Genomic DNA, 57671 nt, shown 5'->3' on the forward strand with positions numbered 1-57671 from the left:
CGGTCTGCGCCGCGAACCAGCGCTCGCCGATCGTGTCGCGTACCTCGGCGGGCATCTTCTCCTCGATCGCCGCGAGCTGGCTTCCCCGGCTGGCGACGACGGGCTGGGCCGAGGCCGGCACAGCGTCCGGCGCGGTGCTGTACGTGAGGTCCCGGCGGGCCACCGGCTGACCGGCCACGTACTCGGTGAGCCCCTGCCCGGTCAGCCGGTCGGCGACCCGGGGCACCCCGGTGATCAGCAGGGCGGTCACCAGGGTCAGGACGGCGAGCAGCAGGAACTGCCCCCCGTACGCGCGGACCCGGCGCGCGGCACCAGGAAGGCTCATCGTTCTCCTCCGATCCGGAGCTGCACGGCGGCGACCCGCTGGCGGATGCCGGTGGTGATGAGGGCGGCGAAGGCGAGCGCGGCGAGCAGCAGCCCGGCGGCAGTCGCCCCGATCGGCACCCAGGGCACTGTGAAGGCCGCCTCGGGCACCGGGCGGCCGGCGGCCGGGGTGAGGATCACCAGCGGCACCATGGTGGCCGCGACGAGCGCGCCGACGAGCAGCCCGACGCCGACGCCGATCGCGGCCAGGAACGTCTGTTCGGCGAGGTACGCGCGAGCCAGCAGCCGCGTGTTCGCGCCGAGCGTGTTGAACACGGCGAACTCGGTGAGCCGCCGCCGGGTGGTGGCCCAGACGTCGACAGCCAGGCCGACCAGGGCGAGCAGCACCGAGCCGAGCGCGGCGGCCAGCAGGCCGGTGCGCGCACCCTGCCAGTACGGATCCTCGGCGGCCTCCGCGGCCACCGCCCGCCGGTCCAGCAGCACCGTGCCGCCGGTCGCGGCGAGCGCGTCAGCGGCGGCGGCGTGCCCGCCGGGCGTGGTGCCCAGCCACCACTCGGCCACCGGCCGGACGCCGCCGCTGCGCTCCAGGAGCTGGGTGGTGGCGGCCGGCAGGTCCAGCAGCACGCCCTCGCCGCCGGTGCCCGGGATCGCGGCGACCTGGCCGACCACAGTGACCTCCAGCGTCACCTCGGCGACGGACAGCTTGACGGTGTCGCCGGTCTTGACGCTCATCGCGGCGGCCACGCCCGGCGTGACGAGCACCGGCACCGGACGGTCCGGCGCCTGCGGCACCAGCGCGAACCGGGACGAGGGCACCCGGGCGAACTGCAACAGCCCGGCCGGCACGTCGAAGCCCTGCGTCCCGTCGATCCGGGTCGGGCTCGCCTTGGCGGTGCCGCGCGGCCCGGAGCCCGGGTCGATCACCCGCCACGACCCCTCCACCGGCACCGGCAGGACCGCCCCGGCGGCGTCGGTGAGCCGCAGCTCGTCCAGGAGCAGCCGGTACGAGCTGCCGGTGGCGTCGCCGCCGTCGGCCTCGAAGCCGGCCAGGCGCAGCGGGGCGCCGCCGCTGTCGGGCAGCGGCACGGAGAAACGTACCGGCTTCCCGTCGCCGCCGGCCTCGGCCAGCCGCACCCGCCAGGTGGCCCCGGCGTCGGTGACGAACAGCGCGGTCACCACCACCCGGGGCCTGTCGAACATGCTCTCGACCGGGGTGCGCACGGTGCCGGCGAATGTCTTCGCCCCGGCCGGCAGGACGCCGCCGACCGGCGCGGTCCGGCCGGCGGCGAGCCGGTCCAGCAGCGCGGCTGTGGACGCGTCGCCGCCGGTGTCGTCGAGGCGGACCATCCCCTTCGCGGCGGCGGTGTCAAGCGCCACCACAGTCGCCGGCCGGGCCTCACGGCCCACCCGTACGTCGTCGCGCCAGGCCGGCAGCGCCCGGTCCAGGCCTGGTACGGCGGCCAGCTGCGCGGCCCGGTCAGCGGGCGCGGTGCCGTCCCGCTCGGTCAGCCGCAGGTCCGCGCCGACCGTGTGCTGCGCCTGGTCGCGCTGCGAGCGTTCCCAGGAGGCGACGAGCGACCAGGCGAGCGTGCTGCCGCCGACGGCGAGCGCGAGCAGCAGCACCGGGCCGGCGTGCGGGCGGCGGCCCGCCTGCCACATGCCGAACATGGTGGCGTTCCACGTCCGCCGGTCCACGAAGCGTTCCGCGATCCGGGTGGTCGGCGGCAGCAGCCGCAGCGCGATCACCGCGCCGGCCAGCACGCCGATGGTGGGCGCGGCGGCCAGCAGCGGGTCGATGCCGAGGCTGCCGTTCGCGCCGGCGAGCGGCGACGAGTACTGCCGCAACTGGGTCCAGGCGAGCACGGCGAGGGCCACCAGCGCGATGTCCACGCTCGCCCGCTGCGCCGCCGCTCCCCGGGAGGGGCGGGACCGGGACGCCATGTCCGCGACGTACGTGCCGGCCCGACGCATCGCCGGCAGCACCATGGCGAGCAGGCAGCCGGTCGCCGCGCCGACCGCCACCAGCCACACCCGGGCCAGGTCGCCGTCGGCCAGCCCCAGGTCCGCGCCCAGGAAGTGGATCGCCTGCCCGGTCAGCGCCGGGGCCAGCAGCAACGCCGGTGCCACCACGAGCGTCGCCTCGCGTACGGCCAGCCCGGCGATCTGCCCCCGGGCGGCGCCCCGGGCCCGCAGCAGCGCGGTCTGTGCCCGCCGGTCCTCGTTCAACAGGGCGGCCACCAGCACCAGCGCGTACCCGCCGAGCACGACGATCAGCAGCAGCGGGGTGAGCAGCGCCGACCGGCCCACCAGATCGGCCCGGCTCAGCCGGTCGACGAGCCGGTCCAGGTGGCTGACCTGCTGCGCCGACGAGCCCAGCCCGGTGGCGTCGGGCAGCTTCCCGGTGATCTCGTCCAGCGCCGCCGTCACGGCGGGCAGCCGGGCCGGCTCGACCGCCACCAGGTCCGGGTCGACCAGCCAGGCCGCCGAGGTGGAACCCGTGAAGGTACGGGCGAAGTCAGCCGGGTCCAGCGCGAACGGCCCGTACGAGGTGACCGCCGCGTCGCCCTGGCTCTCCCCCACCCCCGGGGCGAGACGCCAGTACGCCTCGGTCGCGTCCCGGGGCCGCCACGTGCCCACGACCACCACGGTGCCGGCGCGCTCCGCGCCCCTGTCGTAGAGCGGCACCCGCTCCCCGATCTCGATGCTCAGTTGCGCGGCCACCTTCTCCGGCAACGTCACCTGCAACGGGTCGCTGCCCGGCACCGGCCACGCCCCGGCGGCAAGCTCGGCGTGCGCGGGCAGGTCGTCGAGCGTGGCCAGGTTGGCGAACATCGGGTCGTCGTCGGTGCGGGCGGCGCCCACGTCACCGGTCAGCTCCCGGCCGGTCCCGGAGCGGGTCGCGGCCACGGTGACCGGGGCGCCGCCGAGCCCGTTCGCGAACTGTTCCCGTACCGCCCGGTCCCGCTCGGCGAACGCGGCGGCGTCGGCGCCACCGGAACCGCTGACCAGCAGACTGCGCTCCTCCGCCGGAGCGGCGTCCAGCACCGCCCGGGCGCCCGCCTCGACCGCCCGGCGGTTGTAGTCGGAGAGCCCGGTGACGAGCGCGACCGCGACGAGTGCCGCGACAGCGGCGGCGAGCAGCAGCCCTCGGGCCTCTACCGCCCGCCTCCACACCAGCTTCATCCGACGTCCTCTCCTGGCCCCGGCGGGCCGATGCCGAGAGAGAGCAGTGACACCCACCAAAAGGTTCGCGCCCGTTACATGATCGTTATCGGCCAACCGCACGCCGCCCCGAACCGAGGGAGCGACCGTAGGGTCTGTTACGGCGTGACCGCTGGTGTCGACAGGTGCACGTGCCCTGGTGGCTGCTCCAGGCCGACAGAGCCAGGACCGGCGTGGCGTGCGCCGGGTCCTTCAGGGCTTCGGTCTGGAGCCGGTCGGACGGTCCATCCCACAGAAGGGCCGGGCCTGTGGTGTGCGGGCTGCGACGGACACCTATCGCCCTGCACCGGCAACGCGGACGTCACCCTGCCCTTGCCGGCACGCTGACACCCCCACTCATGTGGGGAGGATGGCGCCTACTTCTCGGCGGACTCGCCCAAGCCCGGAGCACCCCCACGTGCATGGGGAAGACACCTTGGGCCACGTCCGCACGGGGTCGCCGTCCGGAGCACCCCCACGTGCGTGGGGAGGACCTGGCCGCCGCCGCGTCCCGCTCGATGTGGTGCGGAGCACCCCCACGTGCGTGGGGCGGACCCGCGCGCGTCGGCGCGGTTCATGAGGTCGTCCGGAGCACCCCCACGTGCGTGGGGAGGACACGATTCTTACGGTCTGTGGCAGATCAACATGCGGAGCACCCCCACGTGCGTGGGGAGGACGATGCGCCCGTCGATAGTCGTCGCGCCTGGTACGGAGCACCCCCACGTGCGTGGGGAGGACGGTTTCCAGGAGGGCCTGGACAAGGGCGGGGACGGAGCACCCCCACGTGCGTGGGGAGGACCCAGTTTCGGCGGCGGCCGGAAGCGGTTGAGGCGGAGCACCCCCACGTGCGTGGGGAGGACAGTTGGTCGCGGCGTCGGGCGAGCCTCACGAGCGGAGCACCCCCACGTGCGTGGGGAGGACGGCCGCAGATCCATCAGCTCGGCAGGTTCAGCCGGAGCACCCCCACGTGCGTGGGGAGGACGCCCTGGCCGGTTCCAACAACCCGCAGCTGTCCGGAGCACCCCCACGTGCGTGGGGAGGACCGTGCCGGCTACCGGCCTACCGAGCACGGCACCGGAGCACCCCCACGTGCGTGGGGAGGACGCCACCCTCGCCGGCACGCCCGCCAAGGACGTCGGAGCACCCCCACGTGCGTGGGGAGGACGCCCGACGGTGAACCTGCGCGCCGCCGCCGCGCGGAGCACCCCCACGTGCGTGGGGAGGACTGGTTGAGGATCCGGCCGATGCGCTCGCCCAGCGGAGCACCCCCACGTGCGTGGGGAGGACTGCCTCGCCCATCTGGATGCGGTTGCGCTCGGCGGAGCACCCCCACGTGCGTGGGGAGGACACCTCAAACGACTCAGTGAGTCCTCACTGATCCGGAGCACCCCCACGTGCGTGGGGAGGACTCATGATCCGAGTGCCTTCCGGTCGAGTTCGGCGGAGCACCCCCACGTGCGTGGGGAGGACTGTGTCTACCGGCGGCGTCTACGGCGGCGGCGCGGAGCACCCCCACGTGCGTGGGGAGGACCCGACTGGGTGAAAGCCCTCGAAACCGGGCGGCGGAGCACCCCCACGTGCGTGGGGAGGACGACCCACGCGGTCGCGGCAGCGGCCAGCACCGCGGAGCACCCCCACGTGCGTGGGGAGGACGATACACCGACATTGACCTGCTGGCCGCCCACGGAGCACCCCCACGTGCGTGGGGAGGACGGTGGGAATGGCGGGATGGCAGAATGCCCGGAACGGAGCACCCCCACGTGCGTGGGGAGGACGAGCTGGACACGACCCCGAGCACGATCATCGACGGAGCACCCCCACGTGCGTGGGGAGGACGATGTCGTTCGACGACGCACCCTCCGCGTCGGCGGAGCACCCCCACGTGCGTGGGGAGGACACCGACCACGCGATGGTCGCGGCAGCCGCCGCCGGAGCACCCCCACGTGCGTGGGGAGGACTATTCGACGGGGAGAGACGCGTTGTCCGCCCCCGGAGCACCCCCACGTGCGTGGGGAGGACGCCCAGGCGGTGGCGCTTGAGGATCGGCTCGGCGGAGCACCCCCACGTGCGTGGGGAGGACATGGCGGCCAGCTCGGCGCGGGTCGGCGGCAGCGGAGCACCCCCACGTGCGTGGGGAGGACACTTCGCGACCTGCGGTTTTACCAGCCCTCCGGCCAGATTTCTTCGACCGGCTCTTGAGCGGCACGTGGGTCTTCCTTCGGGCTCATGGCCACGAGGGTGAGGCCGTCGAAGTCGACCGGGCGCCGTCGGCGCTCTCCCGCTGTCCGCAGCGAGAAGCCTTGTTCGGTGTCGTCCGGATGGATGAGGACGGCAGCGCCATCGCCCACAACGGCGCTTGCGGCATTCCAGAGCTCGTCGCGGACTTTGGCCGAGAGCGTGCCGACGAACATGCCGGGGGTCACTTCGATCATCCAGCGGCTGAGTGCACCCCGGAGGTGGTCGGGGACGGCGGTGGTGGCGAGGACGACCATCGAGGCCATGTCAGTCCCACGGGTCCGAGCCGTAGTTGACCCCGGACGGCATGGCGCCCATCTCCGGATCCCACAGCGAGGTGACTTCGGCAGCGGGTTGACGCTGCTTGGGTGCGCTGTCGGGATCGAGTAGGCGCTGGATGTCGGCGACGATTGTCGGCATCAGCTTGAGCAGACGGAATTCGTCTCGCAGCTTGCGTCGTACGTCTCGTTCGGGTTGGGCTGACGTGCTCAGGGAGAAGGCGAGCGGCACGGTGACCTTGGCTTTGTAGAGGTCGGCGATGTCGTACACGAAGGCGTGCTGAGTGCCGCTGTGGACGAAGCCGAGCGCCGGTGAGCAGCCCAGGGCGAGGATGACGGCGTGCACCACCCCGTAGAGGCTGGCGCTGGCTGCGGACAGCGCCAGGTTGACCGGGTCCTGGGTGTCCCAGGCGTCGGGGTCGTAGTTGCGGCGGAACTTGCCGGTTCGGTATTTCTGCGCCATCAGCCGGTAGAGCGCCTTCATGCGCTGGCCCTCCATGCCGCGAAGCTGAGCCAGCGTGGTGCCTTCGGCTACGGACTCGCCGAAGCGATGCTCGTACATGCGTGTCGCCACCTGTAGCCGGCTGTGGTCGTCAGCCCAGCTCCGGGCCTGCTTCTCCAGCCAGTTGGTGGTGAGCGAGGTGGGAGTGATGCCCGCGTAGCAGCGAACCACGCCGGAGCCGACGCAGACGACCGTGGTGCCGTGCCGGGCCAGGGTCGACAGGGCGCGGTGGGTGATCGATGTGCCGGGGCCGAGGAGGAGACAACTGATGGCTGCGGTGGGCAGGTAGACGCGTTCGGTTCCTTTTGGGGTGTCGACCTGCGCGAGAACGCCTGTGTCGTCCTGGACGATGCGGACGATGTCGGCGTAGAGGAAGCTCAGCGAGTCCGCCACTCGGGGCAACATGGCCAGGGTCGGCGCGGCGAGCCGCTGTCGGGCGTTGGCGCTCACCGCATCGGGGCGAGGCTGAGCAGTCCGCAGCCGAACGAGCGCCCGCGACCGATGCCGCTGAGCACGGCGGCGCGCACCCGGTCGGCGTCGGCAATCACGGCCTGCCCTTCGAACAGGGTGATGGCGTGGCGTACCGGAACGGCACGGCCGCGGGCGGCCGGCTGCGGCTGGGCACGCAGGTGGCGCAGGTCGAGGCCGGCGGTCTCGGCTTTGCGCTGCCACCACTGCTCGGCCTGCTGTCCGGACAGGGCGACGACTTTGCCGGCGCTGTCCCCCTTCCACGCTCGCTTGGAGGCGTTGGCGGCGATCCGGTAGTGCACCGGCATGCCGGCAACCAGCGCCTTGAGTAGTGGACTGACGTCGCGGGTGTCGACGGTGCCGTAGCCGTCCGGCAGCCGGGCCGGGTCCGGTGGCAGGGTCGTCTGGATCAGCAGCACCGGGCCGGAGGTCGTGTGATCGAGCCGGAAAAGGACACCCGCTTGCTGTCGTGGCTGCTCGCCCAGGTCGTCCGGCACCAGCGACATCACCCGGCGGTGCACGGCTGTGATGTCGCGCAGGTCTCGTCTTGCCGCCGGGTGGCGCAGGTCGGGTGCGATTCGGGTCAGCCAGGCGGTCACGTGCGGACTCCTCGCAGATGCTCGTCCAGTGCGTCCAGATATTCCGCGCCGATGCCTGCGCACAGATCGGCCGGGAGGCTGCGGCTGCTGACGTGGACCTCACGGGTCAGGAAGCGGCGGCGCGGACGCCGCTCCCCCGCCGCCGAATCAAGATCCACAGGTACGTCGTTGAGCGTCATCCGGCTTGCGGTGCCGTCGCCGCCCGGTCCGCCCGTCACGAAGTCCACGCTGACGAAGTCCGCATCGCGACTGGGGCGGGATCGGTTGAGAGGCAGGTGGTCCAGGTCGCCCACGGCGTCGGTGATCGGGCCCGACAGCACGAACGGGTGCTCCACCGGACAGGAGCGGCGCCCCAGATACGGAGCCCAGACGGGATTCGTTAGCGCCTCGTGGACCTGACCGATGAGCACGTCCGGGCCGGTGATCGCGACGGTGAACACGGCGTCGGCGAGGTAGAACCGGCGCGAGACGATCGTGCCGGTTCCCGCGGGCCGCCGTTTGCCCTCCGCTGTCGGCACGGTCCGCTCCGGTGGCAGGCCACCGCCGACGGTGTGGAAGTCGTACATGAGCCGGCCGGGCCGGTCGACACGAACGGTGAATTCCAGAGCCGCGAGGTCACTCACCGGCTCGCCGCGCCGCCGGCCTTGGGCAGCGGCGATGATGCCGATCATCGCCGAGCGGGTGGGGACGGTGGCGGTGTCGCGGACACTGAAGGTGCTGTGGTCACCCCACGACTGCATCGGTCCGGCCAACCGCAGCAGCAGACCTGTCATTCCGCCCTCACGTGCTCGACGGCGGCGGCGATCAGGGCGTCGAAGCTCGGCCGGGTCTCGCCGAGCTGTTCCAGCCCCTTGTCGTCGATGCTCGCGTACCCGTGGTAGACCAACCCACGGTCGCCGATCAGCCGGTAGATCCGGCCGGCGTAGTCGGCGAGTTGCCGGCGCGAGGGGTCGGCGTAACCGCTGTCGAGCGTGGCCCGGATCGGCACCTCGAAGGCGCTGGCCAGTGACACCGGCCGGTCGCTGCGGACCACGATGTAGGCCAGGTCGGGCACGGTGAACGGCGCCGTGGAGTTCTTCTTCGCCTGCGGCATGGCGGTGATGAACGCCGACAGGAATGCCGAGGTCAACTCAACCGCCGTGGCGGCGTCGCCGAGGTTCTCGGCGAGGTCCCGCAGGTTGACGCTGGCGTACCGGTAGAACGTGCCGGTGCTGAATTCGGCACTGTTCATGTGCCCGCTGCCGGCCTGGTCGGATTCCTGCTTCAGGTCGTCCACGGCGGTGAAGAAGTCGACCTGCGGATCAGTGCCGTGGGTGGTGAACGCGTGCGCGACCTGCACCGCGCCGTCCACGTTGGTGCCGGGCAGTTCCGCCAGCATCCGCCCGAACAGGTTGATCACATCGTTACGCCGGGCAAGTGCCGCACGCACGGCGTCGGCCGGAAGCGCAGTCTCGCCCTTCTTGAGCTTGAGCGTGCCGGCGTGCAGGCCGGCGAGCCGTTCGCGCTGCTGCACACAGACGTCGGCCAGTTCATCGAAGGCGCGCTCCGGCAGGTAGAACAGCACCTGCGTCTCGCCGGACTCCTTATCGATCTTGAAACCGTCGGCCTTGACGGCGATCGTGGTGAGCGTCGCCATGACCTGCGCGGCGGCGAAAGCTGCCAGCTCCGTCTCCCAGCCCTGCCTCACCAGCCGCGCCTGGACGGCCTTCGGTAGCTGCCGGGTCCGCTTGGCCGCATCACCGGATGACGTCTCCAGGTCCTGACGCACGGCCCGCTTCCAGCTCTGGCTGGAGACCCGGGTACGGTCCGCGTCCCCGAAGCGCACGGTCTTGGGCGAGCCCAGGTCGTCGCGGTTGAGATTGGCGTACGGGACGGTTTGCAGCAGGTGGATGTCGACGTAGCGGGCGGTCATGCTGACTCCTCCAGGCTCGGGTGGTGCTGCTTCTCGGCACGACGGTCGGCGTCGTGCAGGGTGCGGTAGAACGACTGAAGCCAGGACTTGGCGACCTGGTCGCGGTAGTACCGCCACCGGCAGAGGTCGTCGAGAAGCTGCGCCCAGTCCACCTGGGACTCGACCGCGCCGAGATGCCGGACGACACCCGCCAGGTGCTGATAGACACCCGGGTAGCCCTGGCGGACCAGCAGGTGCAGCCGCTTCTCGGCGGTGGCGCGGTTCATCGCGCGGCGTCCTGGTCCCGGCCGGGATACCGCCCAGGCAAGCGACTGTCCCAGGTTCGGTCGGTGTCCCCTTCCGGTGTCGCCGCTCGCCGACTCCTCGACCTCGGCGGCTTCGTCGGTGCGGCCGACGCTCGGTCGGTCCCGAACGGTCGCGGCGATCATCGCCGCGACTGCGTAGTAGGCGTACTCATGGTCCTGTCGCATCGATGGCCGCAGCAGCGGGGCGACGACGGCGTGCATGGTGTGCGCCTGCTCGGGCGGACGCCGCAGCCCGCGGCGCAGAGCCGCACGCCGGCCACGGTCGTGGAGGCACTGCTCGGTGATCCGCCGCACGAAGGCGTCGGAGTGCCTTTCCTCGGTTTCCACGGAGGTCATGTGGCGGCTCCCTTCTTCGATGGGGTCGACAGCAGCCGGTGCGCCGTCTGCACCGCCCGTACCAGCCGGGGTGCGCTGACGTCTCCCGCCGCACGGTCGATGGCGTCGTGTGCGAGGTGGGCGAAGGCTTTACTCCCGTCGGAGAACCGACGATCTCGCACGTGTTCCCAGAACACCGCTTCGGCCTCCGACCAGTAGATGGCTTCGGCCGTGCGTGCCCACGGCCCTTCCCGGTCCTTGGCGTTGACGGTCTCGCGCCAGACTTGCCGCAGCACCGCACCGACTCGTCGGCCACTCGACTCGGCCGCCCTGGTCAGGCCGGCCACCCCGTGGGCGATGGCCGGGTCGCGCTCCCGCAGCCAACCCAGGATGGGTGGGGTCACGGCGGTGAACCACTGCCTGTCCTTGGCCTGCCCGTCCTGGTCGAATCCGTACGCGCGGACCCGTCCGTCGAGTTCGAGGTCGGCTGCGGTGGCCATGATGTCGGGGCGGCGGGTCTTGATCTCACCGGCGCCACCCAGGAGGGCCTCGACGTCACGCCACAGAGCGCGGGATCCGTCGGCCGGCAACTGGTACCAGCCGCCGTCCTTGTTCTGCCGGTGCACCACGTACGGGTCCCGAACCTCCGGGCCGGCAAGTCGCCACGCCCACGTGACGTAGGCGCCTGTCACCGCTTCGCCGACGGCGTCCGGAACCAGCAGCACCGCGTGCCGGGCGCGGCCGGTCAACGCGCCGCACCGCCCAGACACCGACGGAACATCCAACGGGTTCGGTAGCTCGTCACGCTCCCAGGGACACAGGTCGGGCCCCTCGTCCTGCACGGACACCTCCGGCGGCACGCCTACGACCAACGACTCGAACAGGTTCTCCCCGAGCGGGTGATACGACATGGTGCCCCGCAACGGGCCGGCGTTGCTGTTGGCGAACTTCTGCCCGGCCACTTCCCGGCTGCTGCACCTCCCGGACGCGCCGTAGTACAACTGCGCGATCAGATACCAGGCCGCTTCGCCGGGCGCCAGGGCCGCCGGGGCCGCCGGGGCAGCGTCGGTGTGGTGGCCGAACCAGACCTGCGTGTTGCCGGCCGGGCGGTCGAACACCAGCTTGTTGACGCCCGAGGACTTCGGGCACTCGGCGGCGAGCCGCGGGTCCTGCATCCATGGCCGCTGAGAGTCGAACAGGTCGAACCGACCTCGGTACTCCTCGAAGTAGGCGTCCACGTCGTCCGCGACGAACCCACCCCGGTCGAGCACCTGTTCCTGCCGCTGCCGCCATCGGTCCCCGCGTAGGGCGTCGAGGCCGGTCACACGGGCGGTGATCGCGTACAGGATCCGCCACAACCCCGATGCGGCCGGCGGCACCGGCAGCACGAGGTCGTCGAACTCCGCCGCCCGGACGAACAACTCACGGAGCCCGACCGACTCGGACTCACCGCCGACCGTTACCGGTATCCACGGTCGATCAACTAGATCGAAAGATATCATCATTTAGCGTGACTCCTGAAGGCGACCGCATGAGGGTGCCGAGTCGGCGGCCCGATGCGAAGCCTCATGTCAGATGAACGACTCCCCATCGACTCAACCCGCCCCGAGGGAGGCGACAACGAGCCCGAGTTCATGATCGAGATACGCGGATCCGTCGCCCCAGACGGCCGATCCCGGACTGCCGGAACTGACTGGCATCCACAGCGGGCGGATTTCTTTGAGCCAGGCGTTCTCACTCCATGTCGCCGGCAACCTGGTCGGGGGTTCGTAACCCCTGATCAGGTCGGCCCGAACCGGGATCGTCTCCTGGAGGATCGCCCGTACCTCGTCGTTCCGGAACCGGCCGTCACGCCGGGAGCCGTGCTGCGGGAGCGGAGTTCGACGCTCGGGGTCGAGCCACTGACCGCCGTCCGGGTCGAGATAGCAGCAGAGCACGCGCTCCGATTCGGCGCCGAGACGAGTGGACGCGCGCCACTCCGGTGTGTCGGTGCGGCTCAGCGATTCCAGGTCGGCCACCTCGTCCGGGCTCGGGATGACACCGAGATCGGCTGCCCCTCGCTCGACGTTCCGGCCGGCCCGGTACTCGTCGTGTTCCGCGCTCAGCACCGGGTCGTGCCGGATCGGTGGGGGCGCGTACACCGCCTCGACGTGGCCCTGCACCGAGTGCGGTACGGCGATCGTGTCGATGCCGGCGAGTCGCTGGTGCGTCGCCCGCAGCAGATATCGCGCGTACACGTGCCCCCACGCCTTTGGCTTGGAGTGTTCCGTGCCGTCCGGTCCTCGCGGATCGAGGACGACCACCCGTGGTCGTTCGGCCCAGCTCGGCCTCGGTCTGACGTGCCGATGGCATCGGCCGGCCCGTTGCAGGAGTTGCGCCATCGGAGCCAGGTCGGTCACCAGGAGGTCGAAGTCGAGATCCAGCGACTGCTCGATCACCTGGGTAGCGACGACGACTGTCGGACGGGACCGGTCGCCGGCTCTGCCCATGCGGCCGGTGATGGCTGCCGTGATCTCCTCCCGACGGCGGGCCGGGAAGCGGGAGTGCAGCAGCATCACGTCCACGTCGGCGGGCATCCAGTCGCGGATCACGCGATAGGTCTGCTGCGCGTCGTTGACCGTGTTGCACACGACGCCCGCACATCCGCCATGCTCCGCGACCGGCGCGAGCACCTGCCGCACCACTTCTCGCCGGTCGGCCGGATCGCTCACGGGCCCGTCGAGGTGACGCACCGGTCGTACGTCGAGCGTGAACTCCATGCTCCGACCCGCCACCAACGCCTCTCGCGCCTGGGGCGAAATCGAGATCGGCGCACGGGCCTGGGACGCCGGCACGAACGTCCAACCCGGGTACGGCACGGGCGACGCGGGCCGCTGAACTCCGGCCCCGTCCTCGTAAGCCCGGATAAGGGCCGCCGCCTGGGACGACGGCAACGTCGCCGACAGCAGGACAACCGGGCACCCGTACGCGCCGAGCCAGTTCAGGAGCCGGCACAGCAGCCTCGTCATGTATTCGTCGTAGGCGTGTGCCTCGTCGACCACGAACACCTTGCCGGACAGGCCGAGCAGGCGTAGAGCGTTGTGTTTGGTGGTCAGCGCGGCCAGGAGCGCCTGGTCGACGGTGCCGACCGCCATCGGTGCCAACAGTCCCCGCTTGCGGCCACGCAGCCAGTCGGTCGCCATCACGTCGCGGCTCGGATCGTCGGAGATCACCTCGCCGTGTTCGACGAGGTGGGCAGCAGCCCGAGCCTCGTACTCCGCGTTGAGCCACGACATGCTGTGCAGCAGGGTGACCGGCGCCGGACCCGCAGCCAGTTTGGCGGCGAACGCCCGCACCCGGCGATACATCTCGTCCGAGGTCGCCATCGTCGGCAACGCGAAGAAGAAGCCGTGCGCCCCGCACACGTCGGCCAGCCTCCGGGCTGCCACCAGCGCGGCTTCGGTCTTCCCGTCGCCCGTGGCAGCCGTCACGACCATCAACCCCGGGCCGTCGACCAGCGGCAGCAGGTCGTCGAGGATGGATCGTTGAAGCGCGTTCGGGCGGTGCGGAAACAGTTCCTCGAAGCCCGCAGGTCGGTACGACGGCGCCACCAGGCCCGCGTCGTCGAGCAAAGTGCGGACGGGCGCAGCCAGGGCAGTGAGGTGGGCCGAGGCGCTGGCGGAGTCGGTGCGCTGCGGCACCTGCGACGACTGCTCGCGCAGGAAGTGTTCCTGGCTGGCCAGCCAGTCGGCAAGGATCACGAGCCCCGTGACCAGCACGCTGGCCGGCGCGGTCATGGCTGGCGGCGGCTCGGGTGAGCCCACCGCCTCATGCACCACCCGCACGAACGCCGCACGTTGTCGCGCCCACCCGCCTTCACCCAGTTGTTGTCGGCCACTGTGTGGGCCGCTGGTCTGTTGGAAACATCCGTGATGGCCGCCCACGACCTGAGCCACGCGATACGCCAGACGGCTACTGACCCGACGGCCCGACTGGGGATATCCGAGAGGACCCAGAAGGTCAGGCAGGCACAACTGGCCGGCCGCATCGTGCCGGAGCGAACCGTCGCCTGCCGCGTCCTCGTACAGGCCGCAAGCGACCAGCGCCCCGAAGGCAGCCGCGTTCTTCTTCTGGAAGCCGGGCGAGGCCTTACCAACGTCGTGCAGCCCTGCCCAGAACATCACCAACGACTTGGCATGGGTGTCGCTGGTGCCAAGCCCTTCCGCAATGACGCGGCGCTGATTCGGGGCCAGGTAACGGTCCCACAGCTCCCCGGCGACGGCAGCGGTGTCGATCAAGTGCCAGAGCAACGGGTACGGCTTCAGAAGCTGGCTAGACTTTCCCCAGATACCGGCGTCGACCGCTTCATGATCGAAACCCAAACCGATCGCCTCCGCTCCACAACCGCTCGTGAGGGCAACCGCATGCAACCACGGCCGTACGACACTTCAGCCCCGCCAGTGCAGAACTGCACAGCGGGCGGATAGAACCGCAGGTCGCGAAGTGTCCTCCCCACGCACGTGGGGGTGCTCCGGAACTGGCCGTCTATCTCGGCGTCTCGGACCGGTCCTCCCCACGCACGTGGGGGTGCTCCGCACCCGCCGCGCAGCCCGCGCCCGTGACTGTGGTCCTCCCCACGCACGTGGGGGTGCTCCGCCGTGACCAGCGGGTCGGCTTGACGTGACCCGGTCCTCCCCACGCACGTGGGGGTGCTCCGGTGCCGGGGTTGTTGGCGGCGGCGATCTCCAGGTCCTCCCCACGCACGTGGGGGTGCTCCGTTCTTCGTCACCGACGAGGCCCGCGACCGCAAGTCCTCCCCACGCACGTGGGGGTGCTCCGGCGGGTCTGCCGGTGGAGTTCGCGGTGGAGCTGTCCTCCCCACGCACGTGGGGGTGCTCCGATATTGGTATGACGTACACGGAGAGCCCCGCCGTCCTCCCCACGCACGTGGGGGTGCTCCGAGTTCATCGACCTCCAGGGCAGGGCCGTCCCGGTCCTCCCCACGCACGTGGGGGTGCTCCGCAATCCGGTCGGGTCGTACTCGCCCGGCGTCCGTCCTCCCCACGCACGTGGGGGTGCTCCGTTGTTCACCGCGGCGATCAGCATCGCCTTCTCGTCCTCCCCACGCACGTGGGGGTGCTCCGTTCAGCAGGTCGGCGATCTCAATCCAGCCGAGGTCCTCCCCACGCATATGGGGGTGCTCCGCAGAACGGCAGCCTGGCCGACACCCGCGCGCAGTCCTCCCCACGCACGTGGGGGTGCTCCGTTCCGCGAGGCATCCGGAGGCTGACGTGCCGTGTCCTCCCCACGCACGTGGGGGTGCTCCGGCGTCGGAGTAGCCCGTCTCGGTGGCCAGCACGTCCTCCCCACGCACGTGGGGGTGCTCCGGCCGCCGAGCAGCGGGCCCTGGCCGAGGGCAAGTCCTCCCCACGCACGTGGGGGTGCTCCGTCACCGCGGACCGCAACAAGTACCGGGAGCTGGTCCTCCCCACGCACGTGGGGGTGCTCCGCACCTCAACGCCGCGTGGAGGGCCCTGCCGAAGTCCTCCCCACGCACGTGGGGGTGCTCCGTCCCACCAGCGGGACTTCGGGGAGGGCCGGGGGTCCTCCCCACGCACGTGGGGGTGCTCCGTAGCGCCGGTTCCGGCTCGACGACCATGTGGTGTCCTCCCCACGCACGTGGGGGTGCTCCGTTGCGCATCACAACGGCCTGGTGCTCGCCCCCGTCCTCCCCACGCACGTGGGGGTGCTCCAGAAGCCCCGCCATCTCCATCACAGGAGGTGGCGGTCCTCCCCACGCACGTAGGGGTGCTCCGCCGAGGCCGCCGCCCGGCCGCCTCGGTGGTGAAGTCCTCCCCACGCACGTGGGGGTGCTCCATCCCGGAGACGTGACCGCCGGTCGCGAATCCCGTCCTCCCCACGCACGTGGGGGTGCTCCGCCATTCCGAAGACCGGCGCCACGATCGACGCCGTCCTCCCCACGCACGTGGGGGTGCTCCGCCGCGAGCCGATCGGCGCGGCGTGCGGCACCTGTCCTCCCCACGCACGTGGGGGTGCTCCGGCGTACGCGGGCTCTGCGAGGGGCGGTAGCTGTCCTCCCCACGCACGTGGGGGTGCTCCGGTAGCTTCCCCGTATTGGAGTCGACCGCCGAGGTCCTCCCCACGCACGTGGGGGTGCTCCGACGAGAACGTCACCGGCCGGGCCCTGCTTGGAGTCCTCCCCACGCACGTGGGGGTGCTCCGCTGCGGTACGTCGGCCCGGACCGGGTGCGCGTGTCCTCCCCACGCACGTGGGGGTGCTCCGTCGAGCATGGTGAAGGTGCCAGTGGACGCCCAGTCCTCCCCACGCATGTGGGGGTGCTCCGCACCATCTGGTGGTGACCGTGAAGGCCGACCCGTCCTCCCCACGCACGTGGAGTGCTCCGACGACGACGTCGAATCCGTAGCTCGTCTCCGGGTCCTCCCCACGCACGTGGGAGTGTTTCGCCCTTCGCCGGAGTCTGCCCGCTTCGATCGCTTCGGCCAGGGCCGGGCCAACGGCATGGGCGGCGGGCCTGGTGCCGAGTTGGATGGCACCAGACCCGCCGCCCATCAGTTCAGGCCCGGTCGTTCAAGCGGCCCGTGCGAACCGCGTCGACGAACCGGGTCCAGGCCGTCGAGTCGAAGCTCAGCGCCGGCCCCTGCCGGTCCTTGGTGTCCCGCACGCCGACCGCATCGGCGAAACCAGCCACCTCGACGCAGTTGCCCTCACCACCGGACCGGGACGACTTGCGCCATACTCCGTCACGTCCCATGGGTCATCTCCTTCGCGATCGTCGTCATCAGTTCACGGGACCCGTCCACGTCGAGCGCTCGCTCACCGAGTGAGCGCCAGGCATCCTCGTAGGTCTGGATCTCGTGGACCTTGTCAAGGTAGGCGGCCCCGCACGGGCCGTCCATGTAGATGGTGGTCGGCTCCGGCTCCCGCACGTCGACCGGGAAGTCGAGCATGGTGAAAGTTCCCGCTGCGGCCCAGCGGTAGAGCCCAGCACTCAGTGGAAGCACCCGAATCCGAATGTTGTGCTGCTGGCTCGCCACCATTAGGGCATCGAGTTGCCTCCCCATCGCCGCCCGATCGCTCAGCGGTCGACGGAGCACTGCCTCGTTGAGGATCACATCGAGATAGGGAGCCCGGGGCACCGCACGCGCCAGCAATCGCTGCCGCCGCAGTCGAACCTCGGCTTTGGCCTGTCGCTCGTGCTCACTCAACTGCGGGTTGTCGGTGGCGATGACCTCGGTCATGTACTCGACCGTTTGCAACAGGCCCGGCACGAGATTCGTTTCATAGTGGCGAATTTTCGTCGCTGCGGCTTCCAGGCCCACGTACAGCTTGAACCAGTCTTTGATTGCCTCCCCGTAGCTGTGCCACCAGCCGTGCGCCTTGGTTTCCCGGGCCAGTGAGCGCATGGTTTCGATGGTTTCTCGCGACGCGCCGTAAACGCGGCACATGGCCTCCACGTCGTTCGGGTGCATCGGCACCTGGCCCGTTTCGTAACGCCAGATCCGGGGCGCCGACCATTCGAGTTCCTTGGCCGCTGCGGTCACCGTGACGTGCGCGCCTTCGCGAAGTTCTCTCAGATATCTGCCGAGCTGCCTACGCGGGACGGTGCTTCCCGAGTCGTCCACGTCATCTCCTTTGGTGTTGTCGCGTAAGGCACCTCATCCCTTGGTCTGCATTCTGCCGCGAAAGATTGTCTCGGGCCAGAGGTGAATTGACCATTGTGGTGCCCGCCGGAGACGCGGCGGGCTCGCGGGGACGGATGCCTTTCCCCGAAACCTCATCCCGGCATCCGTCCCCGCACCCGGCATCGATCCACAAAGGAGAGCCATGGACTCGATCGATCGTATCCTCGGCGACATTCCGCTTCCGCCCTACGTCACCGCCGAGGATGTCACCTTCGCGATCCGGGCGATCACCGTGCACGCGCCCGAGCAGTGGCCCGAGGGACCGCGCTGCCGCAACGACCGGGCACCCCACCCGTGCCGGCTGCACCGCTGGGGCCGGCGGGTGCTCGACCTGCGCGGGCTCACCGACCGGCAGATCCACACGCTGGTCGCCGAGCAGACGGCACCCGCGCGGTGATCTACGTGACCGGGGAACGCCTGCTGCCGCACCACGTCCGCGCCGCCTACTTCGACAGGCGTTGGCGGGGCTACGACCCGACCCAGGTGCGCGACCACCTCGACCGGGTCGCCGACGAACTCGACCGGCTGAGCCGTGATCTGGTCACCACGCGGACGGAAGCCGAGCGCGTCCGCCAGGCGCTGCGGCAGTGGCAGTCCAAGCATCGCGCCTGCCGCCACCGCGACCCCGACGCGCCGCCCGGCGGGTGGCCGGAATGACCGCGCCACGGTGGGTCCTCCACCTGCCCACCACGTTGACCAGCCCCGACGAGGCGACCGCCCTCGCGGTGGCCCTCCGCGACTCGCTCGGCCACATCACTGTCATCGACTTCGGCGAGACCACACTGAGCGAGGAGGACAGCCAGTTCGCGCGTACCCGGGTCTGGTGCGACGCCCGCCTCGACGGCGCCGGCCGGTGCGGGCACCGCAACGACCACGACGGGCCGTGCGCCGCGTGACCGGCCACCCGGTGCGTCAGGGGCGCGGGCGGTCGCGGTCCTTCGACGGCTGGACCCGCTTCGGCTCGCCGGGCATCTTCGGGTATTCCGGTGGATAAGGCATGTCGCCCAGGCCGTCGGCGGCGTCCCGCTCGGCCCACTCCAGCAGCGGTGTGATGTCCCACGGGGCGTCGTCGATGCCGGCGTGCGGGTCGCCGCGCTCGGCGAACCGGGCCGGCACCGTGCCCAGGTGGAAGTCGTCCGGGTCGACCTGCGGCAGCTCGTCCCAGTCGACGGGGGTGGAGACGGTGGCGCGGGCGTTGGCGCGCAGCGAGTACGCGCAGGCGATGGTGCGGTCCCGCGCCGTCTGGTTGAAGTCGACGAACACGCGCTCGCCGCGCTCCTCCTTCCACCAGGCGGTGGTGACCAGTTCGGGGCGGCGGCGTTCCAGTTCCCGGGCCAGCGCGATGGTGGCGCGGCGCACCTCCACGAACGTCCAGCGCGGCTGGATGCGCAGGTAGACGTGCACGCCCCGGCCGCCGGAGGTCTTCGGCCAGCCGGGCACGCCCAGCTCGTCGAGCAGACCGCGCAGCTCACCGGCGGCGGTCACCGCGTCGGCGAAGTCGGTGCCCGGCTGCGGGTCGAGGTCGACGCGCAGCTCGTCGGGGCGGTCGGTGTCGGCGGCGCGCACCGGCCACGGGTGGAACACCACTGTGCCCATCTGCGCGGCCCAGGCCACGTGCGCCAGGTCGGCCGGGCACAGCTCGTCGGCCTTACGCCCGCTCGGGAACGCGATCTGCGCGGTGCGGACCCACGGCGGCACGCCCCGTGCGGGTATCCGCTTCTGGAAGAACATCTCCCCCTCGATGCCGTCGGGGAAGCGCTGGAGCGTGGTGGGCCGGTCGCGCAGGGCGCGCATGATCCCGTCGCCGACTGCGACGTAGTAGCGGAAGACGTCGGCCTTGGTGAAGCCGCGCTGCGGGAAGATCACCCGATCGGGGCTGCTCAGCCGCACCGTGCGCCCGGCTACCTCGATCTCCTCGACCGCACCCTTGCCCGCCATCACGCGACCATATGCGATGCCACCGACACCCGACGTACCGTGGAACGGTGAGTCTTTCCGACAGCGAACTGCCCCGTACCGAGGACGAATGGCGCGTCCGGCTGAGCCCCGAGGAGTTCCGGGTGCTCCGCGAGGCCGGCACCGAGGCGCCCTGGACCGGTGAGTACGTCGACACCAAGACCCCCGGCGTCTACCACTGCCGGGCCTGCGGGCTGGAACTGTTCCGCAGCGACGACAAGTTCGACTCGCACTGCGGCTGGCCGAGCTTCGACGACGCCATCCCGGGCGCGGTCAAGGAGATCCCGGACAACACGCTCGGCATGCGGCGCGTGGAGATCCGCTGCGCGCGCTGCGACAGCCACCTCGGGCACGTCTTCGAGGGTGAGGGCTTCACCCCGAAGGACACCCGGCACTGCGTCAACTCGATCTCCGTGCGGCTGGAGCCCAGCGCCGGCTGACGGCGGCGTCACACCGACGGCGGCGTCAGAGTCGCAGCAGGCCGCCGGCCTCGTCCACCTGGTCGGCGGCCTCGTCGTCCAGCCACACCCCGCCGGTGGCGAGGTAGCGGAAGCGGTACTCCCCCGGCGCGAGCCGGACCGTCACGGTACGGGTGCCGTCGCGGCGCGGCACCAGCTCGTGGCGGCCGGGCTCCCACCCGTTGAAGCAGCCGACCACGCTCACCGTGCCGGCCGGGGTGTCCCGGGGCAGCGAGAACGTCACCCGGGTCTGGTTGCCGAAGAGCTTGTTGCGCTTGATCACGAATCCTCCGGGGAGTTTCGGCGGTCACCGGGGTCAACGCGCGACACGCCGGGAGCGACTCGCCGTGGGGCCGGATCAGGTTCGCCGGTTCCGGTTGCTCGATGGTGTCGTCTGCGCGACTCTCGGATGACAGGTCCGTTTTCGGGGGGTTTCGCATGGCTGCCTGCGAGGTTTGCGGCAACGACTACTGGATGGCGTTCGAGGTGCGCACCGTCGACGGGTCGCGGCACACGTTCGACTGCTTCGAGTGCGCGGTGCACAAGATGGCGCCGATCTGCGAGCACTGCCAGACCAAGATCGTCGGCCACGGCGTCGAGGTCTCCGGCCGCTTCTTCTGCTGCGCCCACTGCGCCCGCGCCGTCGAGGGCGAGCAGGGCGCCGAGGTACGCGACGCGGTCGGCGCCCGCCCCGCCTGACGCGTACCCTCGCGGGACGCCATCGGCGTCGATCCCCGGCTAGCATCCCTCCGGTGTCCCGACGGTTGATCATCGCGGCGGCTCTGACCACCGCTCTCGCCGGCTGCTCTCCCGCCACCGAGCCCGCCCCCGCCACCGATCCGGCCCTCGTCGCGCCCTCACCCACCGACGGCGGCGCCGCCGCGGCGCTGCGCGATCGGTACGCGGCGACCGGCCGCCTGGCCGGCCTGGCCGAAAAGCCCGAGAACGCCAGCGAGCAACTCGACTCCGACGGCGTCGCCTGTGGTCGCCCGCTGCCCCTGCTCGACCGGCGGCTCGTGGTGTCGACCCGGGTCTTCGGCACGCCGGAGGAGACACCGGCCGGCGAGTTCGTCGAGATCGCCCAGGAGACGGTGGTCTACCCGGACGAGGCGACCGCCGCGGACGCGGTCCGGCAGATCTTCGGCGTGCTGGAGGCGTGCGAGCGCGACGAGGAGGCCGGCCAGGTCACCGCCGGCCACACGGCCGGGAAGCTGCCCGCCGGGTTGGGCGTGCCGGGCCGGATGGTGTCGGCCACCATGACCCTGTCCGACGGCACCCGTTTCCCGCACCGTTACGGCTGCCTCCAGCAGGGCCGGGTGACCCAGTGCGTCTGGGTCTGGACCCGCTCGGCGGCCGACACCGGCACCTGGTTCGAACGCGCCGTGACCGCCACCGCAACCGGGCTGCGCGCGTCGAAGGGCTGAGCCGCGTCGGCCCGGGCGCGCGTGAGCCGGCACGCCGAACCACGTCGGGCCGGGGGTGCGCACGACCGGCCGCAGACGCGCCGCCTAACCTGGGCCGATGCCCGTCGAGTCCCACCTGGCCGGCTTCGCCGACCTGGACGCCAGCACCTTCCACGACCTGCTCCGGCTGCGCATCGACGTGTTCGTGGTCGAGCAGTCCTGCCCGTACCCGGAACTGGACGGCCGGGACGTCGAACCCGGCACCCGGCACCTGTGGCTGAGCCGCGACGGCGTCGTGGCCGCGTACCTGCGGATCCTGGCCGACCCCGGCGGCGTGGCGCGGATCGGGCGGGTGGTGGTGGCGCCGGCGGCCCGCGGCGCGGGCCTGGCCGGCGCGCTGATGACGCAGGCCCTGGCGGTGGTGGGTGACCGGCCGTGCGTGCTGGACGCGCAGACGCACCTGGTCGGCTTCTACGCCGGGTTCGGTTTCGCCGTCGACGGCCCCGGTTACGTCGAGGACGGCATCCCGCACACACCGATGCGCCGCGACCCGACTCATTGACGTTTGTCGCTTTTTGTGGCAGTGTGCGGGCGGAGCCGCCACGCGGGAGAGGGCAACTCCCGACAGTCCGGGCGTCGTGCACCGACACCTATCCCGGAGGCTTCCATGTCCACTCCGTACCGCCGCCCGTTACCGCTCGCGGCGGCGATCCTCGCCGTCTGCGCGGTGGTGGCGGCGCTGCTCACCACCGCGTTCTCCGGCCCGGCCTCGGCGCACGGGTCGGTGGTCGACCCGGCCTCGCGCGCCTACAGCTGCTGGCAGCGCTGGGGCGGTGACTTCCAGAACCCGGCCATGGCCACCCAGGACCCGATGTGCTGGCAGGCGTGGCAGGCCGACCCGAACGCCATGTGGAACTGGAACGGCCTGTTCCGCGAGGGCGTGGCCGGCAACCACCAGGGCGCCATCCCCGACGGGCAGCTGTGCAGCGGCGGCCGCACCCAGAGCGGCCGGTACAACGCGCTCGACACCGTCGGCGCCTGGAAGACGGTGCCGGTGACAAACAACTTCCGGGTCAAGTTCTTCGACCAGGCCAGCCACGGCGCCGACTACATCCGGGTGTACGTGACAAAGCAGGGTTTCAACGCGCTCACCTCGCCACTGCGCTGGAGCGACCTGGAACTGGTCGGCCAGATCGGCAACACCCCGGCCAGCCAGTGGACGCGTGAGGTCGACGGCGTGTCCATCCAGATCCCGGCGAACGCGCCGGGCCGCACCGGCCGGCACATCGTCTACACCATCTGGCAGGCCAGCCACCTGGACCAGTCCTACTACCTGTGCAGCGACGTGGACTTCGGCGGGTCCGGCCCGACCACCCCGCCGACCACCACCCCGCCCACCAGCACGCCGCCCACGAGCACCCCGCCGACCAGCCCGCCGCCGACCACGCCGAACCCGGCCGGTGGCTGCACCGCGACGTACGCGATCACCGGGTCGTGGGGCGGCGGCTTCCAGGCCGACGTGAAGGTCACAAACAGCGGCGGATCACCCATTCGCGGCTGGTCGGTGAGCTGGAACTACCAGAACGGCCAGCAGGTCAACTCGGCGTGGAACGCCAACGTGACCACGAGCGGGACGCTGGTGACGGCACGGAACGTGGCCTACAACGGCTCGCTCGCGCCGGGTGCCAGCACCTCGTTCGGCTTCACCGGGTCGGCCGGTGCGACGAACCCGGTGCCCGGCATCCTGTCCTGCACGACGACCGCCTGACGACTGCCATCCCGGTCGGGGCTCTGCTCGACACCCGCTGGGGTGTTAAGCGGGGCCCCTTCCGCTACCGCAGGCGTTAAGAAGGGGCCCTTCCTTTCACACCAGGCAGTTGACGATGTCGGCCACCGGGCGGCGGCGACCCGTGTAGAACGGGATCTCCTCGCGCACGTGCCGGCGAGCGCCGGAGGCGCGCAGGTCGCGCATCAGGTCCACGATCCGGTGCAGCTCGTCGGCCTCGAACGCCAGCATCCACTCGTAGTCGCCGAGCGCGAACGACGCCACGGTGTTGGCCCGCACGTCCGGGTAGCCCCGGGCCATCTTGCCGTGCTCGGCCAGCAGCTCGCGCCGCTCGGCGTCGGGCAGCAGGTACCACTCGTACGAGCGCACGAACGGGTAGACGCACAGGTAGGCGCGCGGCTGTTCGTCGTTCAGGAACGCCGGGATGTGGCTCTTGTTGAACTCGGCCGGGCGGTGCAGCGCCATCTGCGACCAGACCGGGGTGAGCGCCCGGCCCAGCGTGGTGCGGCGGAACCGCAGGTACGCGTCCTGGAGCGCGTCGCTGGACGACGAGTGCCACCAGATCATCAGGTCGGCGTCGGCGCGCAGCCCGGCCACGTCGTACGTGCCCCGGATCGTGACGTCCTTGCCGGCCAGCTCGGTGAAGAGCGACTCGACCTCGTCGACGACGTTCTCCCGCAGCGACGGCAGCGGGCTGCTGGCCCGGTACACCGACCACATCGTGTAGCGGATGGTCTCGTTGAGCTCCCGCAGCCGCGCCGCGTTGGTCTGCTCGGTCATGCTGCCGATCCTCCCAGTGCCGTGATGATCTCTTCGGCCGCCGTCTCGCCGGAGCGGACGCAGACCGGAATGCCGACGCCGTCGTAACCGGCCCCGGCCACTGCAAGCGTCGGGTGGGCGGCGCGCAGCGCCGTCCGGACCGCCGCCACCCGGGCCGTGTGCCCGGGCGTGTACTGCGGCAGCGCGCCGCCCCACCGCTGCACGTGCCGGGCCACCGGGACCGGCAGCGGCGCGCCGAGCACCGCCGACAGCTCCCGGTGCACCGCGTCGGCCAGGTCGTCGTCGGTGAGCTGCAACGATGTCTCGTCGCCGTACCGGCCCACCGAGGCGCGCACCAGCGCCAGCCCGTCCGGCCGCCGCAGGTGCCCCCACTTGGTGGTGAAGAACGTGGACGCCTTGATCGTCAGCCCCTCGCCGGCCGGCACCAGGAAGCCGGACAGCTCCGGCAGGGCCGGGCCGGGCAGGGCGAGGGTGATCAGGGCGACGCTGGCGTAGTCGAGCGCGCCCACCGTGTCGGCCGCCTCGGGCGCGGCGGTGGCGAGCAGCCGGGCCGCCGGGCGGGCCGGCACCGCGAGCAGCACCGCGTCGGCCTCGACGTGCTCGGCGTCGCGGGTCGGCCCGACGGTGAGCCGCCAGCCGTCCGGGGTGCGGCGCAGCTCGCGTACCGCGGCGCCCCGGCGGATCGTCGCCCCGCTCGCCGTCGCCGCCGCCTCGACCAGCGTGCTCAGCCCACCGGCGAGGGTGCCGAAGACCGGTGCGCCGGGCGCGCGCGGCGCGGCGGCCTGCGCGGCGCGTACCGCCCCGACGAGCGTGTGCTCGACACGGGCCGCGCGAGCCAGCGCCGGCATCGTGGTCACAAGCGACAGGTCGTCGGCCCGCCCGGCGTACACGCCGCCGAGCATCGGGTCGACCAGCCGCTCCACCACCGCGTCACCGAGACGCTTGCGGACCAGCTCACCGACCGAGGTGTCCTCGCCGTCGGCCAGCAGCGGGTGGCCCGCGTCGCGGTCGGCGTCCGCGGCCGGCGGCGCGACCGCCGCCACCTTGTCCAGATCCCCGGGTACGCCGACGAGCGTGCCGCCCGGCACCTGGTGCAACGTGCCGTCGACGAGCAGTGCCGCCTGCCCGACTGTGGGGTGCACGATCGAGGCGTCCAGGCCGAGGCGGCGGGCCAGCGTCACCGCCGCCGACTCGCCACCGGCCGGGTCGCGCATCAGGAACGACTCCGCGCCGAACTCGACCGGGCCACCTGCGAGCTCACCGGTGAACAGCTTGCCGCCGAGGCGGCCGGACTGCTCGTACACGGTGACCTCGGTGCCCTCGGGAGCGCGGTCGCGCAACCGGACGGCGGCGGCCAGCCCGGTGATCCCGCCACCGACTATCGCCACCCGCCACGGTCGCACCACTGTCTCCTCCTAGCGCTCCGGTCGCGCGGTCAGCTCGTGCACCAGCGCGACCACCCGGGTCAGCACCTCGGGGTCGGTCTCCGGCAGCACGCCGTGACCGAGGTTGAACACGTGGCCGGGCGCGGCCCGGCCCTGCTCGACGATGCGCCGCACCTCGGTCTCCACCACCGGCCAGGGCGCGAGCAGCACCGCCGGGTCGAGGTTGCCCTGCACCGCCTTGTCCGGCCCGATCCGGCCGGTGGCGACGTCCAGCGGGGTACGCCAGTCCACGCCCACCACGTCGGCGCCGGCCTCACCCATCGCGCCGAGCAGTTCGCCGGTGCCCACCCCGAAGTGGATCCGCGGCACCCCCGCGCCGGCGAGCCCGCCCAGCACGTACGTCGAGTGCGGCAGCACGAAGCGGCGGTAGTCGGCCTCGGAGAGCGCGCCGGCCCACGAGTCGAACAGCTGCACCGCTGACACCCCGGCGTCGACCTGCACCTGGAGGAACGCCAGCGTCACCTCGGCCAGCCGCGCGCACAGCGCGTGCCACAGGTCCGGGTCGCCGTACATCAGCGCCTTGGTCTTGGCGTGGGTGCGCGACGGCCCGCCCTCGACCAGGTAGCTGGCCAGCGTGAACGGGGCCCCGGCGAAGCCGATCAGCGGGGTGTCGCCCAGCTCGACGACGAGCCGGCGGACCGCCTCGTCCACGTACGACACGTCGTCGCGCCCGATCGGGTTGATGCGCTCGACGTCGGCCGCCGTACGGATCGGCTCGGCCACCACCGGGCCGGTACCGGGCACGATGTCCAGGTCGACGCCGGCCGCCGCGACCGGCACCACGATGTCGCTGAACAGGATCGCCGCGTCCACGCCGTGCCGGCGCACCGGCTGAAGCGTGATCTCGGTGACCAGGTCCGGTCGGCGGCAGGACTCCAGCATCGGCACGTTCGCCCGGATCTCGCGGTACTCCGGCAGCGACCGGCCGGCCTGGCGCATGAACCAGACCGGGGTGTGCTGGCCCGGCTCGCGCCGGCAGGCGCGGACGAAGGGCGAGTCGGCCGGCCCGCCGCGGCGGGGTTCTCCGTCTCGGGCGGCAGTGCCCGTGGTGTCGGTGGTCATCGCGGCAATCGTGCCACGCCCCCGGCGCGCGTCCGCGCTCACCGTCCGCATTTGTGACGTAGAAGGAAGACGCCTCCGGTGGAGCGGTGCCTTAACCGCCGATCACCCGGCGCGCCGTCGCGCGCGGCACGGTGGGTGCGACATAGGCTGCCCGCATGGCCCCCCCGATCGCGCTCCCGGAAACGTTCGCTCGCGCGGTCGCGGGGCTGCGGTCGGTGACACCCCGCCCGGAGATCGTCCTGGAGGAGGTCGGCGCACCGCAGCGGCTGGCCCCGTACGCGTTCGCGCTCTCCGCCGCGGTGCTGCGCGACGACGACGAGGTGGCCACCGGCCGGCTGATCCTGCTGCACGACCCGGCCGGGCACGAGGCGTGGCAGGGCACGCTGCGGCTGGTCACGTACGTCACCGCCGAACTGGAGGTCGAACTGGCCAGCGACCCGCTGCTGCCCGGCGTCGGCTGGACCTGGCTGACCGACGCGCTCGACGCGCAGGGCGCCGGGCACCGGGCGATCGGCGGCACCGTCACCCAGACGCTCTCCACCCGCTTCGGCGAGCTGGCCGGGCCGCCCGCCGCCGGTGACATCGAGATCCGGGCCTCCTGGACGCCGTTGCGCGCCGACCTGGGCCCGCACCTGCTCGGCTGGTGCACGCTGCTCGCGTCCACGGCCGGCCTGCCGCCGCCCGGGGTCACCGCGCTGCCGGCACGCCGCTCCTACGGCGCCGCCTGACCGCACCCGCTCGGATGCGCGAAGGCCGCCCCGGACGAACCGGGGCGGCCTCGAAGCGGACGCCGGTCAGAGGTAGTTCTCGGCCTCGTCGCAGATCTTGTCCAGACCCTTGCTGGCCGTCTCGAAGGCGGCCCGGTCGCCGCGCGACGCCGCCGCGATGGCGGTGGTCAGCTTGTCCAGGCAGTTCGCGATGACCTTCTTCTGCCGGGCCTGCTCGTCCCGGTCGTTCTTGGTGCCGGTCAGGTCCTGCTGGGTGTCCGACAGCCGCTCCTGGACCGTCTTCAGCTCACCCTTGAGCTTCTCGATCTCCTGCTGGTTCGTCGAGATGGTGCTGTCGCGCTGGCTGACCGTCTGCCGCGACTCGTCCAGGTCGCCGTTCGTCGAGACGTACAGGAACGTCATGACGCCGCCGAAGACGAACAGCAACGCGGCGACGAGGCCGAGCACCAGCGGCGCCCACCTCCGGCCGCCGCCCGCGGCCGGCGCGGGGCCCGCCGGGCCGTAGGGGCCGGGCGGCCCGGACATCGGCGGCGGCGCGAAGCCGGGGCCGGAGACCGGCGGGGCCGACGCGGGCGGGACCGACATCGGCTGCGCGTAGCCCGGCCCGGAGACCGGCGGCGCCGACATCGGCTGGGCCGGTGGCGGGGCGTATCCCGGCTGGGCCGGTGGCGGGGCGTATCCCGGCTGGGCCGGTGCTGCGGGCGGGTATCCGCCGTACCCGTGACCGTCCGGCACGCCGGGCTGCTGCACTGTCGGCGCGGGCTGGTTCGGGTCGTACTGCTGGGGCGCGGGCGGGCTGCCGTACGGGCTGCCGTAGACCGTGCCCCCCGGCGCCGGGGGCGGGTTCTCGCCCCCGGCCGGTGGGTAGGACATGTCGTTCCTCCAGATGTTCTGGTCCCCCGCGGGGTGGCCCGGTGGGCCGGGGTCGATGCGGTACGGACGGCCCACACCGGTGTGGGCCTGCGGTCAGCAGAGCCGGAACCGGTCGCAGGCCGTCTTGATCGGCACCGCCAGCCCGATGCCCTCGGCGTTGCGGGCCTTGGCCGTTGCGATGCCCACGACCTCCTTCGAGCCGTTGATCACCGGGCCGCCGGAGTTACCCGGGTTGATCGGCGCGTCGAACTGGATCACCGGCCCGCCGCCGCGCTCGTCGTCGCGGAACGCGCTGACCACGCCGGTGGTGACGCTGTCCTGCAACCCGAGTGGCGCGCCGACCACGATGATCTGCTGGCCGGACCGGACCGGGGCGCGGGCCGCGACCAGCCCGGTGAACTTGGCGGTGGCCTGCAACTGCGCCAGGTCCTTCTCCTTGTCGGTGGCGATGATCGTCGCCTCGAACCGCTGGTCCTTGCGCTCCAGGAACACCTTGCGCTCACCGGCGTTGAAGACCGCCTCGACCACGTGGAAGTTGGTGAGCAGCGTGGTACCGCCACCGGACGGCGCCTTGCCGACGGCGAACGCCGTACCGGTGAACTGCCCGGCCCGCACCCGGAACACGCTCGGCAGCACCGCGCTGGCCACCGCCTCCGGGTTGAACGCCGCGTCGGCCTGCTTCTCCAGGCTGCCGGCGCGCTGCTCCAGGCCGTCGAGCCGGCCGGCGTCGGAGTCCTGCCCCTCGGCCATCCGCTTGTCGGCGGCGGCGAGCCGGTCGTCGAGCCGGTAGATCTGGTACGCCTGCACGCCGGTGACCACGATCAGCACGGCGACCAGGGCCAGCGCCACCACCGCCACCCGGCTGCGCCGGGACGGCCGGCCGGCGGCGGGTGCGCCGACGGGGGCCGGCTGACCGGGGTACGCGGAGCCGGGCTGCCCCGGCTGGGACGGGGCGGACACCTGCTGGCCCGGGTAGGCGGGCGCGGACACCGGCCCGCCCGGGTAGCTGGGCGCGGACACCGGCTGGCCGGGATACGCCGGGCCGCTGCCGGGCGGGCCCGGGTAGGCCGGTGCGGCGGACCGCGAGGTCTGCGCCGGCACGGCGCCGAAGGACGACGGCTGGCCCGGCGTGGCGCCGTGGGAGGGCTGAGCCGGTGTCGTGCCGTAGGACGGCTGGCCCGGCGTGGAGCCGTAGGACGGCTGGCCCGGCGTGGAGCCGTAGGAGGGCTGAGCCGGCGTGCTGCCGTAGGACGGCTGGGCCGGCTGGGCCGTGGCGGGCGGGGTCGCGACGCCGGACGAGGACGCGTAGGCGCTGGTCCGCGGCGTGCCGGCCGGGTCCGGGTCACCCGGGTAGCCGGCGGGCGACGGGACGGCGGCCCGGGCCGACTGCGCCGGGTAGCCGGAGGCCCCGCCCCACTCGGGCGCTCCGCCGAACGATCCGGGCACCGGCGCCGGAGCGGCGGGCGGGGCGAAGCGCGGCGGCAGCGGTCCCGGCCGGTCGGCTGCCGTGTCGCCGCCGCCCTGCCCCGGCACGTCGTCGCCGGTTCCGTACCCGCCTGTCATGCTCGCCCGTCCTCCCCGTCGGCTTCGCCGACGCCCCCCGACCGCTGTGGTCCGGCCCGTACGCCGTTCGCGGCTCGATGGACCGTACCGGCGGGATCGGGCTTTGTCTTCCCTCTTGTCCGACCCTCTCACGGCTCCGCAACCCGTGCTTTCCGGTCACCTGCCGGCCATCGCGCCGACACGCGCCCGACCGGCTGCGCACACCGGATCGTCCGGCCTACTAGGGTTGTCAGGTGACCGACGAACCACCCCTGCGCCGTCGGGCCGCCGAAAGCCGTACCGGGGAGGCATCCGCCCAGCCGACGCCGGCCCTGCCGGAGCCGGCGGACGCGGGGACCGAGACCGATCCGGACGCGGCCGTCCCCCTGACCGCGCCGCGCGACGGCACGCCCGCCCCGGTGGCCACACCCGCCGAGTTGGACGAGGTCGTGGCCCGCTTCGCGGCCGGCACCGGCCCGGTGGCCCTGGACGCCGAACGCGCCTCCGGCTACCGCTACAGCCAGCGCGCCTACCTGGTGCAGTTGCGCCGGGCCGGCGCCGGCACCGCGCTCATCGACCCGCTGCCGCTGCCCGACCTGTCCGCCCTGGACGCGGCGATCGCCGACACCGAGTGGGTGCTGCACGCCGCCAGCCAGGACCTCGCCTGCCTGGCCGAGGTGGGGCTGCGCCCGCGGCGGTTGTTCGACACCGAACTGGCCGCCCGGCTGGCCGGGTTCGAGCGGGTCGGCCTGGCCGCGCTGACCGAACAGCTACTCGGGTACAGCCTGGAGAAGCACCACTCCGCCGCCGACTGGTCCAGCCGGCCGCTGCCGGAGTCCTGGCTGACGTACGCGGCGCTCGACGTCGAACTGCTCGTGGACCTGCGCGACGCGCTGGACGACGAGTTGCGGCGGCAGGGCAAGTCCGGCTGGGCGGCAGAGGAGTTCGACGCGCTGGTGCGGGGCGGCGCCCGCCCGCCGAAGGTGCGCGCCGAGCCGTGGCGGCGCACGTCCGGCATCCACCGGGTACGCGGCGCCCGCGCCCAGGCCCGGGTGCGCTCCCTCTGGTACGCGCGGGACCAGATCGCCTCCCGCCGGGACGCCGCGCCGGGCCGGGTGCTGCCCGACTCGGCCATCGTGGCCGCCGCCGAACTCGACCCGAAAGACGAGAAGACGCTGCTCACGCTCCCCGGTTTCGGTGGGCGTTCGGTGCGCCGGCTGGCGCGTACCTGGCTGGCGGCGCTCGACGACGCACGCCAGTTGCCGGACGACGCGCTGCCGGTGAGCCCGGCCGTGGAGGGGCCGCCCCCGCCGCACCGGTGGGCCGAACGCGACCCGGTGGCCGCCGGTCGGCTCGCCCGCGCCCGGGAGGTGGTGGTCGGCACCGCCGGGGCGCACCGGCTGCCGGCGGAGAACCTGATCGCGCCGGACTCGATCCGCCGGCTGGCCTGGCAGCCACCGGCTGAGGTCAGCGACGGGACGGTTGCGGACGCGCTACGCGGGTACGGAGCCCGCGAGTGGCAGATCGGGCTGCTCCTGCCCGCCCTGACGGAGGCGTTGCGCACCCCGCAGCAGTGACATCGGCGGCGGCGGTGTGAGGTGGGCCACGCGGGGGGTGGTGCCACGTCTGGTTACTGACGAGTAGCATCCGGGGAAATGCCCGTGCCGAGGGAGGCTCCAAGTGCCCCGTGAAGTTCGGGATGTCGTCTTCGTCGACGGCGTCCGTACCCCGTTCGGCAAGGCGGGTGGGATGTACGCCAACACCCGCGCCGACGATCTGGTGATCCGCTGCATCCGCGAGCTGATGCGCCGCAACCCGCAACTGCCGCCGGAGAAGGTGGAGGAGGTGGCCATCGCCGCCACCACCCAGATCGGTGACCAGGGCCTGACCATCGGCCGTACCGCCGCCCTGCTGGCCGGCCTGCCCAAGACCGTGCCCGGCTTCGCCATCGACCGGATGTGCGCCGGCGCGATGACCGCCGTCACCACAGTGGCCAGCGGCATCGCCATGGGCGCGTACGACGTGGCCATCGCCGGCGGCGTCGAGCACATGGGCCGCCACCCGATGGGCGAGGGCGTCGACCCCAACCCGCGCATCGTCGCGGAGAAGCTGGTCGACCCGTCCGCCCTGGTGATGGGCTCCACCGCGGAGAACCTGCACGACCGCGTCCCGCACATCACCAAGGAGCGCACCGACGCGTTCGCGCTGGCGTCGCAGCAGAAGACCGCCAAGGCGTACGCCAACGGCAAGCTCCAGGGCGACCTGGTGCCGGTGGCGACCCGCGACCCGGAGACGGGCTGGGGCCTGGCCGCCGTGGACGAGGCGCCCCGCGACACCTCGATGGAGAAGCTGGCCGGGCTGAAGACCCCGTTCCGGCCGCACGGCAAGGTCACCGCCGGTAACGCGGCCGGCCTGAACGACGGCGCCACCGCCGCGCTGCTGGTCGCCGAGGAGACCGCCCGCGAGCTGGGCCTGCCGGTCGGCATGCGCCTGGTGTCGTTCGGCTTCGTCGGCGTCGAGCCCGAGGTGATGGGCGTCGGCCCGATCCCGTCGACCGAGAAGGCGCTGCGCATCGCCGGCCTGAGCATCGACGACATCGGCCTGTTCGAGCTGAACGAGGCGTTCGCGGTGCAGGTGCTCGCCTTCCTCGACCACTTCGGCATCGCCGACGACGACCCGCGGGTCAACGCGTGGGGCGGCGCGATCGCCATCGGTCACCCGCTCGCGTCCTCCGGCGTCCGGCTGATGACCCAGCTCGCCCGCCAGTTCGCCGAGCACCCCGAGGTCCGCTACGGCCTCACCGCCATGTGCATCGGCATCGGCATGGGCGGCACCGTGATCTGGGAGAACCCGCACTGGGAGGGTGGAGATCAGTGAGCGCGAGGAGTGAGCTTGCGAGCCCCGCAGTCGCGAACGAAGGAGTCGCAGTGAGCCTCGCCGCACCGAACGAGGTCGTCACCAAGGCGCTGCTGCGCCAGGTGGCCGTACCCGGGCTGGACCGGCCCGCCGCCCTCATCACGCTGGACAACGGCTTCGACCACACCAAGCCGAACACCTTCGGCCCGGCCGGCCTGACCAGCCTGGACGAGGCGATCACCGCCGCGCTGGCGGCGGAGCCGGCGTTCATCGCGGTCACCGGCAAGCCGTACATCTTCTGCGTGGGCGCGGACATCACCAGCCTGCCCGCGCTGGAGAACCGCGACCAGGCGCTGGAGATCGGCCGGCTGGGCCACCGGGTCTTCGCCCGGCTCAAGGACAGCACCGTCCCCACCTTCGCGTTCGTCAACGGCGCGGCGATGGGCGGCGGCCTGGAGCTGGCGCTGCACTGCCACTACCGGACGCTGTCGGCGGGCGCGGCGGCCCTGGCGCTGCCCGAGGTCTCGCTCGGCCTGATCCCCGGCTGGGGCGGTACGCAGCTGCTGCCGAACCTGATCGGCATCCCGGCCGCGACGCAGGTCATCATCCAGAACCCGCTGATGCAGAACAAGATGCTCAAGCCGAAGCAGGCGGCCGAGATGGGCGTCGCGGACGTGCTGCTGGAGCCGGCCGACTTCCTGGAGCGGTCGCTGGAGTGGGCCGCCGGCGTCGTCCGGGGCGAGGTCACCGTCACCCGGCCCGAGGTCGACAAGGACATGTGGGCGGGCGTGCTCTACTTCGCCCGGCAGACCCTCGACCAGCGGCTGCACGGCGCGGTCCCGTCCGCGTACAAGGCGCTCGACCTGCTGGAGACGGCGAAGGACGCCGATTTCGCCACCGGCACCGCGGCGGAGGACGAGGCCCTCGCGGACCTGGTCTTCTCCGAGGAGCTGCGTAGCGGCCTGTACGCCTTCGACCTGGTGCAGCGGCGGGCCAAGCGCCCGGCCGGGGCGCCGGACAAGGGCCTGGCCCGGCCGGTCACCAAGGTGGGCATCGTCGGTGCCGGCCTGATGGCCAGCCAGCTCGCGCTGCTGTTCGCCCGGCGGCTCCAGGTGCCGGTCGTGATGACCGACCTGGATCAGTCCCGCGTGGACAAGGGTGTGGGCTACGTGCACACCCAGATCGAGAAGGCCGTCAGCAAGGGCCGGATGGACAAGGGCACCGCGGCCAAGCTGTACGGCCTGGTCAGCGGCTCGGTCGACAAGTCCGTCTTCGCCGACGCCGACTTCGTCATCGAGGCCGTGTTCGAGGACCTGGGCGTCAAGAAGCAGGTCTGGGCGGAGCTGGAGAAGATCGTCAAGCCGGAGGCGGTGCTCGCCACCAACACCAGCTCGCTGTCCATCACCGAGATGGCCGCCGAGCTGGAGCACCCGGAGCGGGTGGTCGGCTTCCACTTCTTCAACCCGGTCGCGGTGCTGCCGCTGCTGGAGATCGTCCGCGGCGAGCGGACCGACGACGCCACGCTGGCCACCGCGTTCGCTGTCGGCAAGCAGCTCAAGAAGTCGTCGGTGCTGGTCTCCGACGCCCCGGCATTCGTGGTGAACCGGCTGCTGACCCGCTTCCTCGGCACCGTGTTCGCGGCCGTCGACCAGGGCACCCCGCTGGACGTGGCGAACAGCGCGCTGGACCCGCTGGGCCTGCCGATGCGCCCGCTGGCGCTGCTGCAGCTCGTCGGGCCGGCCGTGGCGTACCACGTCGGCGGCACCCTGCACGAGGCGTTCCCGGACCGCTTCGGCGTCAGCGAGAACCTCAAGCGGATCGCCGACTCGGGCCAGCCGATCGTGGTCGACGACCAGATCAACGACGAGGTGGCGAAGCTGCTCGTGGTCGGCGACCAGCCGCTCACCGCCGAGCAGGTCCGGCAGAACGCGCTGGACGCGCTGGCGCAGGAGATCCGGCTCATGCTCGACGAGGGCGTCGTCGCCGAGGCACAGGACATCGACCTGTGCATGATCCTCGGCGCCGGCTGGCCGTTCCACCTGGGCGGCGTCACGCCGTACCTGGACCGGACCGGCACCTCCGAGCGGGTCACCGGCAAGCGCTTCCTGCCGCGCGGCGTGGCCAGCCTGCGCTGACCGGCACAAACACATCGATCGCGGTGGTCGGGCTGTCCGTTCCGGACGGCCCGGCCACCGCGATCGGCGTCTGCGGCCCAGGTCACGGGTAGGTCGCGGTTTGGCGACGCCGCCCTTGGGCGGACAGCGGGCTGTCGGTGGGGCTGGCTACGATCACGCGTCCAGTTTTCTCACAGGAGCTGCCTACATGTCCCAGCCGCCGTCCAGTCCCTACTCCGGCAACTACCCCTCCCCCCAGCAACAACCCGGTGGCTACCAGCCGCCGCAGCAGCCGCAGTACGGCGGCGACTACCCGCAGAACCCGCAGCAGCCGCAGTACGGCAGCCAGCTCGGTGCGCCGGTCCCGCCGAAGAAGAAGTCCGGCGTCGGCAAGATCCTGCTGATCGTCCTCGCGGTGGTCCTGGTGCTCTGCGTCGGCGGCGGTGTCGCCGCCTACTTCGCCACGAAGGACACGGTCGACGAGGTGGTCACCGCCACCAAGACGCGGGTGGTCGAGCCGCAGACGCTCGGCGGCCGGCCGAAGGTCACCGACCCGCAGCTGCAGAGCGCCGCGACGCAGATGAAGGCCTCGCTCAGCAAGGACGTGCCGGACGCGACGAGCACGGCCGGCGCCTTCTACGGCGACCCGGCGAAGAAGGACCTGGTCATGATCGTCGCCGTGTCCGGCGTCATGGCCGACCCGAAGAAGGAGCTGAACGACGCCGTCACGGCGGTCACGCCGGACCTGGGCACCACTGACTTCAAGACGGTCGACGCGGGTCCGCTCGGCGGCGACGCCAAGTGCTCCGACGGCAAGGCCTCGGGTGAGCAGGTGGCCGTCTGCATCTGGGCCGACCGGGGCAGCCTCGGCATGGTCGTCGTCTACTTCAAGTCCGCCGCGGAGCTCCAGAAGGAGTTCGTCACCATGCGGGGCGAGATCGAGAAGCAGGACTGACACCCGTCACGCACCGGGCCCCCGCCGTCACGGCGGGTGCCCGGTGTCGTTTCCGGATCAGGCGGACGCGGCCCGTTCGACCCAGCTCCGGCAGACGCAGAACTCGTTGCCCTCGGGGTCTGCCAGCACCACCCAGCCGCTTCCGTCCGGCCGGCGCCGGTCGGCCACAAGCGTGGCGCCGAGGTCGCGCAGCCGCGCCACCTCCTCGTCCCGGGTGCCCTCGGCCGGGTGCAGGTCGATGTGGAACGCGCCCTTGCCGTGCCGCTCGCCCACCCGGACGAACAGCAGGTCGGGCCCCTGTCCGGCGGGGGCGGCGAGGACCGCCTCCGGGTCGTCCGGGTGGTCGTCGTCGGCGAGCTGCCGGTCGAGCACGCGGGCCCACCAGCCGGCCAGGGTGTACGGATCGTCGGACTCGACGGTCACGCAGTGGATCTGTGCACTCATGGTGCTTCCTCCTGTGGGGAACGCGCCCCGGCGGAGTGGGACGTCAGCGGGGAACGCGGGGCGCGGGACGGTTCACGACGGACATCGACCACACCCCCTTTCCACCTCTCGGGCTGACCGGTTGATCATTCCACCGCCCGCGCCGAGCACACAACCCCGCTCGCGCAAGGAAGGGCCCCTTGTTAACAGCGAGGTGTTAACAAGGGGCCCTTCCTCTACCGCAGGCGTTAATGAGGGGCCCTTCCTTACGGGCCGACGAACACCGCCTTCGCGCGCCAGTCGACGCCGTCGACCGCCGGGCCGCTGCGCACCGTGAACGTCCCCGACGGAGCGCCGTTGGTCCAGTCGACGGCGGACAGGTCGCCGGTGCTCCGGTTCACCTTGTAGAGCGTGCCGCCGGCCACGAAGACCGCGCCCGTGTCGGCGAACCCGCTCGCCCCGGCCACCGTGAACCGGTCGGCGCCGACCACGCCGCTGTCCGGCGTGAACCAGCGCCAGAACAGGCCGTTCTGCCCGGTCAGCGTGTAGTAGAGCCGCCCGCCGGAGTAGAACATGCCGGTCACGTTCGGGATCTCGGCGTAGAAGCCGGTGGTCGCGCCGACGTACGTCTGCCCGGTCGGCCCGGAGTTGGTGATCACGGTGTCCCAGTACGGGTCGTGGTACGGGTCCACCAGCTCGGGCGTGCCGAACGTGGTGCCGTCGAACGTGCGCCGCCACAGCGCGCCGTCGTTGCCGTAGAACAGCGTCCCGCCGACCCAGAACGCGCTACGCGTGGCCGACCACACGGTCTCGTCCGGGTTCGCCACCGGGCTGGGCGTGCCGACGCCGGTCAGCCCGTCGTACGAGCGGACCTGCACCTCCTCGCCGGTGCCGGAAGGCGGAGGCCCGGTCTTGACGATCTCGACGGCGTCAACGAGCGGGTTCTCCTTGACATGGCGGAACTCGATGTCGACGGTGCCGTCGCTGGTGACGGTGAACTCCCGCATGGTGCCCACGTTGTGCCCGACGCTGGCGGACAGGTCCAGGTCGTCGAGGACGACGGTGCCGTCCAGCGCCACGTCGAAGACGCGGGTGTTCGGGGCGGAGGTGCCGTCGTACCGGTTGGCCAGGTAGAGCCGTACGTGCACCTCGGTGCCGGTGGGCACCGGGAACTGCCAGAGCATCTCCGCGCCGCCGGCCGGGTCGTAGCGCTCGTCGCTGTAGAGCGCGGCCGGGGTGCCGGCCGGCACGGTCGAGTCCAGGCTGCCGACCGTGTTGAAGCTGGAGGTCGAACTGCCGGTGTTGTGGTACGGGCTGGGGCTGGAACTGGTGTCGGCCGCCCAGTCCGGTCCGCCGTCGGTGGCCGCCACCACCGGGCCACCGGCGTTCACCCGGTACAGCACGTTCGTCGGCTTCGGCAGGCCGGCCTGGTACACGTTGCCGGGCAACGTGGCCGTGGTGGTCGGGTGCGGCGCCTTGCCGCCGGCCAACGGGAAGAACGCGATCCGCTCCCGGCGGTACTGGAAGTTGCCGATCCAGAGCGTGTCGCCGCCGACCCAGAGCCCGGACTCGGTGACGAGCATCTCGGACGCGCCGATCCCACGCGGGTGCCGGCCCGGGTTCCAGGACAGCGGCAGGCCGTTTACCGGGTCGAGCGCGGCGATGCTGGCCCGGCCGACCGCGCCGGCCCGGGCGTTGTCGGTGCCGGCGGTGTTGTTGAGCCAGCGGAGGTGCCCGCCGACGTAGACGGCCTGCTCGCTGATGCCGACGGACAGGAACGTGTCGCCGCCGCTGTAGTCGACCCAGGTCGGCTGGAGGTTGGCGCCGGTCGCGCCGGCCTCCCAGCGGGCCGCGGTGTCGCAGAGCGTCCCGCCGTACGGGGCGCCGGTGGTGACCACCACGAAGTAGCTGTTGTCCGGGGAGAACGCGACGTCGCGGACGTACGAGTCGAACGACTGCCACTTGCAGCGCGGCGTGTAACGGGCCGTGTTCCAGTCCGCGACGGTGGCGGCGGTGGCACCCAGGTCGATCTTGACGATCTGGTCGTGCAGCACCCCGTCGGCCTTCTTGAAGTTGCCGATGACGACGAGCTGTGTGCCGTCCGGGGAGACGGCGAGCTTCTCCGCGCCCACGCCGGCCTTGGCGCCGCTGACGCCGTCCCAGTTGTGGTTCTCGGTCAACGTCGTGGTGAGGTAGCCGTCGACCGCCCCGGTGGTGGCGTTGAGCGAGGCGAGCCCGCCGCGCGGGTTGGGGTTGCCGGCCGTGGTGAAGATGCCGCCGACCAGCAGCCGGTTGCCGACCAGCGCGATGTCCTTGACCAGCCCGTTGAACGCCGGCGGCGCGAAGCTGGTGACGACCGCCCCGGTGGCGACGTCGAGCAGGGCCACCTTGCGCCGGGTCACGCCGTTGACGGTGTTGAACTTGCCGGCCACGAAGACCGTGCCCGCCGTGGGACCGGCGACGACCGCCGTCACCTCGTTGTCGAGCGTGGGCGCGAACGCGGTGTCCACCTGACCGGTGGCCTTGTCGAAGGCGAGCAGGTAGTCGCGGGGGATGTCGACGTCGGAGTTGCGGTTCTGCACCCGGGTGAAGGAGCCACCCGCGATGATCTTCGTACCGGCGTCGTGGATCGCGTCGACCGAGCCGTCCTGGACGTCGGGCGAGGCGGCGGAGGGGACGGTGTGGACCACTGTGTCGTGGCCGGGCGCGGCGGCGGCCGCGGGCGTGGCCGGAGAGAGACCGGCTACGGTGAGGGCGCCGGCGGTGAGGACCGCGAGGAGACGGCGGCGGCGCGAGGCCGAGTGGTGGGTCACGGGCAGCTCCGGTGGGTGAGCAGGGTGAGGCGTCGCTGCGCTTACTCTCCGTTGATCAGCGGCTCCGCGTCCAGCGCGGGCGGCGCATTCTGCCCGACCACCGCGCCGCCGGAGCCGACCACCGTCCGGTCCGGCCAGGACAGCCGAGTCCGTCCGCACGAAAAGGTGAGGTGGCCTCACCGGCCGGGCGGGCCGGATCGGCGGTCAGGTGGCCGCCGCCGGGTCGGCCGACGGAAGCGTGACTGTCACCTCCAGGCCGCCGCCGGGCTGGGCGACCGCCTTGACCGTGCCGCCGTGCGCGTCGCTGACCGCCCGGACGATCGACAGGCCGAGACCGGAGCCGCGCGCGCCGGTGCGTTCCTGGCCGCCGCGCCGGAACGGCTCGAACAGCCCGGGTACGTCGGCCGGGGCGACCTCGAAGCCGGTGTTGCCCACCACCAGCCAGGACCGTTCCCCGTCGGTGCCGGTGCGGATCCAGATCCGGCCGTGCAGGTGGTTGTAGCGGACCGCGTTCTCCACCAGGTTGCCGGCGAGCCGGTCGAGCAGGCCGGGATCGCCGACCACCGGTGCCGGGCGCAGCGAGGTGTGCACCTTCAGGCCGATGCGCTCGACCTCCCGGGAGACGGCGGACAGCGCGTTGGCGGTGCCGATGGCGAGGTCCGACTCGGTACGCCGGGCCAGCCGCCGCCCGGTCTGCGCCTCGCTGCGCGCCAGCACGAGCAGCGCGTCGACCAGGCCGTTCGCGCGTTCGGAGGCGTCGCGCACCACGCCCGCCATGCGGCGGTACTCGGCGAGGTCGGCGTCGTCGTCGCTGAGCGTCACGTCGATTTCGGTACGCATCACCGCCAGCGGCGTACGCAGCTCGTGCGAGGCGTTCGCGACGAACCGCTTCTGCGTCTCGAACGCGCCGCTGATCCGGTCGAGCATGGCGTCGAACGTCTCGGCCAGCTCGGCCACCTCGTCGTCGGCGCCAAACCAGCCGATCCGCTCGTCCAGCGTGGCCTCGCCGAGCCGGCGGGCGGTCGCGGTGACCTGGTGCAGCGGGCGCAGCGCCCGGCCGGCCACCAGGTACGCCCCGGCCACCCCGACCATGCTGATCGCGACCAGCGCGAGCAGCCCCTTGACCAGCAGTTCCTGCGACGCTGCGTCGACCAGTTGCCGCTGCCACTGCCCGGCGTCGAGGCTGCGCCCGTCGCTGAGCACCACTGTGGTGCCGGGTAGCAGCTCGTCGGTGGGGCGCAGCGCGTCGCGGACCAGCAGCCAGGCCAGCAACACCAGGATCGCCCCGGCGCCGACCAGCAGCACGCCGTTGAGCAGGGTCAGCCGCAGCCGCAGCGTCGGCCGCACCCGGCGCGCAGTCCGCGTGGTCACTGCTGAACCCCGCCGATGCGGTATCCCGCGCCCACGACTGTGTCGATCAGCGGCGGGTCGCCGAGCTTCTTGCGCAGGGTCATCACCGTCACCCGGACGATCGTGGTGAACGGGTCGGTGTTGGCGTCCCAGACCCGCTCCAGCAGCTCCTCGCTGGACACCACGGCGCCGCGCGCCTTGAGCAGCTCGGCGAGCACGCCGAACTCCTTGTTCGTGAGGTCGAGCGGCACACCGCGCCGGCTCACCGCCCGGCGGGCCGGGTCGAGCACCAGGTCGGCCACCTCCAGCACCGGCGGCGCCGCCGGGGTGGCGCGGCGGCCGAGCGCCTGCACGCGGGCCACCAGCTCGTCGAACGCGAACGGCTTGGCCAGGTAGTCGTCGGCGCCGAGCTGCAACCCCTCCACCCGGTCGGCGACGGTGCCGCTGGCGGTCAGCATCAGCACCCGGGTCAGCGCGCCGGAGGAGGCCAGGTCGGCGCAGATCCGGTCGCCGTGCACGCCGGGCAGGTCGCGGTCCAGGATCACCACGTCGTAGCGGGTGACGAATGCCGCCTCGTGCCCGGCGTCGCCGTCGTAGGCGACGTCCACGGCCATCCCACGCTTGCGCAGCCCGCGCGCGATCGCGTCGGCGAGGTTGCGCTCGTCCTCGACCACCAGTACCCGCATCCCGGCCTCCCACCTCGTGACCCCTGACAACCTAGTGCGGCAGGCAAAACCGCACCGCCGGGGAGCGCGGTAGTCGCCCCGGACCGGCGCGGCACCGGCACGCGCCGCGCTCCACCTGCTGCCACCGGCCCCGGGTGGTGACTGAACGTCACTCCGGCGCGCTCATCGACACGTCACGCACCGTGATGAGCACTTGTGGAGGCCGGATGGAACGTCGGCGGAAGCAGAGCGCCATGAGCAGCAGAAACAGCGAGTCGGCCGGCACCACCAGAGACACCCCAGCGCGCCCTTTGCTCTGCAGCCACCGGCGCAACCGTCGCCCACCGTTACCGCCGCGCATAAGGCTGCAGAGCAAAGGGCGCGCGGGTGATGGTGCCGGGGGCGAGCTCCGGCCACGTTGGGTGACGGCGCGGCGCGACGGTCGGCCGCGCCCGGCGGCACGCGCCGCCGTTGCAGAAAACCTTCGTGTACGCGATGCTCGGCGGCGATGATCGACATGCGCAGCAGCCACAGGTCACGTCCACGCCGGGCGGGTCCCCGGTGACCGGCCGCGACGTCGCGTACCACCGGTTCCGCTTCCCGGCGGACCGGGACCGTGGTCACGCGGACGGGCTGCGTGCCGGGCCGGACGGTCTGACGCTCGACGGCGCGGCGGGCCGGGTCACGCACACCGACCCGCACTCCGGGACCACGGCCGAGTACGCCGCCGGCACCTGGACCTCCCCGGTGGCACCCGCCGGTTTCGCCGTCACCGAGCTGGTGCCCTCCTGGACCGCCGACACCCCGCCCGGCTGCTGGCTGCGCGTCGAGCTGCGCGGCTGGGCCGGCGGCACGGCCGCCACCGGCTGGTACGACCTGGGCCACTGGGCCGCCGACGACAGCGCGGTGCACCGTGCCTCCGTACCCGGGCAGGAGGACGACCGGGCACGGGTCGCCGCCGACACGCTGCGGGTGACCGGCACGACGGTGACCGGCTGGCAGGCCCGCGTGACGATGCACCGCCGGCTCGACGCGCCCGCCGGCCCGGTGCTGCGCACGGTGGGCGTGGTCGCCTCGACCGACCCGCCCCGCGGCGCGGAGGCGGCCGGCGGCGGGGCGGACGGCGCGTGGGGACGGGTGCTGGAGGTGCCGCGCTACGCGCAGCGGCTGCACGCCGCCGGGGAGACCCGCTGGGGTGGCGGCGGCGACTCCTGGTGCAGCCCCACCTGCGTGTCGATGGTGCTCGACTACTGGGGTGCCGGCCCCACCCCGGACCGGTACGCCTGGGTGGCGCCGCCCGGCCCCCGCCCGCAGGTGGTGCACGCCGCCCGGCACTGCTACGACCACGCCTTCGGCGGGCCGGGCAACTGGCCGTTCAACACGGCGTACGCGGCCACGCACGGGGTAGACGCCTTCGTCACCCGGCTGCGCTCGCTGGCCGAGGCGGAACGGTTCGTGGCCGCCGGCATCCCGCTGATCGTCTCGGCCGCGTTCACCGCCGGCCAGGTGCCCGGGCTGGACTACGACACCCGGGGACACCTCATGGTGCTGGCCGGCTTCACCGCCGACGGCGACCCGGTGCTCAACGACCCGTACGCGCCGGACGACGAGCGGGTCCGCCGCACCGTGCCGCGCGAACCGTTCGAGAGCGCCTGGCAGGCGGGCAGCGGCGGGGTCGCGTACGTGCTGCGGCCGGAGTCGACGCCGCTGCCGCCGCCACCGGCACAGGCCAACTGGTGATCAGCGGCCGACCGGCCAGATCACCATGCCACCGGTCGGTCGCAGGCACACCAGCGCGGTACCCGTGTCCGCGCACTCGGACCAGGCACCCGGCAGGATCCCCCGGATCCGCACCTGGCCGGCCGCCACGTCCAGCGCGCCGACGAGCGTCCGGTCCTCGGTGAGCGTGCGCAGTCCGATCAGCGGCGCGGACGGCAGGTCGTTGCCGGAGACGCGCCAGCGGCCCAGCCGGGCCAGCACCCGGCCGGTCGGCGGGTCCAGCGCCGACAGTTCCAGCTCCTCCCCCACCCCGCGCTCGGCCGCGATCAGCCGGTCGCCGACCGGGCCCAGCCCGAGCCAGCGCTCGTCCGACCAGGCCGGACGGCCGGTGGCCGGGTCGAGTGCCTGCGCACCGCCCACCTGGTTCCGCAGGCACACCATCCCGGCGCATTCGGCGAACCAGAGCCCGGCACGGGAGCCGACCGGCACGCTCCACCGCTCGTCGAGCCGGTCCAGCCCGTACGCGGTGACCGAGCCCTGGGCGTCCTCGACCAGCAGGAGATCGGCCACCACCTGCGCGTACCGGTAGGCGGCGCGGTCGGCAACGGACGCCACCCGGCCGGTGTGCGCGACCGCGCCGGAGTCCGCGTCGTACACGGTCACCCGGCCCTGCGGGGTGACCAGGACGAGCTGCGTCACCCCGTGGTCGTCGCGGCGGTAACCCACCTCCTGGCCCGGCACGGGCAGCGTCCACCGCACCGCGCCGGAGGCCGGGTCCACGGCCCGCACGGTGCCCGCGCCCGGTGGGCGCGGATTCTCCAGCAGCAGCCCACCGGACGCGGTCCGCACCGGGTAGCCGGGATGCCGCCAGCGCAGTGTGCCGGTGGCCGGGTCGAGCATGGCCGACACCGAGTCGCCGTCCCCGGCCGGGCTGCTCGTCACCAGCAGCCCTCCGCCCACGGCGGTGAGCCCGAGCACGTGGTCCCCGGCGGTCAGCGCGAACCGCCAGACGGGTTCCCCGCTGGACAGCCGGTGCGCGACGACCACCCGTCCACCGGGGCCGATCGCGGCCGGGCCGTCGGCCACCACAACCCGGTCGGGCAGGATCACGAACGCGGCGCCCTGCGGGGCGGGCACCCGGATCGGCTCGGCCCGGCGCGGCGGCCCGGCGGCGGCGGTCACCACCAGCAGCACCAGGAAGCCGAGGAGCGCCACTCGCGCCGTGGGCCCCGGCGGCCGGCGCGGCGGCGCGACGACCGGCTCGTCGGCGGACTCCCCGTGCCGCATCTCCCCCAGATCGATGACGGTCACGACCATCCTCTCCCGCGCGCCGGGCCGCCGCCCGGCCGTGACCGGACATGTGACGAACCGCCTGTACGATGGCGCGTCGTGGCCGTGCCCGTGGTGGACCCCTCGTTGAACCCCTCGTCCGTCGAGACGGACGCCGTCGTGGCCGATCCGCCGCGCCGCGCCCGTCGCCGGCCGGCCCGCGCCGACATACTGGCCATCGGAGCCTATGTGTTGCTCGGTGTCCTCGTCTGCCTCAACTATTGGGGCGACGTCGAGAACCGGGTCTCCTCGCACCTGCCCACCGACCACAGTTGGTTCGAGTGGCTGTTCGCGCACGGCGCGTACTCCGTGCAGCACCTCGAGAACCCGCTGTTCACCACCCGGCAGAACGCGCCGGACGGGGTGAACATGATGGCGAACACCTCGCTGCTCGGGGTGACGTTGCCGCTGGCGCCGCTGACGCTGCTGCTCGGCCCGCAGGTGATGTACGCGCTCTACCTGGGCGCGGCGCTGTCCGCGACCGCCGCCACGTCGTACTGGGTGCTGTCGCGGCACCTGGTCCGCTCCCGGGCCGGGGCGTTCGTCGGCGGCGCGTTCCTCGGTTTCGCGCCGGGCATCGTGCACCACGCCAACGGGCAGCCCAACTTCGTGTCGAACTTCCTGCTGCCGCTGATCGTGGCCCGGGTGCTGCGGCTGGGCGAGCCGGGCCGCTGGCGGCGCAACGGGCTCGCGCTCGGGCTGCTGGTCGCGTACCAGATCTTCATCAACGAGGAGATGCTGCTGCTCACCGCGCTGGCCTGCCTGGTCGTGGTGGTGGTGTACGCGGTGCAGCGGCCCCGCGCGGCCCGGGAGCGGGCCGGGTCGTTCCTGGCCGCACTCGGTCTCGGCGGCGGGCTGGCGCTGCTGCTGACGGCGTACCCGATCTGGTTCCAGTTCAACGGCCCGCAGTCCTACCGGGGGTTGCAGGGCGGTGTCTTCCACAACTGGGGCGAGGACCTGGTCGCGTTCGTCACGTTCGCCCGGGACACGATCGCCGGCGACGAGGCGGTGGAGAAGACCATCGGTCTGACCGAGCAGAACACCTGGTTCGGCTGGCCGCTGGTGCTGGTGGCGCTGGCCGCGCTGGTGCTGCTGGTCCGCCGGTCGGTGCCGGCCCGGATCCTGGCCGTGCTGGTGGTGGTGTTCACGATCGCCTCGATCGGCCCGGTCGTACGGTTCAACGGCGCGGAGACCGACATCGACGGGCCGTGGGCGTACGTGCCGGACGACCTGCCGCTGGTCGAGATGATGATGCCGACGCGGTTGAGCCTGGTCGTGGTGGCCGCCGTGGGCGTGCTGCTCGCCCTGGCGTGGGACACGCTGGCCGGGGCCGGCCGCCCGCCGGTGCCCGCCCCCCGCGCCGCCGCCGACGACGCGGCCGACGGCGACGACGGGACGGCCGCGCGCGACAAGCGTCGCCGGGTGCTTCGCCTGGCCGGGCTCGTCGCCATCGCCGCCGCCGTGGTGCCGCTGATCCCGCGTCCGCTGCCGGCGGAGCGGATCGACCCGCCGCCGCACTTCATCACCGCGGGCGGATGGCGGCCGTACGTGCCGGAGGGCCGCACGCTGGTGCCGGTGCCGATCCCCAGCAACGTGCACGGGCTGCACACGCTGCGCTGGAGCGCGCTGACCGGGCACGAGTTCCCGATCCCGGGTGGCTACTTCATCGGCCCGAACGAACGTGGCGAGGGTGTCTTCGGTGCCCCGAACCGCCCCACCAGCACGCTCATCTACTCCACGATGGACGCCAACGAGGTGCCGGAGATCACCGAGGAGAACCGCCGCCAGGCCGTGGACGACCTGCGTTTCTGGCGTGCCTCGGTGGTGGTGCTCGGTGCCGGCCCGCGCGAGGCGGTGCTGCGTGACCTGATGGCCGAGCTGCTCGGCCCGCCGCAGCGGGTCGACGACGTGTGGATCTGGGACGTGCGCGACCGGTGGTGACCCTGCCGGTCAGCCGGCGAGCGGGCGGACGTCCCACAGGTGCCCGCCCGGCACGTCCCGGCCGGGGCCGACCAGCGCGTCAACAGTGGCGCGGACCGGGTCACCGGGTGTCGAGTCGGCCTGCACCAGCGCCGCCGCCCGCCAGTGCCGCAGGTCGTCGACCGCCTGCCGGCGTTCCGCCTCGCCGACCGGCGGCACCCGGCCGGTCTCGGCGGCCCGGCGCAGCAGCAGCGACGTGGGCCGGTCCGGCGCGCCCCAGCGGGCGGCCTCGTCGGTGGCCGAGCGCGGGCCGATGAAATAGCCTCCGGGCGCGTCGAACGCCAGCCCGGTGCGCGCCGACCAGAACATGGCGGGGCTGACCGCCGCACCGGTCACCGGCGGCACCGGCACCAGCGTCCGGCCCGGTGGCACGTACTCCCGCCAGCCGCCGCCGGACACCACAGCCGGGACCGGCGCGACCGGCACCGTGCGGATCGGCGTCGGCGCCAGCGGCAGCAGCGCCGCGGCGACCGCGCCGGCCCACGGCGCCCAGGTGCGCACGCCGCCACCCCGGACCCGGTCCACTGCGAGCGCCAGCAGAACCCCGAGCACCGGTACGCAGACCAGCGCGAACCGCGCCGGCACCACCAGGTCCAGCAGCGGCACCCCGGCGAGCAGGCGGTACGGGCCGGGCAGCCCGGTGTCGTGCCGGTTCACCACCACGCTCGTGCCGAGCGACAGCAGCGCGAACAGCAGGCCGCACACGGCGAGCGCGCGCACCAGCGGCCGTCGCCACAGCCGCACCACCACGAGTACGGCGAGCAGCGGCAGGAACGGCCCGAAGAACGAGTTCTGCTCGGTCGGGTTCGGCGACAGCAGCCCGGCCCGGTGGGCGTCCCCGGCGACCGTCTGCCGGGCGGTGGCGGCGAACGAGACCACGTCCAGCCGGTAGCCCTCGGTGTGGAACGGCATCCCCCGGTAGTGGCCCGGCCCGGCGAACTGGAACCACAGCGGGTACGCCAGCAGCACGCCCGCGACCAGCGCGCCGATGCCCAGCCGGCGGGCCACCACCGGCGCCAGCCGGCGCGCGGCGGCCCGGTCGGCGAGCGCGTACGCCCCGGCGAACACCCCGGCGGCCAGCGCCAGGAAGACCAGCACCTCCTCGCCGAGGAACACCTGGTACGCGACTGCGAGCCCGAGCAGCACGCCGTCGCGCCGGACCCGGCCGGTGGCGGGCCGGAACACCAGCGCGAGGATCACCGGCACCAGGAACTGTGCGGCCATGTGCAGGTGCGCCCCGGCCTGCGCCACCATGCCCGGGGCGAAGCCGCAGAACAGGCCACCCACCGCGGCTGCGGCCCGGGAGCGGACCAGCCGGCGGGCGAGCAGCGCGTACCAGGCGGTGGCGGTGCCGGCGAGGCTGAGCGTCACGGCGACGAGGAAGGCCGCCTGGGAGCCGAAGACGACGGTGACCGGGGTGAGCGGCACGCCCAGCCCGAGCACCGAGGTGTTCGCCATCAGGTTCACGCCGTCCGGGGCGTTCAGCGCGCCGCTGGCGAGCGGGTTCTCGCCGCCGGTGACCGCGCGGGCGGCCCGGGCCAGCATCCACTCGAACAGCATCTGGTCGCCGGCCTGGTGGAACAGCCGTTCCGGCCGGCGCCACTGGCCGGTGGTGAGCAGCACGGCGAGACCGAGATAGCCGGCCACCACCAGCGCGTCGACCGGGCGGGGCCGGCGACGGCGGGGCGCGAGGGCGGGGAACGCCGGTTCGGTCAGGCGGACCGGCTGGTCAGTTTCCGCACGTCCCACAGCCACACGTCCAGCTCCTGCCGGCCGGGGCCGACCAACTGCTCCACGGTCCGGCGCAGCGGCTCGGCGTTCTGCTCGTCGCGCGGCAGCACCACCAGCGCCGCGTTCCAGTGCCGCAGCTCGTCCAGGTAGCGGCGGCGCTGCCGGTCGTCCAGCTTCGGCGTACGGCCGGTGGAGGACACCTCGCGCAGCATCTCGCCGATGCCGCTGGGCCGGCCGCCGAAGCGCCCGGGGTCGCCGGTGACGCCGTTACGCGGCGCGAGGAAGTAGCCGCCGGGGATCTTGAAGTCGAGGTTGGTGCTGGCCGCCCAGCGCATCGGGTCGGTGTTGCCCATCGCGGGCACCGGCACGGAGACGAGCGTCTGGTCGGGTCCGACGTACTTACGCCACCTGTCGGCGGTGATGAACTCCGGCACCGGCTCCCGCGTGGTGACCCGCAACGGCATCGGCGCGATCGGCAGCAGCGCCAGGACCAGGCCGGCGACGGTGAGCTTGCGGGCGGTCCGCCGGTCCACGCCGCGCAGCGCCCACAGGCGCCGGACCGCGTACCCGAGCAGGATCGCCACCGTCACGCCGGTGATCAGGCCGAAGCGGGTCGGCACCACGGCGTCGAGCAGCGGCAGCCGCACCAGCAGCTCCCACGGGCCGGTGGCGATCTCCCGGTCCCACCAGGAGATCCGCTCGCCGAGGGAGAGCACGGCGAAGAACAGCCCGGTGGCGGCGAGCGCGCGGACGATCGCGTCCCGCCGCAGCCACACCACGATGCCCACGACGAGCAGCGACAGGCTCCAGCCGAAGAACGCGTTCTCCTCGGAGTAGTTCGGCGCGAGGTTGACGTTCGCGCGTTCGTTGCCGCCGAAGGTGGGCGAGCCGGGCGCGAAGAACGCGGCGATGTCGTTGCCGTAGTCGCGCACCGCGTCGCTGAGCCCGTGGTACGCCATCGGCCCGGCGAACTGCACCCACAGCGGGTACGCCAGCAGCGCCCCGGCCAGCGCCGCGCAGACCGCCAGCCCGGCGCCGAGCGGCCGCCACGCGGCGGCCCACCGCTCGCGCTGCTGCACCACCACGGCGATCAGGAACACGCCCAGGCCCATCGCGGTGAAGAGCAGGATCTCCTCGTTGATGAACGCCTGCACGGTGACCAGCAGCGCCAGCAGCACGCCGTCGCGGACCGGCCGGGCCGAGCGGATCAGCACCAGCACCCGCCACACGATGAACGGCAGCAGGAACTGGCTGATGATGTTCGGGTGCCAGTTGGCGTGCGACAGCATGGCCGGGGAGAACCCGCAGAACCAGGCCGCCACGGCGGCGGCCGGGCGGTGCCGGATCAGGTGCCGGGACAGCACCCGGTACCAGGCGGCGGCGGTGCCGGCCAGGCCGAGCGTGACCAGCGTGACGAAGGAGACCGCCGGTCCGAACAGGAGGGTCACCGGCACCATCGGGATGCCCAGCGCCAGGATGGCGGTGTTCGCCATCAGGTTGACGCCGTCGGGGTAGTTGAACTGCTCGGTGAAGAACGGGAACTCGCCGTGCAGCACCACCCGCACCGAGTGGGCCAGGAAGAACTGCACCTGCGCCGGGTCGCTGCTGTAGAGCGCGGCGACCCGTCCGGCCGGGTCGACCCAGATGCCGCTGGTCACCCAGATCGCGGCGAGCAGGAATCCGCCGTACACGAGGAGGTCGATCCGGCGGCGCGTCCACCGCCACCGGCGCTCGCGCCGCGCGCCCGGCGTGGCCGGCGCCTCGGGCTCGGTCGCCGCCTCCGGCTCGGCCGGCGCGTCGGCGACGGTCACCGGGCGTGCTTCCAAAGTGACGGCACGGTGGCCCGTCGGGGCGGCGGCGTCCGGCGTCGAGGCGCCGCGGGTCTCGGCAGGCGTCACAGTCGGCGGAGTCTACCGGAGCCGGATATTGATACCCGAATCGCCCGTCACGTTCCGCAGTGGCCGATCGGCCGAAAGGGTGAGCCAGGCGCGGCCGGGTGACCGGCCGTCTCGTACCATGTGGGCTTCCGACCGACGACCGGCGAGGGGATCAGGGTGTTTTCAGCCCGCCGAGGCGCTACGACGGGCACCACGCTGGCAGCTCTGCTGCTGGTCACCGCCGGTTGCGGGCCGGTCGCCGAGCGGCGGCCGACGGACCTGCGGGTCGGCTACGACAGCCTGGACGGCACCCTCGCGGTCTGGCCGCCACGCGGCAGCCTGGCCGGCGACGCCGACGCCACCGCCGCGATCACCACAGCGGTACGTGACTGGCGCTCCCCGGTGGACGACCGGGTGCACGTGCCCACCTCCGGCATCCTCTTCTCCGGTCAGGTGGCCGGGTCGGCGCTCGCGCTGGTCGCCGCCGACGTGCCCGGCGAGGCCGCCTCCTGGCTGCTGCAACTCGACCGGGACGGGCAGCGCTGGCGGGTCGCCCACGCCACCGAGTACACCGACCGCGGCTACCTGGTCTACTCCGACGTGCTGCCGGTGCGGGAGCCGTCCGGCCGCCGTTACCTCACCTCGGCCCGCGTCGAGCGCCTGGCCGGCCCGGACGGCAAGGTGCTCGGCAGCACCGACGGCGTCACCGACCCGGTCGCCGTACCGGAGTGCCGGGCCGTCGAGCTGACCGCGACGCTGCGACCCACGACGTCGCTGCCGCGCGGCCTGGCCGCGGACCGCGTCCTCGACCTGGGTACGGCCACCGAAGCGCCCCGCTACCCCCTGGTACGCGACGAGACGGGCGCCGGCAGGCGCGCGCTGACCGGGTTGGACACCTGCGTGCTCGCCGGCGAACGGGGACCGTTCGGCAGCGTGCCGCGGCGCATCGGCGACCGCGACGCGCCCCGATCCGCGCCGGAGTCCTGGCCGATGGCGAAGATCACCACGCGTTCACTCGGCTCGGTGGCTCTCGGTGAGGGCGAGCCGGGCGAGCTGGAGCAGCTCAGCTGGGAGACCTCGGGCGGGACGATGACGGCTGTGGTCTACCGCCCGGCCGACGGCGGCACCCCGGTGGTCTCCCCCGCCGACCGGTCCACCACGCTTCAGGCGTACCACCTGCCGATGCCGGGCCGCCCGCTGGCGGTGCTGTCCTGGCGTACCCGGGACGTCTCGTTCTCCGCTCCGCCCGGCACGACGCGCCTGGTCGACCGTCCCGGCCTGGTGGTCGTCGAGCACACCGACGCCAGGCAGACGTTCAGCCTGGCCGGCACCGAGAAAACCTGGTACCGCTCCCTCCCCACCCCCTGACCCTCTCCCCCGCCCGCTCCGGTGATCAAGGAGTTCGTGTCCCCCGAAGGACTCCTCGAGCACCCAAACTCCTTGGTCAACAGCGCGAGGTCGACCGGTGCGGCGATCTTGCGGTTGCGGCCCTCCCTTATCGGGCGAAGCCGACATCAGGAGGGCCGCAAGTGCAAGATCAACGCAGCGGGGCGGGTCAGCTCTGGGCTCGGGCTCCGTTGGGGGCGGGGTCGACCGGGGCGGCGTCCAGGCCGGAGATCCAGCCGGTGACGTCGCGGGCCACGTCCTGCGCGGTCAGCCGCAGGTCGGCCAGGATCTGCGCGCGGCTGCCGTGCGGGTGCCAGTCGGCCGGTACGCCCAGGTCCTTGACCGGGACCCGGACGTCGGCGTCGCGCATCGCCTGGGCCAGCGCGGAACCGACGCCGCCGATGCGCACGCCGTCCTCCACTGTCACCACGAGCCGGTGCGCGGACGCCAGCTCGACCAGTTCGGCCGGCACCGGGCGCACCCAGCGCGGGTCGACCACGGTCACGCCGTAGCCCTGCTCGGCGACCCGGGCGGCGACCTCCACGCCGAGGCCGGCGAACGAGCCGACCGCTACCAGCAGCACGTCGGTACGCGCCGACTCGGCCAGCACGTCGACCGGGCCGACCCGGCGTACGGCCGGCAGGTCGGCGGCGACGGTGCCGGTCGGGAAGCGCAGGATGGTCGGGCCGTCGTCGACGGCGACCGCCTCGCGCAGCTCCTCACGCAGCGTGGCCGAGTCGCGGGGCGCGGCGATGCGCAGGCCGGGCACCACGCCGAAGACCGACATGTCCCAGATGCCGTAGTGGCTGGGCCCGTCCGGGCCGGTGATGCCGGCCCGGTCCAGCACGAACGTGACGGGCAGCTTGTGCATGGCCACGTCCAGCAGGACCTGGTCGAAGGCGCGGTTGAGGAACGTGGCGTAGACCGCGACGACCGGGTGCAGCCCGCCCATCGCGAGGCCGGCGGCGGAGGTGGCCGCGTGCTGCTCGGCGATGCCCACGTCGTACACCCGCTCCGGGTACTTGCGGGCGAGCGTGGCGATGCCGGTGGGCTCGGCCATGGCGGCGGTGATGCCGACCACGTCGGGGCGCTCGTCGGCGATCGCGACCAGCTCGTCGGCGAAGACGTTCGTCCACTTCACCGACGGCACGGCGAGCAGCTTGCCGGTCTCGGCGTCGAACGCGCCGGGGCCGTGCAGGCAGTCGGCCTCGTCATCCTCGGCCGGGCGGTAGCCGTAGCCCTTGCGGGTGACCGCGTGCACGATCACCGGGCCGCCGAAGTTCTTCGCGGCGCGCAGCGCGGCCTCGACGGCCGGCACGTCGTGGCCGTCGACCGGGCCGACGTACTTGATGCCGAGGTCCTCGAACATGGCCTGCGGGGCGACCGCGTCCTTGATGCCCTTCTTGACCGCGTGCAGCACCTCGTACATCGGCTTGCCGACGAACGGGGTGTTGCCCAGCGCGTCCTTGACCGTGTCGAGCACCTTCTCGTAGCCGGGGTTGAGCCGCAGCGACGACAGATGGTCGGCGAGGCCGCCGATGGTCGGCGAGTAGGACCGGCCGTTGTCGTTTACGACGATCACCAGCGGGTTGCCGGCGGTGGCGATGTTGTTCAGCGCCTCCCAGCACATGCCGCCGGTGAGTGCGCCGTCGCCGACCACGGCGACCACCGAGCGCTTCTCGCCGCGCAGCGCGTACGCCTTGGCCAGCCCGTCGGCGTACGACAGGGCGGTGGAGGCGTGCGAGTTCTCGATCAGGTCGTGCTCGCTCTCCGCCTGGCTGGGGTAGCCGGAGAGGCCACCGCGCTGGCGGAGCTTGTCGAAGCCCTCCTGCCGGCCGGTGAGGATCTTGTGCACGTAGGCCTGGTGGCCGGTGTCGAAGAGGAGCCGGTCGCGCGGGGAGTCGAAGACCCGGTGCATCGCCAGGGTCAGCTCGACCACACCGAGGTTGGGGCCGACGTGGCCGCCGGTGCGGGAGACCTTGGCGATCAGGAAGTCACGGATCTCGGCGGCGAGGATGTCCAGCTGCTCGGCGGTCATCCGCTTCACGTCCTGCGGGCCGTGGACGGTGCCCAGCAGCCGACCGTGGTTGGCCGTGCCCTCTTCAACACTCATGACCGGAGAGTCTATCGGCCGCTGAACAGTCCGCAGCTCGGCCGTGCATCGACCCAGGTCAGGCGTCCACCACCAGCCGCCGGGGCGCGGGTGGGCGCGGCGCGGCGGCGGACGGGCCCGCAGGGGTCCAGGAGCCCAGCACGGCGGCCCGGGACGCCCCGGTCACCGAGGGCACCGCGCCGGGTAGCCCGTGCCAGGACAGCCAGCCCAGCAGCGCGAACGCGTACGCCTCCTTGGCCTGCGCCGGCACGCCCAGCTCGTCGGTGGTGCGCAGCCGCCAGCGCCCCGCGCCCAGCGCGGCCAGCCGCGCCCGGAGTGTGGGATTACGCACTCCCCCGCCGGCAGCCACCACCTCGGTGACGCGGTGCCTGTCGCAGGCGTCGGCCACCGTCCGGGCGGTCAGTTCGGTGAGCGTGGCCAGCACGTCGTCGGCACCGACCGGCTCACCGAGCGCGGCCAGGGCGGTGTCCAGGTAGCCGCCGTGGAACAGCTCCTTGCCCGTCGACTTGGGCGGCGGCGCGGCGTAGTACGGCTCGGCGAGCAGCCGGCTCAGCAGCGCCTCGTGCACCCGACCGGCCGCGGCGCGGGCACCGTCGACGTCGCAGGGCCGGTCCAGGAAGCGCCGGGCGGCGGCGTCTAGCAGCGCGTTGGCCGGGCCCACGTCGTACCCGAGGACGGGTGCCCCGGGCGCGACCACAGTGAGGTTCGCGATGCCCCCGAGGTTCAACGCGGCCCTGGCACCGGCCTCCGGGTCGAGCAGCAGCGCGTCGAACGCCGGGACCAGCGGCGCGCCCTGGCCGCCCGCCGCGACGTCCGCCGAGCGCAGGTCGTGCAGCACCGGTACGCCCACCCGGGCGGCCACCCGGGCCGGCGCGCCGAGCTGGAGCGTGCCGCGCACCCGGCCGTCCTCGACCCAGTGGAAGACCGTCTGCCCGGGCGACACGACCGCGTCGGCCGCTCCCCCGGCCAGCTCGACGCCGAGGGCCGCCGCGTCCGCGAACACCTCGCCGAGCCGGTTGTCCAGCCGGCAGACCGCCTCGATGGTGGTGGCCGCCGGGGGCAGCAGCGCGCCGATCTCGGCCCGCAGGTCGTCCGGGTACGCCAGCTCCCGGTGCCCGAGCGGCCGCAGCCGCAGCGTGTCGCCGTCGGCGGTGAACTCGGCCGCGGCCACGTCCACGCCGTCGTAGGACGTGCCCGACATCAGCCCGACGATCTTCATCGGGTCAGGCTAGCCAGGCAGGAACAGCCCGACCAGCTCCACGTGCTGGGTCATCGGGAACAGGTCGAAGCCGCGCAGCGCGGCCAGCCGCCACCCCGCCTCGGTGAACGTGCGCACGTCCCGGGCGAACGCGGCCGGGTCGCAGGCCACGTAGGCGACCGCGCGGGGCCGGGCGGCCACCACACCGCGCACCACGGGCGCGCCCGCGCCGGAGCGCGGCGGGTCGAGCACCACCAGGTCGACCGGTCCGGTGATCCGGCGCCGGGACAGCGCGGCCTCCACCCGGGCCGCCACCACCTCGACGCCGGCCAGGTCGGCCAGGTTCTCCCGTGCCGCGGCCACCCCGTCCGGCGCCGACTCGACGAGCGTCACCCGGGCGCCGCCGACCCGCTCGGCGAGCGCGGCGGCGAACAGCCCGGCCCCGCCGTACAGGTCCCAGGCGGTCTCGCCGGGCCTCGGGTCGAGCAGGTCGAGCACCGCGCCGGTCAGCGCGTCCGCCGCCGCCGGGTGCACCTGCCAGAACCCGGAGGCGGGCAGCGTGAAGGACCGCCCGGCCGCCGTCTCCCGGACCCGCTCCGGCCCGCTCACCGCCGTCGGAACCCCGTCGGCGTACGCGACCACCGCGACGTCACCGCCGGTGCTGGCGACCGTCTCCACCGCGTCGGCGTCCGGCCAGCGGGCGCCGGTGGGCGGGAGCACCGGCAGCTCCTGGATCGCCGGGTGCGCGATCAGGCACCGCTCGATCGGCACGACCTCGTGCGAGCGGTGCTTGAGCAGCCCGGCCCGGCCGGCCGCGTCGACCGCGTAGCGGACCCGGGACCGCCAGCCCAGCTGCCCGCCGGGCAGTGCCTCGACGCGTACGCCGAGCGCGTCGATCTGCTCGGTGGTGAGTCCGCCCAGCCGGGTGAGCTGCTCGCGCACCACTGTGAGCTTCCAGTCGAGCTGGGCGACCGGGGCGACGTGCTGGAGGTCGCAGCCGCCGCACCGCCCCGGCCGGGCGTACGGACACGGCGGTGTCACCCGGTCCGGCGAGGCGTCCAGGATCTCCACCGCGTCGGCGCGGGCGAAACCCCGGTGCAGCTCGGTCACCTCGGCCACCACCCGCTCACCTGGCAGCGCGTGCCGGACGAAGACCACCTGCCCGCCGACCCGGGCCACGCAGTGCCCGCCCGGCGCGACCGCGTCGACGCTCAGCTCGACCCGCTCGGCCTCCTCCAGCCCGGGCCGCTCCGCCGCCGGCACGGAACCGGGTCGCTCCACCGCCGGCGCGGGATCGGCCGGTGCGGGACCGGAACGCTCGCCGTTGATCATGACAGCTCCTCGCGCTCGGCGGACGGCGTGGACGCCACCGGCGGTGGCAGCGTGCTCTGCGGCGCCACCCGGGGGCCGCGCGCCGGGCCCCGGCTGAGCGTCGCGTCCAACCGGTCCAGGTTCTTGCTCGCGGTGGACGCGAGCTGCCACGGCACGCTTGTCACCATCACGCCCGGCTCGAACAGCAGCCGCCCCTTGAGCCGCAGCGCGCTCTGGTTGTGCAGCAGGTTCTCCCACCAGCGGCCCACCACGTACTCGGGGATGAAGACGGTGACCACGTCGCGGGGCGACTCCCGGCGCACCGACGCGACGAAGTTGAGGATCGGGCGGGTGATCTCCCGGTACGGGGAGTCGATCACGGTGAGCGGCACCGGCAGCTCGCGGCGCTCCCAGTCGGCCTGGAGTTCGCGGGTGTCCTGCTCGTCCACGTTGACGGTGACGGCGGTGAGCGTGTCCGGCCGGGTGGCCCGGGCGTACGCGACCGCCCGCAGCGTCGGCTTGTGCAGCTTGCTGACCAGCACGATGGCGTGGTTGCGGGCGGGCAGCACGCCCCGCTGCTCGGTCGGCTCCAGTTCCTCGGCGATCCGGTCGTAGTGCCGGCGGATGCCGAGCATCACCACGTACATCATGGCCATCGCGACGATCGCGATCCACGCCCCGAGCAGGAACTTCGTGGCCAGCACGATGATCAGCACGACGCCGGTCATGACCATGCCGAACGTGTTGATCGCCCGGGAACGGACCATCCGCCGGCGCGCCTCCGGGTCCCGCTCGCGGCGCAGGTGCCGGTTCCAGTGCCGGATCATGCCGGCCTGGGAGAGCGTGAACGAGACGAACACCCCGACGATGTAGAGCTGGATGAGCTTGGTGACCTCGGCCTGGAACCCGATGATCAGCACTACCGCGAAGACGGCCAGGAACACGATGCCGTTGGAGAACGCCAGCCGGTCGCCCCGGGTGTGCAACTGGCGGGGCAGGTAGCGGTCCTGCGCCAGGATCGAGCCGAGCACCGGGAAGCCGTTGAAGGCGGTGTTGGCGGCCAGGAACAGGATCAGCGCGGTCATCCCGGCGACCACGTAGAGCAGGACCGAGCCGCCGCCGAACACCGTCTCGCCGAGCTGCACGGTCACGGTCTTCTGCACGTAGTCGACCGGGCCGGAGACGATCTGCGACCTCGGGTCCTCGACGAACTGGAGGCCGGTGAGCCGGGACAGCCAGATGATGCCGACCAGCATGGCCACCGCGATGCCGCCGAGCAACAGCAGCGTGGTCGCCGCGTTCTTCGACTTCGGGCTCTTGAACGCCGGTACGCCGTTGGAGATCGCCTCCACGCCGGTGAGCGCCGCGCAGCCGGAGGAGAACGTCCGCAGCAGCAGGAACACCAGCGCGAACCCGGTGACACTGTGCTCGGCCTGGATCTCCAGGCCGGCGCTCGGCGCGCGCAGGTCGTCGCCGAGCACGAAGATGCGGATCAGCCCGGTCAGCAGCATGCCGCCGATGACGATCACGAAGCCGTAGGTGGGGATGGCGAAGGCGGTGCCCGACTCGCGCAGGCCGCGCAGGTTGATCGCGGTGAGCAGCACGACCGCGCTGACCGCGATGAGCACCTTGTGGGTGGCCACGAACGGCACCACCGAGCCGAGGTTGGCCACGCCGGAGGAGACCGACACGGCGACGGTCAGCACGTAGTCGACGAGCAGCGCGCTGGCCACGGCGAGGCCGGCCCGGGGACCGAGGTTGACGGTGGCGACCTCGTAGTCGCCGCCGCCGGAGGGGTAGGCGTGCACGTTCTGCCGGTAGCTCGCCACCACGGTGAGCATGACCACGACGACCGCGAGTGCGACCCACGGCGAGAAGAAGAACGCCGAGGCACCGGCGATGGACAGCGTCAGGAGGATCTCGTCCGGGGCGTACGCCACGCTGGAGAGCGCATCCGACGCGAAGACCGGCAGCG

Annotated in this window: 46 protein-coding genes, 1 pseudogene and 2 CRISPR repeat arrays (2 of these 49 only partly in view); of the genes and pseudogenes, 16 read left to right on the forward strand and 31 right to left on the reverse strand. The window is 72.8% G+C overall.

The genetic code is table 11. The annotated features are described in order from the left end of the window. From AB0C17_RS00270 to AB0C17_RS00325, 12 genes are all read right to left on the reverse strand, one after another. Positions 1–325 carry the 5' end (the start) of an FtsX-like permease family protein gene (locus AB0C17_RS00270; RefSeq protein WP_357476093.1) on the reverse strand. 2405 nt of this gene lie to the left of the window's left edge, so 325 of the gene's 2730 nt are visible here — the first part of the coding sequence; its start codon is at positions 323–325; its stop codon lies off the left edge, out of view. Then, positions 322–3507, reverse strand: coding sequence for an FtsX-like permease family protein (locus AB0C17_RS00275; RefSeq protein ID WP_357476095.1), 3186 nt, complete (start codon positions 3505–3507; stop codon positions 322–324). The genes AB0C17_RS00270 and AB0C17_RS00275 overlap by 4 nt, the downstream gene beginning before the upstream one ends. Positions 3508–3929: 422 nt before the next feature. After that, a CRISPR array of direct repeats spans positions 3930–5666; the repeat unit is 29 nt; unit sequence CGGAGCACCCCCACGTGCGTGGGGAGGAC. Positions 5667–5684: 18 nt separating this feature from the next. Next, positions 5685–6026 (reverse strand): type I-E CRISPR-associated endoribonuclease Cas2e, encoded by a 342-nt coding sequence (cas2e, locus tag AB0C17_RS00280; protein WP_166455443.1) that lies wholly within the window; start codon positions 6024–6026, stop codon positions 5685–5687. Between the two features lies 1 nt (position 6027). Beyond that, the gene (gene cas1e / locus AB0C17_RS00285; RefSeq protein ID WP_357209221.1) at positions 6028–6990 is read right to left on the reverse strand and encodes a type I-E CRISPR-associated endonuclease Cas1e; all 963 of its coding nucleotides are present in this window, start codon (positions 6988–6990) and stop codon (positions 6028–6030) included. After that, entirely contained in the window at positions 6987–7607 is a 621-nt protein-coding gene (gene cas6e, locus AB0C17_RS00290) for a type I-E CRISPR-associated protein Cas6/Cse3/CasE (RefSeq protein ID WP_357476098.1), read from the reverse strand. Before cas6e ends, cas1e begins: the two co-directional genes overlap by 4 nt. Beyond that, entirely contained in the window at positions 7604–8380 is a 777-nt protein-coding gene (cas5e, locus tag AB0C17_RS00295) for a type I-E CRISPR-associated protein Cas5/CasD (protein WP_357476100.1), read from the reverse strand. Before cas5e ends, cas6e begins: the two co-directional genes overlap by 4 nt. Continuing rightward, entirely contained in the window at positions 8377–9519 is a 1143-nt protein-coding gene (cas7e, locus tag AB0C17_RS00300; RefSeq protein WP_357476102.1) for a type I-E CRISPR-associated protein Cas7/Cse4/CasC, read from the reverse strand. Before cas7e ends, cas5e begins: the two co-directional genes overlap by 4 nt. Next, positions 9516–10160 carry a type I-E CRISPR-associated protein Cse2/CasB gene (gene casB / locus AB0C17_RS00305; protein WP_357476105.1) on the reverse strand — a complete coding sequence of 215 codons (645 nt, stop codon included), beginning with the start codon at positions 10158–10160 and terminating at the stop codon, positions 9516–9518. Before casB ends, cas7e begins: the two co-directional genes overlap by 4 nt. After that, a complete protein-coding gene (gene casA, locus AB0C17_RS00310) occupies positions 10157–11644 on the reverse strand; it encodes a type I-E CRISPR-associated protein Cse1/CasA (protein WP_357476107.1) in 1488 nt (495 codons plus the stop codon). Before casA ends, casB begins: the two co-directional genes overlap by 4 nt. Before the next feature lie 90 nt (positions 11645–11734). After that, on the reverse strand, positions 11735–14500 hold the full coding sequence (gene cas3, locus AB0C17_RS00315; RefSeq protein WP_357476109.1) for a CRISPR-associated helicase Cas3': 2766 nt from the start codon (positions 14498–14500) through the stop codon (positions 11735–11737). Positions 14501–14623: 123 nt separating this feature from the next. Next, a CRISPR array of direct repeats spans positions 14624–16604; the repeat unit is 29 nt; unit sequence GTCCTCCCCACGCACGTGGGGGTGCTCCG. Between the two features lie 110 nt (positions 16605–16714). Next, entirely contained in the window at positions 16715–16912 is a 198-nt protein-coding gene (locus tag AB0C17_RS00320; RefSeq protein ID WP_357476111.1) for a DUF397 domain-containing protein, read from the reverse strand. Further along, a complete protein-coding gene (locus AB0C17_RS00325) occupies positions 16902–17783 on the reverse strand; it encodes a helix-turn-helix transcriptional regulator (RefSeq protein ID WP_357476113.1) in 882 nt (293 codons plus the stop codon). The genes AB0C17_RS00320 and AB0C17_RS00325 overlap by 11 nt, the downstream gene beginning before the upstream one ends. Positions 17784–17985: 202 nt before the next feature. Between AB0C17_RS00325 and AB0C17_RS00330 the strand changes: the two genes are divergently transcribed. The 3 genes and pseudogenes from AB0C17_RS00330 to AB0C17_RS00340 all read left to right on the forward strand — a co-directional run. Next, entirely contained in the window at positions 17986–18240 is a 255-nt protein-coding gene (locus tag AB0C17_RS00330; protein ID WP_357476115.1) for a hypothetical protein, read from the forward strand. Then, positions 18237–18500 (forward strand): DivIVA domain-containing protein, encoded by a 264-nt coding sequence (locus AB0C17_RS00335; protein ID WP_357476117.1) that lies wholly within the window; start codon positions 18237–18239, stop codon positions 18498–18500. The genes AB0C17_RS00330 and AB0C17_RS00335 overlap by 4 nt, the downstream gene beginning before the upstream one ends. Continuing rightward, a pseudogene (locus AB0C17_RS00340) lies at positions 18497–18736 on the forward strand (hypothetical protein); the annotation flags it as partial. The gene AB0C17_RS00335 and the pseudogene AB0C17_RS00340, both read left to right, overlap by 4 nt. A gap of 19 nt (positions 18737–18755) precedes the next feature. Here the strand turns inward: AB0C17_RS00340 and ligD are convergent. After that, positions 18756–19781 (reverse strand): non-homologous end-joining DNA ligase, encoded by a 1026-nt coding sequence (gene ligD / locus AB0C17_RS00345; RefSeq protein ID WP_357382717.1) that lies wholly within the window; start codon positions 19779–19781, stop codon positions 18756–18758. A gap of 47 nt (positions 19782–19828) precedes the next feature. Here ligD and msrB point away from each other — a divergent pair, with 47 nt between their 5' ends. Then, positions 19829–20239: a peptide-methionine (R)-S-oxide reductase MsrB gene (gene msrB, locus AB0C17_RS00350; RefSeq protein ID WP_357476120.1), complete on the forward strand. Its 411-nt coding sequence runs from the start codon at positions 19829–19831 to the stop codon at positions 20237–20239. A 25-nt stretch (positions 20240–20264) separates the two neighbouring features. On the opposite strand, the gene AB0C17_RS00355 is transcribed toward msrB, so the two are convergent. Beyond that, the gene (locus AB0C17_RS00355; RefSeq protein WP_151500414.1) at positions 20265–20540 is read right to left on the reverse strand and encodes an isoamylase early set domain-containing protein; all 276 of its coding nucleotides are present in this window, start codon (positions 20538–20540) and stop codon (positions 20265–20267) included. A 155-nt stretch (positions 20541–20695) separates the two neighbouring features. Between AB0C17_RS00355 and AB0C17_RS00360 the strand changes: the two genes are divergently transcribed. The 4 genes from AB0C17_RS00360 (at position 20696) to AB0C17_RS00375 (ending at position 23428) form a co-directional block, all read left to right on the forward strand. Next, positions 20696–20956: a Prokaryotic metallothionein gene (locus AB0C17_RS00360; RefSeq protein ID WP_121686440.1), complete on the forward strand. Its 261-nt coding sequence runs from the start codon at positions 20696–20698 to the stop codon at positions 20954–20956. A 53-nt stretch (positions 20957–21009) separates the two neighbouring features. Beyond that, positions 21010–21681, forward strand: a complete 672-nt coding sequence (locus AB0C17_RS00365; RefSeq protein WP_357382712.1) for a hypothetical protein — start codon at positions 21010–21012, stop codon at positions 21679–21681. Between the two features lie 97 nt (positions 21682–21778). After that, a complete protein-coding gene (locus tag AB0C17_RS00370) occupies positions 21779–22222 on the forward strand; it encodes a GNAT family N-acetyltransferase (RefSeq protein ID WP_357382710.1) in 444 nt (147 codons plus the stop codon). Positions 22223–22327: 105 nt separating this feature from the next. Then, positions 22328–23428, forward strand: a complete 1101-nt coding sequence (locus tag AB0C17_RS00375) for a lytic polysaccharide monooxygenase (protein WP_357382708.1) — start codon at positions 22328–22330, stop codon at positions 23426–23428. A gap of 96 nt (positions 23429–23524) precedes the next feature. Here AB0C17_RS00375 and hemQ read toward each other — a convergent pair whose 3' ends face one another. Genes hemQ through hemE form a run of 3 tightly spaced genes read right to left on the reverse strand, consistent with a single transcriptional unit; the run spans position 23525 to position 26733 of the window. After that, a complete protein-coding gene (hemQ, locus tag AB0C17_RS00380) occupies positions 23525–24226 on the reverse strand; it encodes a hydrogen peroxide-dependent heme synthase (protein WP_357382706.1) in 702 nt (233 codons plus the stop codon). Then, on the reverse strand, positions 24223–25632 hold the full coding sequence (gene hemG, locus AB0C17_RS00385; protein WP_357382704.1) for a protoporphyrinogen oxidase: 1410 nt from the start codon (positions 25630–25632) through the stop codon (positions 24223–24225). Before hemG ends, hemQ begins: the two co-directional genes overlap by 4 nt. A 9-nt stretch (positions 25633–25641) precedes the next feature. Continuing rightward, complete coding sequence (gene hemE / locus AB0C17_RS00390; protein ID WP_357382702.1) at positions 25642–26733, reverse strand: uroporphyrinogen decarboxylase; 1092 nt, start codon at positions 26731–26733, stop codon at positions 25642–25644. A 155-nt stretch (positions 26734–26888) separates the two neighbouring features. Here hemE and AB0C17_RS00395 point away from each other — a divergent pair, with 155 nt between their 5' ends. Beyond that, positions 26889–27461: a DUF3000 domain-containing protein gene (locus tag AB0C17_RS00395; RefSeq protein ID WP_357382700.1), complete on the forward strand. Its 573-nt coding sequence runs from the start codon at positions 26889–26891 to the stop codon at positions 27459–27461. Between the two features lie 66 nt (positions 27462–27527). Here AB0C17_RS00395 and AB0C17_RS00400 read toward each other — a convergent pair whose 3' ends face one another. Next, on the reverse strand, positions 27528–28334 hold the full coding sequence (locus tag AB0C17_RS00400) for a hypothetical protein (protein ID WP_357382698.1): 807 nt from the start codon (positions 28332–28334) through the stop codon (positions 27528–27530). 93 nt (positions 28335–28427) lie between these two features. Then, positions 28428–29897: a trypsin-like peptidase domain-containing protein gene (locus AB0C17_RS00405; RefSeq protein WP_357467474.1), complete on the reverse strand. Its 1470-nt coding sequence runs from the start codon at positions 29895–29897 to the stop codon at positions 28428–28430. A gap of 233 nt (positions 29898–30130) precedes the next feature. Between AB0C17_RS00405 and AB0C17_RS00410 the strand changes: the two genes are divergently transcribed. The 4 genes from AB0C17_RS00410 to AB0C17_RS00425 all read left to right on the forward strand — a co-directional run bounded on the left by AB0C17_RS00410 (position 30131) and on the right by AB0C17_RS00425 (position 35801). Continuing rightward, a complete protein-coding gene (locus AB0C17_RS00410) occupies positions 30131–31453 on the forward strand; it encodes a ribonuclease D (RefSeq protein ID WP_357382696.1) in 1323 nt (440 codons plus the stop codon). 103 nt (positions 31454–31556) lie between these two features. Beyond that, positions 31557–32753 carry a thiolase family protein gene (locus AB0C17_RS00415; protein WP_357382694.1) on the forward strand — a complete coding sequence of 399 codons (1197 nt, stop codon included), beginning with the start codon at positions 31557–31559 and terminating at the stop codon, positions 32751–32753. Positions 32754–32803: 50 nt separating this feature from the next. Next, entirely contained in the window at positions 32804–34867 is a 2064-nt protein-coding gene (locus tag AB0C17_RS00420; RefSeq protein ID WP_357382692.1) for a 3-hydroxyacyl-CoA dehydrogenase NAD-binding domain-containing protein, read from the forward strand. Between the two features lie 187 nt (positions 34868–35054). Beyond that, on the forward strand, positions 35055–35801 hold the full coding sequence (locus tag AB0C17_RS00425; RefSeq protein WP_357382690.1) for a hypothetical protein: 747 nt from the start codon (positions 35055–35057) through the stop codon (positions 35799–35801). A 57-nt stretch (positions 35802–35858) separates the two neighbouring features. Here AB0C17_RS00425 and AB0C17_RS00430 read toward each other — a convergent pair whose 3' ends face one another. The 5 genes from AB0C17_RS00430 to AB0C17_RS00450 form a co-directional block, all read right to left on the reverse strand. Next, the gene (locus AB0C17_RS00430; RefSeq protein ID WP_357467471.1) at positions 35859–36245 is read right to left on the reverse strand and encodes a VOC family protein; all 387 of its coding nucleotides are present in this window, start codon (positions 36243–36245) and stop codon (positions 35859–35861) included. Between the two features lie 245 nt (positions 36246–36490). After that, on the reverse strand, positions 36491–39037 hold the full coding sequence (locus tag AB0C17_RS00435) for a malectin domain-containing carbohydrate-binding protein (RefSeq protein ID WP_357467469.1): 2547 nt from the start codon (positions 39035–39037) through the stop codon (positions 36491–36493). A 204-nt stretch (positions 39038–39241) separates the two neighbouring features. Further along, positions 39242–40384: a HAMP domain-containing sensor histidine kinase gene (locus tag AB0C17_RS00440; protein WP_357476406.1), complete on the reverse strand. Its 1143-nt coding sequence runs from the start codon at positions 40382–40384 to the stop codon at positions 39242–39244. Positions 40385–40404: 20 nt separating this feature from the next. Next, positions 40405–41073 (reverse strand): response regulator transcription factor, encoded by a 669-nt coding sequence (locus tag AB0C17_RS00445; RefSeq protein WP_357382684.1) that lies wholly within the window; start codon positions 41071–41073, stop codon positions 40405–40407. 148 nt (positions 41074–41221) lie between these two features. Continuing rightward, positions 41222–41350 (reverse strand): hypothetical protein, encoded by a 129-nt coding sequence (locus tag AB0C17_RS00450; RefSeq protein ID WP_357476123.1) that lies wholly within the window; start codon positions 41348–41350, stop codon positions 41222–41224. A 173-nt stretch (positions 41351–41523) separates the two neighbouring features. Between AB0C17_RS00450 and AB0C17_RS00455 the strand changes: the two genes are divergently transcribed. Beyond that, the gene (locus AB0C17_RS00455; protein WP_357476125.1) at positions 41524–42792 is read left to right on the forward strand and encodes a peptidase C39 family protein; all 1269 of its coding nucleotides are present in this window, start codon (positions 41524–41526) and stop codon (positions 42790–42792) included. Here the strand turns inward: AB0C17_RS00455 and AB0C17_RS00460 are convergent, their stop codons facing one another. Then, entirely contained in the window at positions 42793–44088 is a 1296-nt protein-coding gene (locus AB0C17_RS00460) for a PQQ-binding-like beta-propeller repeat protein (RefSeq protein WP_357476127.1), read from the reverse strand. It lies immediately after the preceding gene. A 99-nt stretch (positions 44089–44187) separates the two neighbouring features. Here AB0C17_RS00460 and AB0C17_RS00465 point away from each other — a divergent pair, with 99 nt between their 5' ends. After that, the gene (locus tag AB0C17_RS00465) at positions 44188–46041 is read left to right on the forward strand and encodes a hypothetical protein (protein ID WP_357467577.1); all 1854 of its coding nucleotides are present in this window, start codon (positions 44188–44190) and stop codon (positions 46039–46041) included. Between the two features lie 9 nt (positions 46042–46050). On the opposite strand, the gene AB0C17_RS00470 is transcribed toward AB0C17_RS00465, so the two are convergent. After that, positions 46051–47835, reverse strand: a complete 1785-nt coding sequence (locus tag AB0C17_RS00470; RefSeq protein WP_357382678.1) for a hypothetical protein — start codon at positions 47833–47835, stop codon at positions 46051–46053. Next, the gene (locus AB0C17_RS00475) at positions 47793–49709 is read right to left on the reverse strand and encodes a hypothetical protein (protein WP_357382676.1); all 1917 of its coding nucleotides are present in this window, start codon (positions 49707–49709) and stop codon (positions 47793–47795) included. The genes AB0C17_RS00470 and AB0C17_RS00475 overlap by 43 nt, the downstream gene beginning before the upstream one ends. A 156-nt stretch (positions 49710–49865) precedes the next feature. Between AB0C17_RS00475 and AB0C17_RS00480 the strand changes: the two genes are divergently transcribed. Then, positions 49866–51056, forward strand: a complete 1191-nt coding sequence (locus AB0C17_RS00480; protein ID WP_357382674.1) for a hypothetical protein — start codon at positions 49866–49868, stop codon at positions 51054–51056. Between the two features lie 187 nt (positions 51057–51243). On the opposite strand, the gene dxs is transcribed toward AB0C17_RS00480, so the two are convergent. The 4 genes in view from dxs to AB0C17_RS00500 are tightly spaced (at most 58 nt apart) and all read right to left on the reverse strand, a layout consistent with a single transcriptional unit that may run on beyond the window. Beyond that, positions 51244–53187 carry a 1-deoxy-D-xylulose-5-phosphate synthase gene (gene dxs / locus AB0C17_RS00485; RefSeq protein WP_357382672.1) on the reverse strand — a complete coding sequence of 648 codons (1944 nt, stop codon included), beginning with the start codon at positions 53185–53187 and terminating at the stop codon, positions 51244–51246. A 58-nt stretch (positions 53188–53245) separates the two neighbouring features. Next, complete coding sequence (locus tag AB0C17_RS00490) at positions 53246–54406, reverse strand: anhydro-N-acetylmuramic acid kinase (protein WP_357382670.1); 1161 nt, start codon at positions 54404–54406, stop codon at positions 53246–53248. Positions 54407–54415: 9 nt separating this feature from the next. Further along, complete coding sequence (locus AB0C17_RS00495) at positions 54416–55717, reverse strand: TRAM domain-containing protein (RefSeq protein WP_357382668.1); 1302 nt, start codon at positions 55715–55717, stop codon at positions 54416–54418. Beyond that, a protein-coding gene (locus AB0C17_RS00500; protein WP_357382666.1) for an APC family permease crosses the window boundary here: on the reverse strand, positions 55714–57671 show its 3' portion. It continues 94 nt past the right edge of the window; only the last 1958 of its 2052 coding nucleotides appear in the window; the start codon falls outside the window, past its right edge; it ends in the stop codon at positions 55714–55716. The genes AB0C17_RS00495 and AB0C17_RS00500 overlap by 4 nt, the downstream gene beginning before the upstream one ends.

The organism is Micromonospora sp. NPDC048887, from assembly GCF_040649715.1.
In the GTDB taxonomy this organism is placed as follows: domain Bacteria; phylum Actinomycetota; class Actinomycetes; order Mycobacteriales; family Micromonosporaceae; genus Micromonospora.

What these genes read in the sequence shown, in the direction of transcription:
- dxs (WP_357382672.1), bottom strand. Translation starts at nt 53,187, where the DNA reads ATGAGTGTTGAAGAGGGCACGGCCAACCACGGTCGGCTGCTGGGCACC.
- AB0C17_RS00490 (WP_357382670.1), bottom strand. Translation starts at nt 54,406, where the DNA reads ATGAAGATCGTCGGGCTGATGTCGGGCACGTCCTACGACGGCGTGGAC.
- AB0C17_RS00370 (WP_357382710.1), top strand. Translation starts at nt 21,779, where the DNA reads ATGCCCGTCGAGTCCCACCTGGCCGGCTTCGCCGACCTGGACGCCAGC.
- casB (WP_357476105.1), bottom strand. Translation starts at nt 10,160, where the DNA reads ATGACCTCCGTGGAAACCGAGGAAAGGCACTCCGACGCCTTCGTGCGG.
- AB0C17_RS00375 (WP_357382708.1), top strand. Translation starts at nt 22,328, where the DNA reads ATGTCCACTCCGTACCGCCGCCCGTTACCGCTCGCGGCGGCGATCCTC.
- AB0C17_RS00320 (WP_357476111.1), bottom strand. Translation starts at nt 16,912, where the DNA reads ATGGGACGTGACGGAGTATGGCGCAAGTCGTCCCGGTCCGGTGGTGAG.
- AB0C17_RS00495 (WP_357382668.1), bottom strand. Translation starts at nt 55,717, where the DNA reads ATGATCAACGGCGAGCGTTCCGGTCCCGCACCGGCCGATCCCGCGCCG.
- AB0C17_RS00430 (WP_357467471.1), bottom strand. Translation starts at nt 36,245, where the DNA reads ATGAGTGCACAGATCCACTGCGTGACCGTCGAGTCCGACGATCCGTAC.
- cas7e (WP_357476102.1), bottom strand. Translation starts at nt 9,519, where the DNA reads ATGACCGCCCGCTACGTCGACATCCACCTGCTGCAAACCGTCCCGTAC.
- AB0C17_RS00460 (WP_357476127.1), bottom strand. Translation starts at nt 44,088, where the DNA reads ATGGTCGTGACCGTCATCGATCTGGGGGAGATGCGGCACGGGGAGTCC.
- AB0C17_RS00360 (WP_121686440.1), top strand. Translation starts at nt 20,696, where the DNA reads ATGGCTGCCTGCGAGGTTTGCGGCAACGACTACTGGATGGCGTTCGAG.
- cas5e (WP_357476100.1), bottom strand. Translation starts at nt 8,380, where the DNA reads ATGACAGGTCTGCTGCTGCGGTTGGCCGGACCGATGCAGTCGTGGGGT.
- AB0C17_RS00330 (WP_357476115.1), top strand. Translation starts at nt 17,986, where the DNA reads ATGGACTCGATCGATCGTATCCTCGGCGACATTCCGCTTCCGCCCTAC.
- AB0C17_RS00405 (WP_357467474.1), bottom strand. Translation starts at nt 29,897, where the DNA reads ATGACAGGCGGGTACGGAACCGGCGACGACGTGCCGGGGCAGGGCGGC.
- AB0C17_RS00395 (WP_357382700.1), top strand. Translation starts at nt 26,889, where the DNA reads ATGGCCCCCCCGATCGCGCTCCCGGAAACGTTCGCTCGCGCGGTCGCG.
- casA (WP_357476107.1), bottom strand. Translation starts at nt 11,644, where the DNA reads ATGATGATATCTTTCGATCTAGTTGATCGACCGTGGATACCGGTAACG.
- hemQ (WP_357382706.1), bottom strand. Translation starts at nt 24,226, where the DNA reads ATGACCGAGCAGACCAACGCGGCGCGGCTGCGGGAGCTCAACGAGACC.
- cas2e (WP_166455443.1), bottom strand. Translation starts at nt 6,026, where the DNA reads ATGGCCTCGATGGTCGTCCTCGCCACCACCGCCGTCCCCGACCACCTC.
- hemE (WP_357382702.1), bottom strand. Translation starts at nt 26,733, where the DNA reads ATGACCACCGACACCACGGGCACTGCCGCCCGAGACGGAGAACCCCGC.
- AB0C17_RS00425 (WP_357382690.1), top strand. Translation starts at nt 35,055, where the DNA reads ATGTCCCAGCCGCCGTCCAGTCCCTACTCCGGCAACTACCCCTCCCCC.
- AB0C17_RS00275 (WP_357476095.1), bottom strand. Translation starts at nt 3,507, where the DNA reads ATGAAGCTGGTGTGGAGGCGGGCGGTAGAGGCCCGAGGGCTGCTGCTC.
- ligD (WP_357382717.1), bottom strand. Translation starts at nt 19,781, where the DNA reads ATGGCGGGCAAGGGTGCGGTCGAGGAGATCGAGGTAGCCGGGCGCACG.
- AB0C17_RS00445 (WP_357382684.1), bottom strand. Translation starts at nt 41,073, where the DNA reads ATGCGGGTACTGGTGGTCGAGGACGAGCGCAACCTCGCCGACGCGATC.
- AB0C17_RS00400 (WP_357382698.1), bottom strand. Translation starts at nt 28,334, where the DNA reads ATGTCCTACCCACCGGCCGGGGGCGAGAACCCGCCCCCGGCGCCGGGG.